The following is a 56,915-nucleotide window of genomic DNA, read 5'->3' as shown; positions in this document are numbered from 1 at the left end:
CGCGCGAAAGGCGTCGAAACCATTGTGGCATCGGATTTTTCGCCCAAACGCCGTGAGCTGGCCACGGCGATGGGAGCCCACCAGACACTGGACGCGGCGCAGGGTTCGCCCTTCGACACCGTCAAGCCCGCGGTGGTGTTCGAGGCGGTCGGCGTGCCCGGCATCATCGATGACGTTCTCCTTCGGGCGCGGAGCGGCACGCGACTGGTGGTCGCAGGTGTGTGCATGCAACCCGATACGGTGCATCCGTTCTTTGCGATCGCCAAAGAAATCAACGTGCAATTCGTACTCGCCTACACGCCCGAGGAGTTCGGCGACTCGCTACGCGCCCTGGCCGAGGGCGACATCGACGTCAGCCCGCTGATCACCGGCGAGGTCGGCCTCGACGCGGTCGGTACGGCTTTCGCCGATCTCGCCGACCCCGAGCGGCACTGCAAGATCCTCGTCACGCCCTAGGGATATCAAAAACCGCGTAGCTGCACATCGCTAGACGAATATCCCTAAAATCTGCAGCAGCCAAATCAACTTCGTCCACAACCAGGTCGCGATATGACTGAAGCGAACCAAAAGGGCGAAAGCGCCCGTCATCGAGAAGTGTGGGCCGCGTGAGCCAGCCAAGCGGCGCGGGCGGCCAAGGCCCGCTCCGCACTCCCATGACGCTTGCCATATACCGCGACTTACGCGTCGCCATGGTCGTACTCATGGTGATGGTCGTTGCGGGGGTGCTCATCGAAAAGAGGTCCGCGCCCTGCTGGCAATCGGCCCTCAGCACGTACTATTACACCTCCGCGCACAGCATCGTCATCGCCGCGCTCCTGGCGCTCGGCACGCTCTTCATCATCTATCGGGGCAGCACCGACACCGAGGATGTCTTGTTGACTCTGGCCGGCGTCAGTGCATTGACCGCCGCGATAGTGCCGCAGTCTCGACCCGACGACCTGTGCCCCGGGCCAGCAAATCTGCCGCTCGACTTCGACGACACTGCCAAAGCCTCCATCCTGCCCAATGTTTGGGCGGCGGCCATCGCATTGGGTCTGGGCTATCTGGTGATCTGGTCGGTGATGCTCTACCAATGGAAGCGCGGCCGCCCTCCGCGGAAACGAAGGCTGGGCGCAATAGTGTCGCTGTGCGTTTTCTGGCTGATCATGGCGCTCGGCCTCATCGCGCTGCTTTTCTTTCCGGGCACGTTCAAGAAGTGTGCACACGGCGCCGCCGCGATACTGATGCTCTCGGCCTTCATCGCCACCACGTTCTGCACCGCGTACGTCGTCGGGCGAGAGAACCCGTCGAAGTCGGCGCATCAGCGCGGCTACAAGCGGATCTACTGGGCAATTGCCTGGCTGATGTTGGCGACGTTGATTGCGGTTCTCTGGGTTAACTTCTCGAGAGGTTTGGGGGGCCATTGGGGCCTGCTGGCCGAGGTGGCGCTGATCCTCGAGTTCGCCGCGTACTGGGTGGTTCAAACTATCGACCTGTGGCGAACACCTGACCGGATTATGCGCTTTACCAAAGGTTCTCCGCCGTGTCTGTAGTGCGGGCCGGTCGCGGACGCGACGACCCGCCCCGCTGATTCGTCTGAGCGATTGCCGGTCCGGTCATCGGATCAGCCCCCCGCCGGGGGCTGGGCGATGACGGTGGGCTTGAAACCGTATCGAGGCGCCACAAAAGCGCCGGCGCCGCGCCCGGCCCCGCCGGCGGGCATCATCGGCACCCCACCAACCGCATTCGTGGCACGGTCTGCCGCCCCCGCCGCGGCGGCGCCGTTGAGGGCCACGGCGACCGAAGGCGCCGTCGGCGCCGCGCCCGCCCAAGCCGCCGGTACCGACAATCCACCGACGGATGCCGCCTTGCCGACAGCTCCGCCAATCGCGCCGACGGAACCCAGGCCCGCACCCGAAACGGCCGCGGGCGCAACCGCTTCCGCTGCCTTGGCCACGCCCTCGGCCGCGGACTTCGCGGCGGGCATGAACCCCTGCGCAAGGCTCTGGATGTCTTTGAACGAGGTGGTGAAAAGCCGCGTCGGAGAAATCAACCGGATGAAGGCGTCGAAAGGCGTGCTGGCATCCAATGTTTGCGACCCGGTCAGGCCCTCCAACAAATCACCCAGCGGGCGACCCACCACCAGCCCATCGCCTTCGGGGTTCAGGCTGATTCCTCCCAGGAAGGGCGCGGGGTTGCCGGTCGAAGTGGGATTATTCGTCGATCCGGCCAGCGCGGACAGCGTTTGGGGCACCGCGTCCTGCGCGCTCTCGCCTCCGCGGCCGGCCGCTTGAGCCACCGCGGCGGCCTGACGAGCCGCGCCGGCCGGGTTGGTAGCAGGCTCGGCCGGCTCGAATGGCGGCAGCATCGACGCCGCGGCCGACCCACCGGCATATCCGTACATCGCGCCGGCGTCTTGAGCCCACATCTCGCCGTATTGGGCCTCGGTAGCCGCAATGGCCGCGATGTTCTGGCCGAGAACGTTCGTCGCCAGCAATTCGGCCAGCAACGCCCGGTTCGCCGCAATCACCGGCGGTGGCACCGTTTCGGCGAACGCCAATTCGTAGGCAGTCGCCGCCGCCACCGCCTGGGCGGCGACGTGTTCGGCCTTGCCGCCCGTGCCGGACAACCAAGCCACCTGCGGGACAACCGCAGTGAGCATGGCGGAGGCGGCCGGCCCCTGCCATGGTCCGTCGGTAAGGCTCGAGATCACCGCCCCGTAGGCGGACGCCGCGGATCGCAAGTCGGTGGCCAGGCCGTCCCAGGCCGCGGCTGCGGCCAGCAGCGGGCCTGAGCCGGGTCCTGAATAGATCAGCGCGGAGTTGATCTCCGGCGGCAACTGCGCGAAGTCGAGCATGGTGTCCCCGCCTAACCGACCGCGGCAGTGTTGGCGATTTCCGTGGCGGCGTACGAACCGGCACTGGCGCCAAGCATTGTCGCCAACTGCTCGCGGACCAGGGCGGCCTGTGCGCTGATCTCCTGGAAGAGCGCACCGTGCCGGGAGAATTGTTGCGCGGTCAAAATCGATACCGCGTCGGCCGCGGCGGGCACGACGCTGGTCGTCGGCATTGCCACCGCCGAAGTCCCCTCCCGCACGGACGCGTTGATCCCGTGCAACTCGCGGGAAGCGGCATCCAGCATTTCCGGCTGCGCCAGCAAGAACGACATGTCTTCTCAAAACCCTTTCAAATCAATAGCTCTCGACACCAATGGAAGTGCCTAGTCGGACGCCTGGACACGTTAGGCCAGTCGTGTCCAGAGATGACAGCCCGAGAGCGGCTAATTCATGACCAGGACGAAAACTGTTCATTTAGCTGATCTGAAATGCTGCATCATTTGGAGTTGATATGAAAAATGTTGAGAACAAATATTATTGGAGACATATATGAACCTATATGAGGCTACTGACGTGGCCACCGGGCTTTGCCGGCGCTGTATTGGACGCGGTTATCGGCCGGGCCGATCGCGGCTCTTCGTCGAAGGGCGTGCCCCGCCCGGGTGCCGGTTGAGCCCGGTGCGCGGGAAACGGACGCGATGATTCTGCGCAGTGGGCGGCTGAGCAACACAGTGGCAAAGCAACGCCGTGATGCCCGAGCTGGCCGACCTTTTCGGCCCCCCCGGCCTAAACTCGGGCCAAACATGCTTGGGTGCAGTGCAATTGGCCGCGCCGCCAGCGAGTTGCCGGCGGTGATGAGGCATCGATCCCAAATGGACTGTCGCGTCTGATCTTATCGACTGCGCCGCGATCCGCCCAGCGATCGGCCGCGCATGCCGGGCCAGTGCGCACAATTTGCAAATTCGCTGCGGTCGGCCATATCACCGGCTATCGTCCCCGCATAGACGCCGGACAGGTCCGAAGTAGGCAGCATGAGCAACCAGAAACCAACGCCCATAACACTTGCCATATACCGTGACCTACGCGTGGGCATGGTCATCGTGACGCTGATGGTATTCGTGGCCATCGTCATCCGACAATTGTCGGCGACCTGCTGGCAATTCGCCCTCAGTGCTTACTATTACACCTCCGCGCACAGCATCCTGATCGCCGCGCTGCTGGCGCTCGGCACGCTTTTCATCATGTACAAGGGCAGCAACGACACCGAGGATGCCTTGTTGACTCTGGCGGGGGTCTCCGCCTTGATGATCGCGATGGTGCCACAGGGTCCGCTTACGCCCGAGCAACGGTGTGGGCGATACGATCTTCCGCCCGAATTCGTGCCCGCAATTCAGCCCAACGTGTGGGCGGTCGTCGTCGCACTGATTGTGGGGTGGTCGGCGATGGCCTTGCTGCACTGGCGCAACCACACTCGGCATAAAAGAAGTCCGTTGGGCACGGTCGCACAGTGGGTTTTCTGGGTGATCATGGCGCTCGGCTTTTTCGCCCTTGTGTTCTTCCCGAACCAGTTCTACGCGCATATTCACGGCATCTCCGGTGTGTTGATGCTCTTGTCCTTCATCATCACCGTGTTCTGCGCCGCATACGTCGTCGGCCAGGAGGACACGACGAAGTCGCCGCACAAGGACCGCTATAAGTGGTTCTACCGGGTCATTGCCCTAGTGATGGTGGTGACGTTAATCGCAGTCATCGCAGTGCATCTCCGGCGCCCCGGGTGGGAGCCATGGGTCATCTGGCTGGAATCGGCGGTGATCCTCGAGTTCGCGGTGTACTGGGCGGTTCAGACCTGGGAACTGTGGAATTCGCCCGACCGCATTGGACGCCTCCCCGACGACGTCCAGAGGCGACTCGAGGATAAAAGGACGAAGGACGGCGGATTCCGTGGATTCAAGTCCGACCTGAGCGGGCCGCCCGACGAGGGTCCGGGCGGAAGGATGCTGCCGCTTCTGTAGCGCGGGCCCATCGTGTCAGGTGAGTGCACCAATCATCCACTCGCGCAAGGCTAACCGTGATCGTCACTGCATTGTGATGCCCGCAACGCAGGCCGAAGCGCGGTAGCCGCTAGTGTCCACTCATGCCGAAACCCAGCACTGAAACCCTTGTCCGCCGATCGACGGCCGTGGTCACGGCCGGGTTGACGATCGCAGTGATCTCGGCGTGCGACAAGCACAACCCGGCGCCCGGCGCCAACCCTCGTCAGGTCACGGTTGTGGGCACCGGTCAGGTGCAAGGCGTCCCGGACACCCTGACCGCCGACGTCGGCATCGAATTCACCGCCCCCGACGTCACCACGGCGATGAACCAAACCAACGACCGTCAACAGGCCGTCATCAACGCACTGACCGGCGCCGGCATCGATCGCAAGGACATCAGCACCACCGAGGTGACGCTGTCGCCGGAGTACAACAACCCCGGGCCCAGCGGTACCGCCGCCATCACCGCGTACCGCGCGACCAACGCCATCGCAGTCAAAATCCACCCAGCGGATGCCGCGTCGCGCTTGCTCGCGCTGATCGTCGGCACGGGCGGCGATGCCACCCGGATCAAGTCCGTCCGCTATTCCATCGCCGACGATTCGCAGCTGGTCAAGGACGCCCGCTCGCGGGCGTTCAACGACGCCAAGAGCCGCGCCGAGCAGTACTCCCAGCTGTCCGGCCTTCGGCTGGGCCGGGTGCTGTCCATTTCGGAGGCCACCGGCAACGCCCCGCCGCCGACCGGGGCGCCACGGGCCATGCCGTCGATGGTTCCGCTGGAACCCGGCCAGCAGACCGTGAACTTCTCGGTGACCGCCGTCTGGGAGTTGGACTAGCGGGCCAACCGGGGCGGGGCCTACTGCTGGTAGACCCTGGGATCCAGGGTTCCGATGTAGGACAGGTCGCGGTAGCGCTCGTCGTAATCGAGGCCGTAGCCCACGACGAAGTCGTTGGGGATGTCGAAGCCCACGTAGGCGATGTCGACGTGGGCGCCCTGCGCGTCGGGCTTGCGCAGCAGGGTGCACACCCGCAGCGAACGTGGGTGGCGCGTTTTGAGGTTGCGTAGCAGCCACGACAGGGTGAGGCCGGAGTCGACGACGTCCTCGACGATCAGCACGTCGCGGCCTTCGATATCGCGGTCCAGATCCTTGAGGATCCTCACCACGCCCGACGAGGACGTCGAAGACCCGTAGGAGCTGACGGCCATGAACTCGAACTGCGTGGGCAGCGGGATCGCGCGGGCCAGGTCGGTGACAAAGATCACAGCTCCCTTGAGCACGGTGATCAGCAGCAGGTCCTGTCCGGTCTCGATCGCGGCGTCACGGTAGTTCTCGCCGATCTCGGTGCCGAGTTCGGCGATTCGGGCCTGAATTTGCGCCGACGTCAGCAGGACAGACTTGATATCCCCGGGGTACAGCTCCGCGGGTTGGGCGGGGGTGATCGCCGAGGAGATCTGGGCCACGCCCACAGAGTGCCACGAGGACGGGCGAATAACCAATGGCAGCCCCGATATTGCGGCTATCGGACCGGTTTGCCGACCGGCTCGCTCCACAGCCTCAGCACCCCGTCGCGGCGGCCCGCGAACAGTCGTTCCTCGGGCAGCGACGAGCCCACCGCCACCCCGCCCTGCCCATGCCAGCCGGTGACCAGGGCGTCCACCCCGCGAATCTGCTTGTCGGTCAGGTTCGTTGCGCCGCCGGTCAGCAGCCAGGTCCGGATCACCCGCCGCCGCACGGGGGCGTCCAGCCCCGCCAGCGCCTGCGCCAGCAGGCCGGAGTCCGCCTTGGTCTCGGGCAGCGCGCGGGCCGCCAGGGTGTCGATCAAATCGGAATCCTCGCGCAGCGAGGTCGCGGTGCGGGCCAGCGCCTCGGCCACGCCACCGCCGAGGACGTCCTCCAGCAGGGGCAGTACCTCGGCGCGCAGTCGGGTGCGGGTGAAGCGGCGGTCGGTGTTGTGCGGATCCTGCCAGGGGGTCAGCCCAAGCTCTTCGCACGCACCGTGGGTTACGGCTCGACGCACCTCCAGCAGCGGCCGGCACCACGGCGGATCGTACGGACGCATCCCGGCGATCGAACGCACCCCGGACCCGCGGCCCAGCCCCAGCAGCACCGTCTCGGCCTGGTCGTCCAGCGTGTGGCCCAGCAGCACCGGGCCGGTGTGGAATGCGCTCAACGCGGCGTAGCGGGCAGCGCGCGCCGCCGCCTCGGGACCGCCCCGGTTGCCCACCTGCACCCGAACCACTTGGGCCCCAACGCATCCCAATGAAATGGCCTGAGCGCGGGCGGTCTCGGCCACTGCCGCCGAGTCGGTTTGCAGGCCGTGGTCGACGACGACCGCGGTGGTGGGTCGTAGCTTGGCCGCGACCGCGGTGAGCGCCAGCGAATCTGGACCGCCGGACAGCGCCACGCACCACTGTTCGACGGTGGCGAGGTGGGCCTTGATGAACGCCTCGACAGCCGCGCGCAGCTGGCCTACAGCACCCGGTCGATCCATCGCTGGGGCTCTTCGATCTCGGTGGGCAGCGGCAGCGTGTCGGGACCCGTCCAGATGGCGTTGAACCGCTCCATTCCCACCTGGCCGACCACGTGATCGACGAAGGCCTTGCCGCGGGTGTATTGGCTGAGCTTGGCGTCGAGCCCCAGCAGTGCGCGCAACAACCGCTGCAGCGGCGGCTGCTTGCGGTGGCGGCGCTCGTCGAACCGGCGCCGGATGGTGGCCACCGACGGGACCGCCATCGGCCCGACGGCATCCATGACGTGATCCGCGTGGCCCTCCAGCAGGGTGCCCAGCACCAGCAGCTGGTCCAGCGCCTGCCGCTGCGGTTCGGACTGCACCGCGCGCACCAGCCCGAGGATTCCCGAGGAGTTGGCGTCGGATTCCGACGCGTTGTCGGCGCGGCCGCGCGCGTAGTCGGCGAGCCGGCTGATCACCTGCCCGATGTCCTCGCCGGCGTCGCGGGTGAGCAGGCCCAGCGCCTGCGACATGTAGTCGGGCAGCCACGGGTTGGCCGTGAACTGCACTCGGTGGGTGACCTCATGCAGGCACACCCATAGGCGGAAATCGGCCGGTTCGATTCGGAGTTGCCGCTCGACGGCGATGACGTTGGGATACACCAGCAGGAGGCAGCCCGTTTTGGCCCCGTCAGTAGTGGCGAACGGGTCGTATTGGCCGAGGATGCCCGAGGACACGTACGCCAGGACGGCGCCGGTCTGCGCGCCGGTGACGCGACCGGTCAGAAAGCCGCGCGGCTTCTCGGTGCCGTGCATCATCACCCGCATCGACTCGGTGGCCGCGGCGATCCAGTCGGAACGGTCGACGATGCGCGCGGCCGGCACCGCGCCGTTGGTGACCAGGCCGGTGACGTCACGCACCAACGGTTCGGCTTTGGTGGACGCGGTGGCGAGTTCGTCGATCACCTGGCGGCGGGTGTACTCGCTGGACGGCGGACCCGGGCGGGCCAGCCGCCGACCGACCGACGCCGCGAACTTCCAGTCGACCGCGGTGCCCAGCGTCAAGTCCGGCGCCGGTGTCATGAGCACCCGCAGGACCACAGCCGGGTCGCCAGCGCGTCCATCACGTTGCGGCCGTTCGGGCCGGCGTCGTTGGAGATGAACGCGAAGGTGAGCACCCGGCCGCTACGGTCGGTGAGCACGCCGGCCAGCGCGTTGATGCCGGTCAGCGAGCCGGTTTTGGCCCGCAGCCAGCCCGCGGGGCCCTGCGCGGTGGAGGCGTCGGTGAAGCGATCGGCCAGCGTCCCGCTGCCGGCGGCGATCGGGAGCAGATCCAGCAGCGCCCGCAGCGACGGCTGGTCGGGCCCCGCCGCGGCCTGCAGCACGCCGTCGAGCGTCTTGGCCGTCAGCCGATCGTCGACCGAGAGTCCACTGGAATCCAGCAGCGTCGCGCCCGCGGTGTCGACGTGAGCGGTGGTCAGCCGGTTGGTCACCGCGTCGACGGCGCCGGCGAAGCTGCGCGGCCGGTTGATCGCGGCCGCCACCTCGCGGGCGATGCATTCGGCCAGCACGTTGTCCGAGTGATCCATCATCTCGGACAGCCGCTGGACCAGCGGCGCCGATTGCACGACCGCCAGCTGCCGCGCCCCAGACGGCGCGGCGGCGGTCGTGACTGCGTTCGGGTCCAGTCCCAGCGCCTTGGCCAGCTCCCGCCCGGCATCCAGCGCCGGGGTCCGGGACCGCCGCGAGTTGACCGTCGAAGGCTGGATGCGGCCGGCGTCGATCATCACCGACTCGATCGGCGCGATGTCGCCGTTGTCGACGTCAGCCAGGTCCCAACCCTGCGCCATCGTGGGACCGCTGAACGCCGAGGTGTCCACCTGTACGGCGGTCGGCGTCACGCCGCTGCGGCGGATCTGTTCCACAAGGTCGCTGATCCGGGCCGACCCCCGGTACCACGTCGCCACGCCGGGCGGCGCGGCCGACAGCGCCGGATCGCCCGCACCCACCAGCACGACGGGTCCCTGGGCGTTTTGGCTGCCGGCCACCACCCGAGTGCTGATCCGGGCCTGATGGTCCAGCGTGAGCAAGGCCGCGGCCGCCGTGAGCACCTTGTTGGTCGACGCCGGCACCAACGGCATGTCGGCCGCCACCTGCCAGAGCTCCTTTCCGGTGATGGCGTCCGTGATCCGTCCGCCTAGCCGGCCCAGGTTGGGGTCGCTCGCCACCGGCGCCAGCATCGCGCTGACGCCGGGCCCGCTGGGTAGCTCGGCGGTGTCGCTCACCGGCGTCATGCCGGGCTTCACCGCCGGGGCGTGCGGGGGCGGTATCGGGGCATGCGCGCTATTGGCGCCGTGTCCGGTCGTGGTGAAAAACACCGCCGCCACCACGACGGCGGCGACGAACACCAGCACACCCAACCCGATGAGCACTGGGGTGGATTTTTGCCAGCGAGTACGGGCCATCACTCTCCTGACTGTCTCCAAGCCATTCTGCCGAATCGGCGCCGATGCGCTCGACTAGGGTGTAGCAGAGCAAAATTGGTCCGCCTACCAGACAAGGAGCCGACGCGGTGGAATTCGACGTGACCATCGAGATCCAAAAGGGCCAGCGGAACAAGTACGAAGTCGACCACGAGACTGGACGGCTACGTCTGGACCGCTACCTGTACACCGCGATGGCCTACCCGACCGACTACGGCTTCATCGAGGACACCCTGGGCGAGGACGGCGACCCGCTGGACGCGATGGTGCTGTTGCCGCAGTCGGTGTTTCCCGGCGTGATCGTCGAGGCCCGCCCGGTGGGCATGTTCCGGATGACCGACGAAAAGGGCGGCGACGACAAGGTCCTGTGCGTGCCGGCCGGTGACCACCGCTGGGACCACGTTCAGGACATCGGGGACGTGCCGGAATTCGAGCTGGACGTGATCAAGCACTTCTTCGTGCACTACAAGGACCTGGAACCGGGCAAGTTCGTCAAGGCCGCGGACTGGGTTGGCCGCGAAGAAGCCGAAGCAGAGATCCAGCGCTCGATCGAGCGGTTCAAGACCGAAGGGCACTGAACCACACCTGCGGGCGCTAGCCCCCGGCGCGGGCGTCGCGGCGATTGCGCAGGATGCTCCAGCCCAGCGCCGCCGCAATGAAGACCACGCCGATCGAAGCGGTGAACGCCTCGGGGACTTCGAACCTGGGCTCGATGGAGACCAGCATGATGACCGCGAGCGCACCTATGGCCCAGTGCGCGCCGTGTTCCAGGTACGCGTACCGGCCCAACGTCTCCTGGCTGACCAGGTAGATGGTGATCGACCGGACGAACATCGAGCCCACCAGTCCCAGCCCCAGCGCGATGACGACGGGGTCGGAGGTGATGGCGAACGCGCCGGTGACGCCGTCGAATGAGAAGGAGGCATCGAGCACTTCGAGGTAGAGGAACAGCGTCAGGCCGGCCCGGCCCGTCGCCGCGCCGGTCTCGCCGGCTTCGGCGTCGGATGGTTGAAACGCCCGGCTCAACCCGTTGACCACCAGATAGGTCACCATGCCCAAAAGCCCCGCGGTCAGCACCGTCGCCGCCTCGTCACCCGAGTGCGTCAATTGCGTGCCGACCCCGACCAGCACCAGACCGGTGACCACCAGCGACACCTGCCCCAGCCGGCCCAGGCGCGCGAACGGGATCTCAATCCACTTGAGCCACTTGATTTCTCGGTCATAGAAAATGAAATCCAGGAAAAGCATCAACAGGAAGATTCCACCGAACGCGGCGATCTGGGGGTGCGCCGCCATCACGAGTTTGTGGTAGCTGGGCGAGCCGTCCGGAAACTCCAGCGCGCCGTGCGCGGGCGGATGCAGGGCCAGCTCCATCGCGCGCACCGGGCCGAGCCCCGCCGTCGCCCACACGATGAGCAGCGGGAAGAGCAGTCGCATGCCGAACACGGCGATGAGGATCCCGATGGTCAGGAACATCCGCTGCCAGAAGCGGCTCATCCGTTTCAGGATCGAAGCGTTGATGATGGCGTTGTCGAACGACAACGACACCTCGAGGACGGCCAGCACCACCAGCAGATAGAGACCTTTGAGGCCGCCGTAGGCATATCCGACGCCCAGGGCCGCCGCGGTGACCGCAAGCGAGATCCCGAAGGTACGCAAAGCGGACATGGATCCTTTCCGGCCGCCGACCACACTAGCGAACCGCATCGCGCGAAGGGGGATCGCTTCGGGCCGCATAGAATTTTCAAATTGTGACGAAACATCGGGACGACCGGCCGAAAGCGCCGCTGCCCCGATGACCGAGATCAGCGCCTCACAGGGGCCGGTGGCGCGCGGCAGCATGGCCCGGGTCGGCACCGCCACGGCCGTGACGGCGGTGTGCGGCTACGCGGTGATCTACCTGGCCGCCCGTGACCTGGCGCCGAGCGGCTTTTCGATCTTCGGCGTGTTCTGGGGCGCCTTCGGGCTGGTGACGGGCGCGGCCAACGGGCTGCTGCAGGAGACCACCCGGGAAGTTCGCTCGACTCCCTACGTCAGCGACCTGGCCGCCCTGCCGGCGCCCGGCGAACCGCGTACCCACCCGATGCGGGTCGCGGTGCTGGTCGGGATGGCCGCGGCCGTAGTGATCGCCGGCAGCTCGCCGTTGTGGAGCGGACGGGTGTTCGTCGAGGCGCGGCTGCTATCGGTGGCGCTGCTGTCCGCCGGGCTGGCCGGGTTCTGCGCGCACGCCACCCTGCTGGGCATGCTGGCCGGCACCAACCAGTGGACCCGCTACGGCGCGCTGATGGTGACCGACGCCGTCATCCGCGTGATGGTGGCCGCGGCCGCGGTGGCGCTCGGGTGGCGTCTGGTCGGTTTCTTGTGGGCGACGGTGGCGGGCGCGGTCGCCTGGCTGATCCTGCTGATGGCCTCGCCGGCGGCCAGAGCCACCGCGCGCCTGTTGACCCCCGGCGGCACCGCGACCTTTCTCCGGGGCGCGGCGCATTCGATCACCGCGGCCGGGGCCAGCGCCATCTTGGTGATGGGATTTCCGGTGCTGCTGAAACTGACCAGCGCCGAGCTCGGCGCGCAGGGCGGGGTGATCATCCTGGCGGTCACGCTGACCCGTGCGCCACTGCTGGTGCCGCTGACCGCCATGCAGGGCAACCTGATTGCCCATTTCGTCGACGAGCGCAGCAACCGGATTCGTGCCCTGCTCGCGCCGGCGGCGATCGTCGGGGCGATCGGCGCGGTCGGGGTGGCGGCCGCGGCCGTGGTGGGTCCGTGGCTGTTGCGGGTCGCCTTCGGGCCGCAGTACCAGGCCAGCAGCGCGCTGCTGGCCTGGCTGACCGCGGCGGCGGTGGCGATCGCCATGCTGACGCTGACGGGCGCGGCGGCGGTGGCCGCCGCGCTGCACCGGGCCTACTCGCTGGGCTGGGTGAGCGCCACGGTCGCGTCGGGGTTGCTGCTATTGCTGCCGCTGTCCCTGCAGACCCGAACCGTGGTCGGACTGCTGTGCGGCCCGGCGGTGGGGATCGGCGTTCACTTGGTCGCTTTGTCGCGCGCCGCGCGCTCTACCGGCTGATATGGCCGCAGCAGCGTGTACCTTGTGGGCTTAAATGGGTATTGAAACGGATGTCGTCTGGGTCGTCATTCCCGCCTTCAACGAAGCAGCTGTCATCGGCGAGGTGGTAGCTGATGTGCGCGCGGTGTTCGACCATGTCGTGTGCGTGGACGACGGCAGCGCCGACGACACCGGCGAGATCGCCCGGCGGGCCGGCGCTCACCTGGTGAGGCACCCGATCAACCTCGGCCAGGGCGCCGCGATCCAGACCGGTGTCGAGTACGCGCGCAAGCAGCCGGGGGCCCAGATTTTCGCCACTTTCGACGCCGACGGCCAGCACCGCGTCAAGGATCTGGCGACGATGGTCGACCGGTTGGGCGCCGGCGACGTCGACGTCGTCGTCGGCACCCGGTTCGGCGCGCAGCACGGCGCCCGGCCGCCGTTCGTGAAACGGATCGTGTTGCAGACCGCCGCGCGGTTGAGCCGGCGCGGCCGCCGACTTGGCCTGACCGACACTAACAATGGGCTTCGGGTGTTCAACAAGAAGGTCGCCGACGGGTTGGACATCACGATGAGCGGCATGAGCCACGCCAACGAATTCATCATGTTGATCGACGAAAACCATTGGCGTGTCACCGAAGAGCCGATCGAGGTGCTCTACACCGAGTACTCGATGTCGAAGGGCCAGCCCCTGCTCAACGGCGTCAACATCATTTTCGACGGGTTCCTGCGAGGGAGGACTCCATGAACTGGATCCAGGTGCTGCTGATCGGGGCGATCGTTGCGCTGCTGGTGTATCTGTTGCGCTCGCGCCGCAATTCGCGGTCGAAGGCGTGGGTGAAGGTGGGCTACGTGGTGTTCGTGCTGGCCGGCATCTACGCCGTGCTGCGACCCGATGACACGACGGTGGTGGCGCAGTGGTTCGGGGTGCGCCGCGGGACCGACCTGATGCTCTACGCGCTGATCATGGCGTTCTGCTTCACCACGCTCAGCACCTACATGCGGTTCAAGGACCTCGAGCTGCGCTACGCGCGGCTGGCCCGGGCGGTGGCGCTGGAGTCCGCTCAGGCGCCCGAAGCGGGCTAGCGGTTCTGCGTCCGGCGGAAGAATTCCACCGTGCGGGCCACCCCGTCGGCTAGGTCGACCTTCGGTTTCCAGCCCAATACCGCTGCGGCCGAACCGATGTCGAGGCAGGACCGCTTGAGGTCGCCGAGCCGCGGCGGCGCGAATTCCGGGTCGTCGGGCCCGCCGACGGCGGCCGCGACCGCCGAATGCAGCTGGCGGTCCGAGGTTTCGATGCCGGTGCCGATGTTGAACCGCTGGCCGCCGCCCGCATCGCCGGATGCCTTGACGAAGGCGTCCACGACATCGTCGACGAAAACGTAGTCCCGGGTGTTGCCGCCGTCGCCGAAGACCTTGGTGGGCTTACCCGAGAGCAGCGCCTGGGCGAAGATCGCCACCACACCGGCCTCACCGTGCGGATCCTGGCGGGGGCCATAGACATTCGCCGGGGCGATGTGCGAGCAGTCCAGGCCGTACAGGTGGCGGAAGGTGTTCAGGTAGATCTCGCCCGCCACCTTGCCCGCCGCGTACGGCGACGCGGGGTCGGTCGGCACGGTCTCGGGCGTGGGGTAGCGCGGCGGGGTCCCGTAGATGGATCCGCCCGAGGAGGTGTGCACGACCTTGCGGACCTGCGCCCGTCGCGCGGCCTCGGCCAGCCGCACCGTGCCGATCACGTTGACCGAAGCGTCGAATTGCGGGTCGGCCACCGAGTGCCGCACGTCGATCTGCGCCGCCAGGTGAAACACCACCTCCGGGCGGTGCTCGTCGAGGATGGCCTCCAGGTCGGCGGTCACGATGTCCGCCTCGACGAAGGCGTATGCCGGATTGCCGGCCAGGTGCTCGAGGTTGGTCGCGCGGCCGGAGGCGAAGTTGTCCAGCCCCACCACCGCATGACCGTCGGCCAACAGCCGGTCGACTAGCGTCGACCCGATGAATCCGGCCGCCCCGGTAACCAGTGCACGCACCGGCCCACCATACATAGCTGCCCTGGCCGCCACGCTCATCGCGGTGCAGCTGGTGGTGCGCGCGGTCCTGGCCTTCGGTGGCTACTTCTACTGGGATGACCTGATCCTCATCGGCAAGGCCGGCACCCACAACCTGCTCGCGCCGTCGTATCTGTTCGACGACCATGACGGACACGTCATGCCCGGGGCATTTCTGGTCGCGGGCATCATCATCCGGCTTGCGCCGCTGAACTGGACCTGGCCCGCGGTCAGCCTGGTGGTGCTGCAACTGCTGGCCTCGCTGGCGTTGTTGCGGGCCCTGTACGTCATCTTGGGCTGGCGGCCGGTGCTGTTGATCCCGTTGACGTTCGCGTTGTTCACGCCGTTGGCCGTGCCCGGATTCGCGTGGTGGGCGGCGGCGCTGAACTCGCTGCCGATGCTGGCCGCGCTGGCCTGGGTGTGCGCCGACGCCATCCTGCTGGTGCGCACCGGCAGCCGGCGCTACGCCGCGACGGGCGTGGTCGTGTACTTCGGCGGGCTGCTGTTCTTCGAGAAGGCCGCGGTGATCCCGTTCGTCGCGTTCGCGGTGACCGCGCTGCTGTGCCACGTGACCGGCGATCGGAGCCTCGGGTCGGCGCTGGCGACGGTGTGGCGGGCCGGCCGGCGATTGTGGATCGCCGCCCTGGCCCTCACCGCGGCCTGGGTCGCGCTGTATCTGGGCGTCGTCAATCAGCAGCGGTGGAGTTCCGACCTGTCGATGACGTGGCAACTCCTGATGCGCTCGATCACGCACGGCATCGTGCCGGGGCTGGCCGGCGGGCCGTGGCACTGGGACCGCTGGGCGCCGGCCTCGCCCTGGGCCACGCCCCCGCTGTCGGTGATGGCCCTCGGCTGGCTGGTGCTGGCCGGAACCGTGGCGCTGTCGCTGGTTCGCAAGGAACGCATCGGTCCGGTGTGGCTGGTCGCCGTCGGCTACGCCGTGGCCTGTCAGGTGCCGATCTATTTGATGCGGTCCTCGAAGCAGACCGCGCTGGAACTCGCGCAGACGCTGCGCTACCTGCCGGATCTGGTCGTGGTGCTGGCACTGCTGGCCGCCGTCGCATTGTGCGCCCCCAACCGGCGGGCCGGGCCGCGCCGGCTCGACGCTTCGCCGAAACGCACCGCGGTTGTCGCGGTGTTGGCGGTGTTGTTCGTGGCCAGCAGCCTGTACTCGACGTCGACGTTCCTGACCAGCTGGCGCGACAACCCCGCGCAGCCCTACCTGCGGAACGCCCGGGCATCTCTGGCGGCCGCGCGTGCGGCCTCGGACGCGCCGCTGCTGGATCAGGAGGTCGATCCGTTGGTGCTGCAGCGGGTGGCCGCGCCGGAGAATCTGGCCAGCCACCTTTTCGCCCTGCTGCGCGATAGGCCCGAATTCGCTTCTGCAACAACCCAATTGCGCATGATCGATAGCTCGGGACGGCTGATCAAGGCGCGGGTCACCTGGGTTCGGACCATCGCGCCCGGGCCGATGTCGCAGTGCGGCTACTTCGCGCAGCCGGACAGGCCGGCGCGGATGGTCCTCGACGGCCCGCTGCTGCCCGCCGACTGGACCGTCGAACTGAACTACCTGGCCAACAGCGAGGGCTCGATGACGTTGTCGATGACGCAGGGCCCCGCGGTCAAGGTGCCGGTGCATCCGGGACTCAACCGGGTCTTCGCCCGGCTGCCGGGCGCCGGGGACGCGATCACCGTGCGCGCCAACACGACCGCGCTGGCGTTGTGTCTCGCATCGGGCCCGGTGGGGTTCGTCGCACCGGCTTGATTGGTCCGGCGATTGTCACGCCAGCGTGACCCTCGACGCCGACAGCCACCCTGGCGTGACGCTGGGCGGAAATATGGAGCCGCCTGGGGGAATCGAACCCCCGACCTATTCATTACGAGTGAATCGCTCTACCGACTGAGCTAAGGCGGCATACCCGCACGCCGGGCGGCACGAGTCTACGGCAGGCGGGCGGGCACCACGAAATCAATCGCGCAGTTCCTGGCCGATGGTGGCGACCATGGCGTCGACGGCGAACTTCGGCTTGACGTTGATCGCCAGCGCCTCGCGGCATTCGAGCACCGCTTCGATGCAGCGCAGCAGCCGCGCGGGTGGGGCGTGGGCGGCCAGCGCCGCGACCCGTTCAGCCATATCGGGATGGTTGGCCCGCACCGCGTCGGCGTTGGCCGACGTCATCAGCGCGTCCCGGAAGTAGGTCGCCAGGTCGATCAGCGCGCGGTCCAGGGAATCTCGCGAGGCCCGGGTCTGACGCGACTTCTGCCGTCGCTCAAGGTCCTTCAGCGCTCCGGCCGCGCCGCGCATCGCGCCCGCGGTGCCCTTGCCGGTGCCGCCGGCGCCCAAGGCCGTGCGCAGCTCTTCGGTCTCGGCCTCGGCGCGGTCCGCGGTCAGCACGATGGCCTCGGCTTCGGCCGCCGCCACCAGCTCTTCGGCGGCGGCGTAGGCCCGCGACGGGGTGGCGGCGTCGCGCACCAGCGTCAGCGACCGCTCCCGGCGCGCGCGGGCCTCGGGGTCGGTGGCCAGCCGTCGCGCCCGGCCCACATGGCCACCGCTGACCGACGCCGCCCAGCTCGCCGTGTCTGGTGTCAGGCCGTCGCTGTCGACCAGCACGTGCGCGATCGCCTCGGTCGACGGCGTCACCAGCGCCACATGCCGGCACCGGGAACGCAACGTGATGGCGATGTCCTCGGGATCCACCGACGGCGCGCACAGCAGGAACACCGTCGACGGCGGCGGTTCCTCGACCACCTTCAGCAGGGCGTTGGCGGCGCCTTCGGTCAGCCGGTCCGCATCCTCGATCACCACGATCTGCCAATGGCCGGTGGCGGGCCGCCGCGACGCGATCTGCACGATCGAGCGCATCTCGTCGACGCCGATGGACAGGCCTTCGGGGATCACCCGCCGCACGTCGGCGTGGGTGCCGGCCATGGTCGTCGTGCACGCGTGGCAACGCCCGCAGCCCGGCTCGCCGTCGGACGTGCACTGCAGCGCGGCCGCGAAACACAACGCCGCCACCGAGCGTCCGGAACCCGGCGGACCGGTGATCAGCCACGCGTGTGTCATAGTCCCGGCGGCCACCCCGCTGTGCGCTGAGTCACCGCGAGCGGCGTGGGCGGCCGCCAATAGCTCGGCCGTCACCGCATCCTGGCCTACCAGCCGCGTAAACACCCCGGACATCACCGGTAACAGTAATGGCGCTGCCGACAGATACCGAACGGCCACCGTACCGCGACCATTCCGTTATCTTCGACGTCGTGGCGGGCCCCGGGCCGCCCGCCGAGATCGGTATTAAGTTTCCGAAGGGTCACCGGTGACCGATACGGTGGGTTGGTGACAACGGCGGCGGCACTACCGGGGCGGATCAGCGCATTCGTCCGCTGGGTGATGCGCACGCCGTGGCCGCTGTTCTCGCTCAGCATGCTGCAGGCCGACATCATCGGCGCACTGTTCGTGCTCGGCTTCCTTCGCTACGCGCTGCCGCCCGAAGACCGCATCCAGTTACAGGACCTGCCAGTCCTGAACGTGGCGATCTTCGCCACCGCGCTGGTCGTCGTCTTCCTCACCGGACTGGCCCTGACTCTGCGGCTGCTGCTGCCGGTGTTCCGGTGGCAGCGCCGCGACAACATGCTCGCCGAGGCCGATCCCGCGGCCACCGAACTCGCCCGCAGCCGGGCGCTGCGAATGCCGTTCTACCGCACCTTGATCAGCATCGTGGCCTGGGCCATCGGCAGCGTGGTGTTCATTATCGCCAGCTGGTCGGTGGCCAGATACGCCGCTCCCGTGGTGGCGGTGGCCACCGGGCTGGGCGCCGCGGCCACCTCGATCATCGGGTACCTGCAGTCCGAGCGGGTGCTGCGGCCGGTCGCGGTGGCCGCCCTGCGCAGCGGGGTGCCCGAGAACGTCAAGGCGCCCGGGGTCATCCTGCGCCAGATCCTGACCTGGATGCTGTCCACCGCCGTGCCGGTGCTGGCGATCGTGCTGGCGGTGGTGGCCGACAAGATCTCGCTGCTGCATGCGACGCCGGAGAAGTTGTTCACCCCGATCCTGTTGCTGGCGGTGGCGGCGCTGGGCATCGGGTTGATCAGCACGCTGCTGGTGGCCATGTCGATCGCCGACCCGCTGCGCCAACTGCGCTGGGCGCTCTCGGAGGTGCAGCGCGGAAATTACAACGCGCACATGCAGATCTACGACGCCAGCGAGCTGGGCCTGCTGCAGGCGGGCTTCAACGACATGGTGCGCGACCTGTCCGAGCGGCAGCGACTGCGCGACCTGTTCGGCCGCTACGTCGGTGAGGACGTGGCCCGGCGGGCGCTGGAGCGTGGCACCGAGCTGGGCGGCCAGGAGCGCGATGTCGCGGTGCTGTTCGTGGACCTGGTCGGCTCCACCCAGCTGGCCGCGACCCGCCCACCCGCCGAGGTCGTCCACCTGCTCAACGAGTTCTTCCGGGTGGTCGTCGAAACCGTCGGCAAGCATGGGGGTTTCGTCAACAAGTTCCAGGGCGACGCCGCGCTGGCCATCTTCGGCGCGCCGATCGAACATCCCGACTCACCCGGTGGGGCGCTGGCCGCGGCCCGGGAACTGCACGACGCGCTGCTGCCGGTCATCGGTTCGGCGGAGTTCGGCATCGGGGTGTCCTCCGGGCGGGCCATCGCCGGCCACATCGGCGCGCAGGCCCGCTTCGAGTACACCGTGATCGGGGACCCGGTCAACGAGGCCGCCCGGCTGACCGAGCTGGCCAAGCTCGAACCGGGGCACGTGCTCGCGTCGGCGATCGCGGTCAGTGGGGCGCTGGACGCCGAAGCCCTGTGCTGGGATGTCGGCGAGGTCGTCGAGCTGCGCGGCCGCCGGGCGCCCACCCAGCTGGCGCGCCCCGTGCACCTGGCCGACACGGATTCCGCGCCCACGCAGGTCCGGGCCCAGGAGATGTCCGGTGAGACCATCGGCCCGGGCTACTGAGCCGGGCTAGCTGCGCTTGGCGGCCTTCTTGGCCGCGGCCTTCTTGGCCGGGGCCTTGCGGGCGGCCTTCTTCGCGGGACGCTTGGCCGGACCCCGCGCCCGGCGGTCGGCCAGCAGTTCCGCGGCGCGCTCGTCGGTGATGGAGAGGACGTCATCGCCCTTGCGCAGGCTGGCGTTCGTCTCACCGTCGGTGACGTACGGCCCGAACCGGCCGTCCTTGATCACCATCGGCTTGCCCGTCGCCGGGTCGGCGCCCAACTCACGCAGCGGCGGCGCGGCGGCGCCTTGCCTTCCGCGGCGTTTGGGTTCGGCGTAGATCTTCAGCGCTTCCTCGAGGGTGATGTCGAACATCTGCTCCTCGGTCGCCAGCGAGCGAGAATCGGTGCCGCGCTTCAGGTATGGGCCGTAGCGGCCGTTCTGCGCGGTGATCTCCTCGCCGGAGGCGGGGTCGACGCCGACCACCCGCGGCAGCGAAAGCAGCCGCAGCGCGTCCTCGAGCGTCACCGTCTGCAGGTCCATGGTGCGCAGCAGCGAACCGGTGCGAGGCTTGGGGCCCGTGGGCTTCTTGCCCTTCTTCGCCGGCGCGGCGTTGCCGTCGTCGTCGGGCGGTGGCTCCGGCAGAACCTCGGAAACGTATGGCCCGTAGCGCCCGTCCTTGGCGACGATCTCGTGGCCGGTGTTCGGGTCGACCCCGAGCACGCGACCCTCTTGCGGGGTGGCGAACAGCTGCTCGGCCACCTCCAGCGTCAGCTCGTCGGGGGTCAGCGAATCGTTGAGGTTGGCCCGCTGCGGTTTCAGTTCGCCGCTGGGATCATCGGGGTCGCCGGCCACCATGCGTTCCAGGTACGGCCCGTTCTTGCCCACCCGCACGTACACCGGCCGGCCCTGCTCGTCGTCAAAGAGCCTGATGGAGTTGACTTCTCGAGCGTCGATGCCCTCCAGGTTGACGCCGACCAGTCTCTTCAGGCCACCGGAGCGGGCCACCGAGTCGGCCACCCCGTGCTCGCCGCCGAAGTAGAAATTGTTGAGCCAGTCGGTGCGCCGTTCCTGTCCCGAGGCGATCGCGTCGAGCTCGTCTTCCATCGCGGCGGTGAAGTCGTAGTCGACCAGGCGGCCGAAATGTTGTTCCAGCAAACCGGTTACGGCGAACGCCACCCAGGACGGCACCAGCGCGCTGCCCTTCTTGTGCACGTAGCCGCGGTCCTGGATGGTCTTGATGATCGAGGAGTACGTCGACGGACGGCCGATGCCCAGCTCTTCGAGGGCCTTGACCAGTGACGCCTCCGTGTAGCGCGCCGGCGGGTTGGTGGCGTGGCCGTCGGGGGTGAGTTCGAGGGCGTCCAGCCGCTGGCCCTGGGTCAGCTGCGGCAGCCGACTCTCGGCGTCGTCGGCCTCGCCACCGGCCAACTCGTCCACCGTCTCCACGTAAGCCTTCAAAAAGCCCGCGAAGGTGATGGTGCGACCGCTGGCCGAAAACATTACGTCCCGGCCGGCTGATTGGCCGTTGATCCGCAGGCTCAGCGTGGTGCCGCGCGCGTCGGCCATCTGCGAGGCCACCGTGCGTTGCCAGATCAGCTCGTAGATGCGGAATTCGTCGCCGTCGAGCTCGCGGCGCACCGCGTCCGGCGTCGCGAACGTCTCACCCGCGGGCCGGATCGCCTCGTGGGCCTCCTGGGCGTTCTTGACCTTGCGTGTGTACTGGCGCGGCGACGGGGAGACGTATTCGGCGCCGTAGAGCTGGCGCGCCTGGGTGCGCGCGGCGTTGATCGCCGACTCCGACAGCGTCGTGGAGTCGGTACGCATATAGGTGATGTAGCCGTTCTCATAAAGCCGCTGGGCGATGCTCATCGTGCGCTCGGAGGAGAACCGCAGCTTGCGGCCGGCCTCCTGCTGCAGCGTCGAGGTCATGAACGGCGCGTACGGGCGCCGGGTGTAGGGCTTTTCCTCCACCGACGCGACGGTGAGCTGCGCGCCGCGCAGGCCAGCGGCCAGCTGCGTCGCGCTCGCCTCGTCGAGGATCGTCACCTCGTCGGCCTTGCGCAGCTGCCCCAGCGAGTCGAAGTCGCGGCCGGTCGCCACGCGCAGGCCGTCGACGCCGGTCAGCCGGGCGGTGAAGGCGGGCGGTTGTGCCGTCGGATCGGACACGCTGGCGTCCAGCTTGGCCAGGATGTCCCAGTAAGAGGCGCTGCGAAACGCCATGCGGTCGCGTTCCCGCTGCACGATGATGCGGGTGGCCACCGATTGGACCCGGCCCGCCGACAGCTTGGGCGCGACCTTCTTCCACAGCACCGGGCTGACCTCGTAGCCGTACAGGCGGTCCAGGATGCGCCGGGTCTCCTGCGCGTCGACCAGGTCGATGTCGAGGTCCCGGGGGTTTTCGGCGGCCTCGAGGATCGCCGGCTCGGTGATCTCGTGAAACACCATCCGCTTGACCGGAATGTTCGGCTTGAGGGTTTCCAGCAGGTGCCAGGCGATGGCCTCGCCCTCGCGGTCGCCATCCGTCGCCAGGTAGAGCTCGTCGACGTCCTTGAGTAATCCCTTGAGCTCGGTGACCGTGCTCTTCTTCTCGGGGCTGATGATGTACAGCGGTTCGAAGTCCGCGTCGACGTTGACCCCGAGGCGGGCCCAGGGCTCCGACTTGAATTTGGCCGGCACGTCGGCCGCGGCCCGGGGGAGGTCGCGGATGTGACCGCGCGACGATTCGACGATGTACCTGGAACCCAGGTAGCTGGCCAGTTTGCGCGCCTTGGTGGGCGACTCGACGATCACGAGCCGCCGCCGGCCGCTGCCGGTGTCCTTCAGTTTCGGGTCAGCCAACTGCCCTTACGCTCCATCCCTGATTGGTCCCCCCACGAGACCACCTGCAGGAAGAATGACAGGTCGGCATCGAAAATTCCGGTGAAACTCAGGTACGCGACCGTTCCTTCGCCCTGCGGCACCTGACAATTTCGCACCCTTGGGCGCGCCCACGCAAACTGACCTTCGCGACAACGACGAAAAGCCGACGCGATTTCGGGCGCCATCTGCTGGCTAAACGCGCGGCCACCGCGATAACGCCTCGGCGCCCTCGGGGGGCTCCCCCACGTTTTCTACCAGGCGCGATAGCCGACGGCGTCCGCTGATCCGCAGCGCCGGCCGACCGCCGCGGGTGCCGATCAGGGTGGGCGCGATCCCGACGCGCATCAAAGCCGACGCCAGCGGGGAGTGCGTGTCCGGCGCGTGGGGATCCAACGCCAGCAGGTAGTGCTCGCCCTCCGGGTTTCCGGCCGCCAGTGTCCACGCCCGCAGCTCACGCGGCCCGGGCAGCCAACGCGGCGGCACGGTCTTGACCGCACCGCGCGTCCATTCGGTGGCCAGCGTCCGCAATGACGGGTCCACCGCCGTCCGCACCAGCGGGGTGTCCTCGTCGGTGCGGCTGATCTCCGCGACCAGGCCGGCCTCCCGGATCATCTCGGCCAGCCCGGAGGCCCGCCAGGGCTGATCCACGACCACGGACAGCCGGGCACCCCCGACGGGATTCTCACCGGTGGTACCCACGGTGACGATCTGCCCGGACGCCGCCAGCACCCCGGAAAGATCGGCGACCGCGGGCGGCACCGACTCCGCTGTGAAGAAGGAAAGCTGGCTCACGCCCCCGACAGTAGGCCAGCGGGCCCGTCCGCGTCTTGAGGCAACCGGCGCGGCGTCCGGGGCACACGTGCTCGCGGCAGTACAAGAGGAAACCCCCCGGCGTGACCCGCTGGGCGGGTCTGCACGGGGGGTATCCGTTCAGGTCTGCTCTGTCTTAGACGGAGCGGACTCCGGTGGCCTGGGGGCCCTTAGGGCTGTGGCCGATCTCGAACTCGACCTTTTGGTTTTCTTCGAGGGTGCGGAAGCCCGAACCCTGGATCTCCGTGTAGTGGACAAACACATCAGCGGAACCGTCTTCGGGAGCAATGAACCCGAAGCCCTTCTCCGCGTTGAACCACTTCACAGTTCCCTGTGGCATCTCTCGATCTTTCCTTTTCTTCTGGGTGCGGGGCATCGCCTTTCGATGCCCCGGGCCTGGTACGACCGCTTACCTCGCTGAGTCGCCGGAACTTCACCCGACCAATTAACCTCGCAGGAACCGCGGCCGCAACGTCGATCCTGCGAAAGTTTGACACGAACACAGAAGCTGCGACCGCAAATAGTCAACCATGTTCATCGCGTTGGCGACAGACTTGTGTCTCCCGCCGATTCGAAGGCCTATTGCGGGGCCGATTTCACGACGGATTCACGGAAGGAGTGAGATGGCGAGCTTCGGCAGCGACCTGCTTGCCGCCGCACTCGCCGGAACCGCGTCAGACGAGCATCCGCTGCGCCATGTCGCCGAACTGCCACCGCGCAGCGGCCGCCCGCTCGATTGGCCGGCCTGGGCCGAGGCCGACGTGGTCAGCGCGTTCGCCGAACGCGGGATCACCTCACCCTGGTCGCATCAGTTCGCGGCCGCGGATCTGGCGTACGCCGGACGTCACGTGGTGCTCAGCACCGGTACCGCCTCGGGCAAGTCGCTGGCCTACCAGCTTCCCGTCCTCAACGCGTTGGCGACCGATCCGCGGGCCAGGGTGCTCTACCTGTCACCGACCAAGGCGTTGGGCCATGACCAATTGCGGGCCGCGCACGCGCTCACCGCGGCCGTTCCGCGGCTGCATGACGTCGCGCCCACCGCCTACGACGGTGACAGCCCCGCCGACGTCCGGCGCTTCGCGCGGGAACGTTCGCGGTGGTTGTTCTCCAATCCCGACATGATCCATCTGTCGATTTTGCGCAACCACGCCCGCTGGGCCGTTCTGCTGCGCGGGTTGCGATTCGTGATCGTCGACGAATGTCATTACTACCGTGGAGTTTTCGGCTCCAACGTGGCTATGGTGCTGCGCCGCCTGCTGCGGTTGGGCGCCCGTTATTCGTCCTCGCCGACGGTGATCTTCGCCAGCGCCACAACGGATTCGCCGGGCGCGACGGCCACCGAGCTCATCGGCTTGCCGGTCGAGGAGGTCACCGAGGACGGTTCGCCCCAGGGCGCCCGGACGGTGGCGTTGTGGGAGCCAGCGCTGCGCGCCGATTTGACCGGCGAGAACGGCGCGCCGGTGCGCCGCTCCGCCGGTGCCGAGGCGGCGCGGGTGATGGCCGACCTGATCGCCGAGGGCGCTCAGACGCTCACGTTCGTGCGGTCGCGCCGCGCCGCGGAATTGACCGCGCTGGGCGCCCGGGCCAGGTTGGACGACGTCGCGCCGGAGCTGTCGCCGACCGTGGCGTCGTATCGGGCCGGCTACCTCGCCGAGGACCGCACCGCGCTGGAGCGCGCGCTGGCCGAGGGCCGGTTGCGGGGCCTGGCCACCACCAACGCGCTGGAACTGGGCGTGGACATCGCGGGGCTCGACGCGGTGGTGCTCGCCGGCTTCCCCGGCACGGTCGCCTCGTTCTGGCAGCAGGCGGGCCGGTCCGGCCGGCGCGGGCAGGGCGCCTTGGTGGTGCTGATCGCCCGGGACGATCCGCTGGATACCTATCTGGTGCACAACCCGGCCGCACTGCTGGACAAGCCGGTCGAGCGGGTGGTGATCGACCCGGCCAACCCCTACATCCTGGGCCCGCAGCTGCTGTGCGCGGCAACCGAACTACCGCTGGACGAGGCCGAGGTGCGCGCTTTGGGCGCCACTGAGGTGGCCGACGGCCTGGTCGACGACGGGCTGCTGCGGCGGCGCGGCGGCCGGTATTTCCCGGTGCCCGGCCTGGAACCCCATGCCGCCGTGGACATTCGAGGCTCGGCGGGCGGCCAGATCGTCATCGTCGAGGCCGATACCGGAAGGCTGCTGGGCAGCGCCGGCGCCGGGCAGGCACCGGCCACCGTCCACCCCGGCGCGGTGTATCTGCATCAAGGCGACAGCTACGTGGTCGACTCCCTGGACCCCGAGGAGGGCATCGCGTTCGTGCACGCCGAGGACCCCGGTTACGCGACGTTCGCCCGCGAGATCACCGACATCGCCGTCACCGGTACGGGCGAGCGGTTGGCGTTCGGCGCGGTCACGTTGGGTCTGGTGCCGGTCAGGGTCACCCACCAGGTGGTGGGCTATCTGCGTCGCAGGCTCTCTGGCGAGGTGATCGACTTCATCGAGTTGGACATGCCGGAACACACCTTGGCCACCACGGCGGTGATGTACACGATCACCCGGGACACGCTGCGGCGCAACGGCATTGAGGACACGCGGATCCCCGGAGCGTTGCACGCCGCCGAGCATGCGGCGATCGGGCTGCTGCCGCTGGTGGCCAGTTGCGACCGCGGGGACATCGGCGGCTTGTCGACCGCCGTGGGGCCCGATCCCCTTGGTTTGCCCAGCGTCTTCGTCTACGACGGCTATCCGGGTGGCGCAGGATTCGCCGAGCGGGGCTTTCGTCAGGCCCGCACCTGGCTGGGTGCGACAGCAGCCGCCATCGAAGCATGCGAGTGCCCGCGGGGGTGCCCGTCGTGCGTGCAGTCCCCCAAGTGCGGCAACGGCAACGACCCACTCGACAAGGCGGGCGCGGTGCTGGTGCTGAAGCTGGTCCTCGCAGAGTTGGCGCAGGGGCCACGGGAGCACAAACCCGCCGATGACGACCGACCCCTCGACGGTCGATTCACCGGGTTTGTCTTGTGACGCCTACGCCAAGAACGCATTTCCTGCTGCTCAAGAAATGGCGGCGTGCTGTCGCACGGATCAGGAATGACTCGGTTGTGCGCCGCCCACAATCCCGACGATGCGGGCGCAGCAGCAAAAGTTACCAAGGCCGCGACGGCATCGCAAGCACCGGCGACGCGGCTCGGCGGGTGTGGATGCCTGCGGGCTTGGGCACCGGCGAAACCGCCGGCACTCCCCTGGGCCGGTCTGCTCACCGGTAAAGTCGACCGCATGGCCCACGACTGGTTGCTCGTGGAGACGCTCGGGGGTGAGCCCACCGTTGTGGCGCAGGGCCGTCAACTCAAAAATCTGGTGCCCATCACCACCTTCCTGCGCCGCAGCCCGTATCTCGCCGCGGTTCGCACGGCGATCGCCGAGGCGGTGCAGACCGGCCAGGCCCTGACCAGCATCACGACCAAGCGGGACCGCATCATTCGCACCGAACCGGTGGTGATGTCCGACGGTTTCATCCACGGCGTGCATGTCTGGACGGGCCCCGCCGACGTCGAGCCGCCCGAGCGGCCGATCCCGGGGCCGTTGAAGTGGGACCTGACGCTCGGCGTGGCCACCGACACCCGGGAGTCGCTGCTCAACAGCGGGAAGAATCCCGAGGTAGAAGTCACGTTCGGCAGGGCGTTCGCCGAGGACCTTCCGTCGCGTGAACTCAATCCGAACGAAACCAAGGTGCTGGCCATGGCGGTCAAGGCCAAGCCCGACCAAACCCTGTGCAGCACTTGGGATCTCACCGACTGGCGCGGTGAGTCGATCCGGATAGGTTTCGTCGCACGCACGATTCTGGAACCGGGGCCCGACGGCCGGGAGCACTTGGTGGCGCGGGCGATGAACTGGCCGTCCGAACTGAAGGGCCCGGAGGTCTCGACCGACGTTCTGGCGCAACGAATCCTCAGCGGGCTGGCCCAGGCCGGCGTGCACCGCGCACTGATCGACCTCAACACGTGGGTTCTGCTGAAATGGCTCGACGAGCCCTGCCCCTTCTACGACTGGCGCAGCAGCGAGACGGGCAAGCCCCGGGTTCATCCCGACGACCACGACCTGATGGCCACCATGACAAGGGAATTCAGCGGGGGCGCAACCAGCCGGGTGCTGCGGATGCCCGGGCACGACGGTGATTGGGTGCCGGTGCACGTCACCGTCAACCGCGTGGAACTGGAACCGGATACGTACGCCGGACTGGTGTCGCTGCGGCTGCCCACCGACGACGAGCTGGCCACCGCGGGATTGTCGCCCAGCCCCGACGCCGCGCCCTAGCCGGATTCCCCGGTCGCCGGCCCCGCCCGCGCCGCGGCCCTCGCCGCGCCGCCGAAGGCGACCGCTACCCGGGCGGTGACGACGACATCGAGACCGTCGACGACACAGCGAATGTCGTCGGTACGCATCTGGCGGGCCACGCCGGCGGCTGTGGCGCAGGCAGCATCCGCCCCGGAACCCAACCGCGCCGCGGCCGCCAACGCGGCCAGGTCGGCCACCGCCTGGGCGCGGTGCCGTGCCACGACCGCCGAGCCCAGGTAGGCGCCGGCCCCGGTCGCCGTCAGCAGCACCACGATCATCCAGGCCGCGACCAGGGTGGCCGACCCCCGCTCACCGGCCCGGCTCGGCCGCCGAGACCGCTCTGGCCGCAATGTCGATGGTGGGCAACAACTTCGAATGCGCGACGACGGTGGCCACCAGGAAATCGCCGTCGCGCCGCAAGTCGACTCGGGCACCGCCGGGCGCGAGCCGGCGCGCCGCGGCCACGCCCGAGCGTTGGTCGCCGCGGGCCGCCAGCCGGGCGGCTTCGCGGGCAGCGTCGACGCAGCGCACCTGCATCGATACCGCGGTGACACCGGCCAGGCACAGCACCAGCACCACCACGAGCGCGGCGATGCCCAGTGCCGCCTCCACCGTGCTGGCGCCCGCACTGGCGACTACACCTTGGTGTTGAGCGCACGACCGATGATGTTGGTCAGCGCGGAGACGATGGAGTCGCCGGTGACGACGGTGTAGAGCACCGCACCGAAGGCCGCCGCCGCGATGGTCCCGATGGCGTACTCGACGGTCGACATGCCCGACTCGTCGGCCACCAGGATGACGGCACGTGCGCAGAGGCCGCGAATCATGTTGATCACCAATGTCTTCCCTTCGTTTCACAGCAGGCCCGACTGCAGAACTTCACCGGCCAAGCCGGCCACCACCGGGACGATGCCCAGGCAGATGAACGCCGGCAGGAAGCACAGACCCAACGGTCCGGCGATCAGTACGCCGGCCCGCTCGGCGGCCGCGGTCGCCGCGTGCGCGGCGTCCTGGCGAGACTCCTCGGCCAACTCGGTGACGCCATCGGCCAGCGCCGCCCCCGAGGACGCCGAACGCCGGGCCAGTCGCAGCAGCGCGTCGATGTGCGGGTCGGCCGGATCCTGCGGGCCGGGCGGAATCGACCATGCGACAGCGGGATCGGCGCCCAGCGCGAGCAGGTCGGCGGCGCGGCGCAGCACCCTGGCCAGATCCGGAGGTGCGGACGGGGCGGCGGCCGCCGCGGCCGTCGACACCGCCATGCCCGCCCCCAGGCACACGGCCAGCACGTCCAGACAGGAGGCGACCGCCAGCGGATCCGGGCCGGGCGCCGCCGCCGGGCCCCGCAAGGGCCGACCGCCGCGCACCGGCATCGCGGCGCGGCGGCTCGCCAGCGAGGGGCCCGGACCGATGCAGAGCGCCGCGGCCAACAGCACCGCTGCGAAATTCATGTGGCACGCCCCTCCTCATCGCTTCGCTTCGGATCGCCGACGCGCGCTCACGACGCGACCCGGTCGGCGATGCGGTCCGACCACAACAGACCGATGCAGGCCAGCGCCGAGCCGACGAGCAGCAGCCACCCGCCCGCGCGCCCGCCCAGCAAGAAGCTCAGTGGCCGGGCCCCGATCAGTTGGCCCAGCAGCACGCCGAGTACCGGCAACGCTGCCAGTATCGCCGCGGTTGCCCGCGCGCCGGCCAGGCTCGAGGACACCCGGGCCGAGAACCGTTGCCGCTCAGCGATATCGCGCTGAGCGGCACGCATCAGGGTGGCTATTCCCAGCCCGTTGTCGCTGGCCAGCCGCCAGCACAGCCCGAGCCGCTCCCAATGCATGGGCAACGCCGAGTAACGGGCCGCGGCGGCCAGGCCGGCCGCGACGTCGGCCCCCAACCGGGCCCGCGCCGCCACCGAGCGCATTGATACCGCAACCGCACCGGCGCTGTCGTCGGCGGCGACGCAGAACGCGCGCACCGGATGCGAGCCGGCCCGCAATTCACCGACCAGCACCTCGAGGGCGGCTTGAAGCGCGTGGCCCTCGGCTGTGGCGCGCCGTCCGCGCCGTCGTCGCCGATACCGCAGTCCGGCAGTCGCGCCGACGACAGCGGCGCACAGGACGGTCGTCAGCGGCAGCACGATCATGGCGATGCAGCCGACGCCCGCGGCGACGCAGCGCGCCCCACGAAGCCCGACCGGCGGGAGCCAACGCTGCGGTGACGGCGACAGTCGCCGTCGCGGGGAGGGCCGGACGACGATCAGCGCCAGCGACACCAGCAGAGCGCCGGCCAGCGGGCCGTTCACGCCGATATCCTGCCGCGCAGCAGGCGCTGCAGTTGCGGGGCGGCATCCGTCATGCCCTGGTCCGCATGCCAGACGGTGACCGCGCGAACCTGCCCTTGATCCTGTTGCAGCGCAGCGATTTCGCTGAGCCGCCGCCGCCCGCCGCGGTCGCGCTCGACGTGCAGCAACACCTGCACGGCGGCGGCGAGTTGGCTGTGCAGTGCGGCACGATCCAGGCCGCCGAGCGCACCCAACGCCTCGAGGCGGGCGGGAACTTCGCCGGGGCTGTTGGCGTGCACGGTGCCCGCGCCGCCGTCATGGCCGGTGTTCAGCGCGGCCAGCAGGTCCACCACCTCGGCGCCCCTGACCTCGCCGACCACGATGCGGTCGGGCCGCATCCGCAGCGCCTGCCGGACCAGCTGGCGTACCGGAACCTCGCCGACGCCTTCGATGTTGGCGCATCGGGCGACCAGCTTCACCAGATGCGGGTGGCGCGGCGCCAGCTCCGCGGCATCCTCGACGCAGACGATCCGTTCCGTTGGCGCCACGGCGCCCAGCATCGCGGCGAGCAGCGTCGTCTTTCCGGCCCCGGTCCCTCCGCTGACCAGGAATGCGAGCCGGGCTTCGATGATGTCGGTGACCAGTGCCGCGGCTACGGGCTCGATCGCACCCGCGGCGATCAGGGCCCCCAACTCCTGACTGGCGGGCCGCAGGACGCGCAGCGAAATGCAGGTGCCCGCGGCGGCCACCGGCGGCAACACCGCGTGCAGCCGCACCGCGAAGCCGCCGGGGCCGATGCCGGTCAGCTCGCCGTCCACCCAGGGCTGCGCGTCGTCCAGGCGACGGCCGGCGGCCAGCGCCAACCGCTGCGCCAGCCGCCGCACCGCCGCTTCGTCCGGAAAACGAATCTCGGTGCGCCGCAGGCCCGTGCCGTCGTCGACCCACACGGCATCCGGCGCGGTGACCAGGACATCGGTCGTTCCGTTTGCGCAAAGCAGCGGATCGAGGATGCCGGCACCGGTGAGTTCGGTCTGCAGCACCCGGAGGTTGGACAGCACCTCGGTGTCGCCGAGCATCCCACCGGACTCGGCCCGGATCGCGGCGGCCACCACCGCCGGCCCCAGCGGGCCGGCCTCGCCGGCCAGCCTCTCCCGGACACGTTCGATCAGCGAACCGCTCACGTCGCCTTGCCGTTCTGTCCCGCGCGTCGCCGCGCACCGGCGGGCGGGAGCACGCCGAGCACTTGATGCGCCGCCACCGCGAGCGCCGAGCGTCGCCCTAGCCGCAGACCGCCGCGGTCGATCTGCTCTGCGAGTTGGGGCTGCGCTTTGATCGCCGCCAGCAACGGCAGGCCCGCGATCTCGGCGATCTCGACCGCGCGCAATCCCGCAGGCGAAGGGCCCCGCACCACCAGACCGATATTGGGGTTCATCGACGCCAGGACCGGACCGAGCGCACCGGTCGCCGCGCATGCCCGCACGTCACAACGGCTGACGACGACCACCAAGTCGGCGGCGTTCAGTGCGGCTTGGGTCGCGTCGGTGAGACGACGGGGAAGGTCGCAGATGACGGTGACCGCGCCGCGCCGGCCGGCGTCGACGATGGCGTGCACCGGCCCGGCATCCAACTCGTAACCGCGCCGCGTGCCGGACAGCACGCTGACTCCGCGGTGCCGGGGCAGCGCGTCCCGGACGGCCGACCAGTTGAGCCGCCCGCCCTGCAACGCCAGATCCGGCCAGCGCAGCCCCGGCGCGGTTTCGCCACCGAGCAACAAGTCGAGGCCGCCGCCCCACGGGTCGAGATCCACCAACAGCGCGTCGGCGGCGGCCTGAGCCAAGGCGACCGCGAACAAGGAGGCGCCGGCTCCGCCGCAGCCCCCGATGACAGCGACGGCGTGGCCGCGCGACCCGTCGTCGCGCGACGATTCGGCGGCCTCGGCGAGTGCGCGGACCAAATCCGCTTCCTGGACGGGCAGCCGCAACACATGCTCGGCGCCGACCTCGACGGCGGCCGCCCACGTCGTCGCATCCGGTTCGAGCAGCGTCAGCACGGTCACGTGATCGCGGCGCGGCAGCGCCCAGCGCTGGCAGCGCGCCGCCGCGCGTGCATCCAACGCGACGGCCGCGGCCGCCGCCCAACTCTTGCGGCTGACCGGAGAGGCGTCACTGGCGTGCACCACACGGACGCCGGCGGCCGCCGCCACCCGGTCCAACTCGGCGCGCATCTCGGGCTCGGCCAAGACCGCCAACACACCCACCGAACCCGCCGCATCAACTCCGGAACCGCTAGCCACCCGACCACTGTGCGCGGTGGTGACCTTGGCACGACAGTCCCAAACGCGGATTTGTGGATAGAGACGCGAGTGTGCACAAAGGCATCGCAAAGGCATCGCAAAGGCATCGCAAGCGCACGCCGCCAGCGACGACCCACACAGTTTCCCGCAACGCACCGAGAGCCGAGCTCGGCGCCGCGCGCCGAGAAAACCGACCGTAGAAATGGGACGACCCCCGCCAGGGGGGGAGGAGGCGAGGGTCGTCGTGTATCAGCCCCGGGGGGTCGGGCTGATACACCCTCGGCGCAGGCCGAGTAATGCTTACTATACACATGACAAGCCGTAGTAACGCAAGAGCGCATTTGCTGAAAAAACAGCTTGAGCCGCGTAAACACGGCGCGTCGCGCCTCCCTATCCGCTGAGCGGCCCTTTTGCGGTGCGGGGTCGCCGCCACGCGCAATCACCGACCTATGCTGGGTCGGTGACCGTCTTCGACCCCACCGCGGAGCAGTCGGCCTCGGACCCATCAGCGGCAACCACCGCCCCCCACGCGCGCACGGCGGCCTTCTTCGACCTGGACAAGACGATCATCGCCAAGTCCAGCACCCTGGCCTTCAGCAAACCGTTTTTCAATCAGGGCCTGCTCAATCGCCGCACCGTGCTCAAGTCCAGCTACGCCCAGTTCATCTATCTGCTCTCCGGTGCCGATCATGACCAGATGGACCGGATGCGCGCCCACATGACCAATATGTGCACCGGCTGGGACGTCGAACAGGTCAAGTCGATCGTCAACGAGACGCTGCACGACATCGTGACTCCGCTGGTGTTCGCCGAAGCCGCCGACCTGATCGCGGCCCACAAGCTGTGCGGGCGTGACGTCGTGGTGGTGTCGGCCTCGGGGGAAGAAATCGTCGCCCCGATCGCCCGTGCCCTGGGCGCCACCCACGCGATGGCAACCCGGATGGTGGTCGAGGACGGTCGGTACACCGGCGAGATCGCGTTCTACTGCTACGGCGAGGGCAAGGTCCAAGCGATCCGCGAACTGGCCGCGCGCGAGGGCTACCCGCTGGAACACTGCTACGCCTACTCGGACTCGATCACCGATCTCCCGATGCTCGAGTCCGTCGGGCACCCCAGCGTCGTGAATCCCGACCGCGGGCTGCGCAGGGAAGCCGTGGAACGCGGGTGGCCCGTCATGTCCTTCTCCCGGCCCGTGTCCTTGCGCGACCGCATACCGGCGCCTTCCGGCGCCGCCATCGCCACGACGGCTGCGGTGGGTGTCAGCGCGCTGGCCGCCGGCGCGGTCACGTATTCGTTGTTGCGCCGCTACGCGTTCTGAGCCGCGATTCACGGAGGAGCAAACTCCTTGAACGCGCAACCCAAAACGGATTCGGCGCTATTCGCAATTGGGCCTTGCTGTGCTGGGGGTCTAGTAGTACAAAGGAACCACGGAAGCCCGGTGAGGCCAAGGTCGAGCCGGAAGAGAAGGTTCGTTCTCCCGACCCGGGCGCCCAGCACGGTGCTCGGCACCCACGCGGAGTCATAGCCGCGAAAATGGCAGAAGTGTTGCGGGCCTGCGAAATTGCGAAATGCGGAAGGTACTGACGGCCCTTTGGGTGGGGTCGCAACCGTAAGCGTCGTGAGATCGCCGAGGCCAACCCACGCAGCCCAGAGATGCACGCTTGGTAACCGAGTCCCGTGCTAGCGGGCGGCGGACCGAACATTCGGAACGTCGCCCGCTCTGCATTTCTGCGGCCGTTTCCGGTGGCGCTTTCCCGGCAGCGGCCACCGCCTCAGCTATCTGTCAGACATCGAGTCGGCGATCGACACGGCCTCTTGCGCACCGGCTTTCATCGCGCGGCAACACAGCACCAGCCAGGCTCCCACACCGTGCGGCGTGCCTTCGGCGAACTTCTGTGCGGCGTCGCGATACGCGGCGGGTTGGCGCATCCAACTGACCTCGGGAACCCCCAATCCATGTGGGTCAAGTCCGCTGGCGATGGTGACCAATCGTGCTACCGCGCGCGCCACGACGCCGTCCGCGCTGCCGAATGGCTTGAGTGCCAGCAGTTCTCCGTGCGCGACGGCGGCGATCACCGGGGCCGGAACTTGGGTACGGCCACCCACGATGTCCGCCAGCAGTGCCAGACGCGCCCCCACCTCGCCGTCGGGGCGTGGCCGGCCCAGTCGATCCTCGTCGGCCAAGTCCGCAGCGGCCAGCATGTGCAAGCGGGCCAGCGCCTGCAAGGGTGCCCGCTCCCAGGTCCGCACCAACGGGCCCTCGCCGCCCTCCAGCTCCTGGGCGACCCGCAGCGCTCCCCCGAACACCGGATCACTGACCTGCCCGGCGTCCGCGAGATCCTCCAGCTGAACGGGGCCACCGTCCAGCACCGACGACGCGCGCGCCGCCCGCAGCGCCGCCTCGGCGGCGGACACCGGCCACCCCCGAAGGTTGGCGCGGTGGCGGTGGGCACGCCCCAGTGCGTCGCGGGCGCGGTCACTGGCCTCGGCGACGCCGGGCAGTTCCATCAGGGGGGCCAGCGGGTCAGCTGTCACAACTTCACAACCTATCCCCGTCGGATTCCGGCGCACGCGGGATGGCGTCCAGCAACTGCCGGGTGTATTCGTGCGCGGGGTCGCTGAAGAGGCGCTCGGTGGGCGCGTGCTCCACCACGCGGCCGGCCCGCATGACCAGGACGTCGTCGGCGATCTGCCGGATCACCGCCAGGTCGTGGCTGATGAACAGGTAGGCCAGGCCCAGTTCGGCCTGCAGCTCGGAAAGCAGGTCGAGTATCTGCGCCTGCACCAACACGTCGAGCGCCGACACCGCCTCGTCGCAGACCAGGACGTCGGGCCGCAACGCCAGCGCCCGCGCGATCGCAACACGCTGGCGTTGGCCGCCGGACAGCTCACGCGGCAACCTGCTCAGCACCGACGAGGGCAGCGCCACCTGGTCGACGAGTTCGCGCACGGCCTTCGCGCGGCGCCCGCGGTCACCGACGCGGTGAATGCGCAGCGGCTCCTCGATGGCGCGAAACACCGAATACATGGGATCGAGGCTGCTGTAAGGGTTTTGGAACACCGGCTGCACGCGCCTGCGAAAAGCCATCATCGCGTCCCGGTCCATCCCGTCGGAGATCGAAGTGCCATCGAAAACGACTGCGCCCGAAGTGGGTTGCAGCAGACCCAGCGCCATGCGGGCCACCGTCGACTTTCCGGAACCCGATTCACCGACGATGGCCAGGGTGCGGGCTCGCTGCAGCCGGAACGACACCGCGTCGACGGCGCGAAACTCGCCACGTCGCCACGGCGCGCCGTGCGAATCCCGGTAGACCTTGGTGAGGTCCGAGGCGACGAGGATGTCGTCGGTTCGGGGGGCAGCCGGCCGGCTCCCGCGGGCCAGTGACGGGGCCGCATCCACCAACCGCTGCGTGTACTCGTGCTGCGGATCGCGCAGAATGGCCTGTGCGGCGCCGGATTCCACTACGACACCGCGGTGGACGACGACGATCCCCTCCGCCCGCTCGGCGGCCAGCGCCAGGTCGTGAGTGATCAGCAACAGCGCGGTCCCCAGCTCGGCGGTGAGGCGCGCAAGATGGTCGAGCACCTGACGTTGCACCGTGACATCGAGGGCCGACGTCGGTTCGTCGGCGATCAGCAGCTGCGGGCGGCCCGCCAGCCCGATGGCGATCAGCGCCCGCTGGCACATGCCGCCCGACAATTGGTGCGGATATTTACCGGCCTGCTTCGCCGGTTCCGGCATGCCGGCCTCGGCGAGCAGCTCCACCGCCCGCCGTCTGTCCCGACGGCCATTGGTGTTGGCCCGCAACGCTTCTGAGATCTGAAAGCCGACCTTCCAGACGGGATTGAGGTTGGTCATCGGGTCCTGGGGCACGTAGCCGATGCGACGCCCTCGGATCGACCGCAGCAACCGCCGATCGGCGGAGGTGATGTCGAGGCCGTCAAAAGTGATGCGGCCGGCCGTGATTCGGCCGCCGGGAGGCAGCAGCCCGAGGATCGCGGCGGCCGTGGTGGACTTCCCGGATCCCGACTCACCGACCACGGCGACGGTCTGCCCGCGCTGGACGCGCAGGTTTACCCCGGCGACCGCGGGAGTGTGGTCGCCGAACCTGACTTCCAGGCCCTCAACCGTCAACAGTGGCTCACGCGTGGTCATGCGCGCCACTCCTCCTCATCGCTTCGCTCTGCATCGTCGCCGGCGCAGTCATGGGTGCCTCGCCCGCGAGGCGGGATCCAGAGCGTCGCGCAGGGCGTCGCCCATCATCATGAACGCAAGCACCGTCATCGCCAGTGCACCGGCGGGATAGAACAGGATGGGCGAACCGGCGCGCAGTCGCGTCTGGGCGAGGTTGATGTCGCCGCCCCACGACACCACCGACGTGGGCAACCCGACCCCGAGGTAGGACAGCGTCGCCTCGGTGACGATGAAAGCCCCCAACGCGATCGTGGACATCGCGATCACGGGCCCCACCGCGTTGGGCAGCGCGTGTCGCAGCAGCGTTTGAAACCTGCTCAGCCCCAACGCTTTGGCCGCCAGCACGTAATCACTGGCCCGCACCTCCAGCACCGCACCGCGAGCGATCCTGGCTATCTGCGGCCAGCCGAACAAGGCCAGGATGGCGATCACCGTCCACACCGTGCGGTGGTGCAGAACCTGCATGAGCACGATCGCCGCCAGCAGCAGTGGCAGGCCGAAGAAGATGTCGGTGACGCGAGAGACGACGGCGTCCAGCCAGCCGCCATAAAAACCGGAAAACGCGCCCAGCGCCCCGCCGATGACGAAGACCAGCAGAGTCGCGCCCAGCCCGACGGTCACCGACGCCCGCGCCCCGTAGATGGTGCGCGTGTAGATGTCGTGACCCTGCAGGTCGGTGCCGAACCAGTGCGCCGCCGAAGGGCCGCGCAGGCTTTGGCTCGGGTCGGCGTAGCTGGGGTCGGCGTGAGTGAACAACGAAGGGTACAGCGCGACAAGGAGAATGAGCAGGATCAGCACGGCGGCGACGATGAACTTCGGGCGGCGGTGCAGCTTCCGCCACGTCTCACCCCAGAAGCCGGAATGCTCAGCCATAGCGGATCCTCGGGTCCAGCGCCGCATAGAGCAGGTCCACCGCCAGGTTGGTGACCAGATAGATCAGGACCAGAACGGTCACGATCGACACCACGGTCGGTGCTTCCTGCCGGGTGACCGCCTGATAGAGCACGCCGCCGACACCATGAATGTTGAAGATGCCCTCGGTGACAATGGCGCCCCCCATCAGCGCCCCAAGGTCGGCGCCCAAAAACGTCACGACCGGGATCAGCGAGTTGCGCAGGATGTGCACGGTCACCACCCGTGGCCGCGACAACCCCTTGGCGGTGGCGGTGCGCACATAGTCGGTGTGCGCGTTGGCGGCCACGGCAGACCGAGTCAACCGTACGACGTAGGCGAATGAAACGGAGCCCAAGACGATTCCGGGAAGCAGCAGGCGCGCGAATGTCGCCCGCTCGCCGACGGTGACCGCCGCGATGCCCAGCTTGACCCCGAACAGGAACTGGGCCAGAAACCCCAGCACGAAGATCGGGATCGCGATGATGATCAGCCCGGTGAGCAGCACCGTGGCATCGAAGAGCCCCCCTTGGCGCAGCCCGGATACCACGCCGAACCCGACGCCGAGCACCGCCTCCACCACCAAAGCGATCAGCGCGAGCCGGAGCGTGACTGGAAACGCATGTGCCAGAACGGCACTGACCGGTAACCCGGAATACGCGCGGCCCAGGTCGCCGTGCACAACGCCACCCAGGTAGCGCAGGTACTGCACGATGAACGGATCGTCGAGATGGTAGCGCGCCCGCAGCGCGGCGGCCACCGCCGGCGTCAGCGGCCGGTCCCCGGCGATGGCGGCCAGGGGGTCGCCGGGCAGCAGGAACACCATTCCGTAGATCAGCAGGGTGGCGCCCAGGAAGACCGGCACCATGACGGCGATCCTGCGCGCGACATACCAGCCCATGCCTTAACCCTTGACGAGGTTCTCGTAGTCGGGAAGCCCGTTCCAGGTGACCTTGACGGCGCTGATCTCCGGCGACCACCCGACCACCGCGATGTAGTACCACAGCGGTACGGCGGGCATGTCGTGCAACAGGATTCGTTGGGCGACGTTGACCAGCACGTCGGCCCGCCGTAGGTCGGGAGCCGCCTCGGCAGCGGCCAGGCCGGCGTCGAACTGGCGGCTGGAGTATCCGACGTCATTGGATCCCGCGCCGGTGGCGTACAAGGGGGCGAGGAACTCGATCATCGACGGGTAGTCGCCTATCCAGCCGGCCCGGAAGGCGGTGTCGATCGTGCGGTTGGTGATCTGCGTGCGAAACCCGGCGAAGGTGGGCTGTGGCGCGCCGACGGCGTCGATGCCCAGCACGTTCTTGATGCTGTTGGCCACCGCGTCCACCCACTCCTGATGGCCGCTGTCTGCGTTATAGGCGATGGCGTACCGCCCGCCCCACGGCGAGATCGCGTTCGCCTGGGCCCAGAGTTGGCGCGCCCGTTCGGGATTGAAGTCCAACCCGTCACTGCCCGGAATGTTCGGGTCGAAGCCCGGCAACGAGCTGGCGGTGAAGTCGCGGGCGGGGCTGCGGGTGTTGTTGAAGATCTGCTGACATATCTGCGGGCGGTTGATCGACGCGGACAACGCGAGCCGGCGCAGCCGGCCTTCCTCGCCACCGAAATGCGGCAGCCGCAGCGGCGTGTCGAGCGATTGGCTGACGGCGACGGGTCCGCTCGCGGCGTTGCCGCCCAGGTCACGCTTGTAGATCGTCAATGCGCTCGACGGAATCGTGTCCAGCACATCGAGATTGCCCGACAGTAGGTCGGCGTACGCGGTGTCCAGGTTTGCATAGAACTCGAACCGCAGGCCCTTGTTGCGGGGTTTGCGATTGCCGTGGTAGTCCGGATTGGGCCGCAGATCGATTCGGACGTTGTGTTCCCACGCCGGCCCGTCGGGGCCGTCGGCGAGCTGGTACGGGCCATTACCGATCGGGTGCTGCCCGAAAGCGCTCATGTCCCGAAAGGCCGCCTGCGGCAGGGGATAGAACGCGCTGTGCCCCAGCCGCAACGTGAAGTCGATGGTGGGCGCCTTCAGCCGGACGGTGAACTCCCGGTCGTTGATCACCCGTAGGCCGGACATGGTGGTAGTCGTTGGCTTGCCGTCGGCGGTCAGCCCGGCGACGGCGTCGTAGCCGTCGATGGGGCTGAAAAAGCTCTGCTGCAGTTGGGCATTGGTGCTCAGCGCGCCGTAGTTCCAGGCGTCGACGAAGGAATGGGCCGTCACCGGCGAGCCGTCGGTGAAGCTCCAACCGGGTTTGAGGATGATCCGGTAATTGACGTTGTCGGTGGTCTCGACCGACTCGGCCACCTCCGGCGACGGATTGCCGGCGGCGTCGTAGGACATCAGCCCGGCGAACAGCCGATCGAGGATCCGGCCACCCAGGCTGTCGTTGGTGCCGGTGGGAATCAGCGGGTTCGGCGGTTCCCCGCCGTTGACCACCACCAGATCCGGGCTGAGGACGCCGCCACCGCATCCGGCCAGCGAGGCGACCGCCAACAGGGCGGCGCCGACCGGGGCCAGCAAGGCCACCGGTATCCGCATCCGCCACATGACCCCGACCCTAGGGCCTGAAGTCGTACGACGGTGAAGTGCCCGGCACGGCGTCGCCAACTTAGAATTCAGCCGTGACTGTGGCGTATCTGGCCTCGGACGAATCGGCGGTGCGGGCGGGTCGTTTGATGTTCTCCCTCGGTGTGCCGGCAATTGGATTGGTCTGCCTGGTTATTGGGCTGGTGGAGCGCTCGCGCCGCCGCCGGCGGACACCCGCCTACCCGCCGCCGCAGTATCCCCCCGGTTACGCCTATCCGCCACCGCCGGGCTACCCGGTTCCGCCGTATCCGGCCCATTTGGGTTACGCGCCGGGTCATCCGCCGCGGCCGCGGACGCCGAAGTCGGCCACCGCGCTCATCACCATCGGCGCGGTGCTGCTCGCCCTCGGCATCCTCGGCAACGCCGTGCGGGTGCTGCCGGAGCGCGGCCGCGCAACGCGCACCGCCGACCCGTCTTCCCCGTCTACGGCGGCCGCCGGGCCTCAGATCGGTCAATGCTTCAGTGAATTCGACGTCGGCATGGGCTCGTTCGACCGACCCACCGACTGCACGGATCCCGTGGCGACCTACGAACTCGCCGCCAAAGGCGGCCCGACAACAATGTGCCCCGATGGGAAACGCGATGACTCCGTCTATTCGCGCCTGACGAACGAATCCCACATCCTGTGTTTCGCCCCCAACCTTCAACAGGGGCACTGCTACCTCAGGACGGACGAGCGTACGACGGCGACGTGGACGCCGGTCGATTGCAACGAATCTCGGTTCGCACGGTTCAAGGTCGGCAAACGCATCGACGGCGACACGGATGCAGCGCAATGCCCGCCCGAAACCAGGGCCAACGCGTACCCCAAGCCCCCCCGCCTCTATTGCTTGGCGATCGTCGACTCCTGAGCCGCTCAGCACGCGGTGATCGGGCGCACCTGGATCAATGATCAAGTGTGGGTAGCCGGGCATCAGCACTCGCACAGCCACGCCTCACCCGGCTAGGCTCGCAGTCGGCCAAAGCGTGAGGCCGCTCCCACGGCGCAGTCTCGACACAGGAGAGAAGCCAGTGACCGCCACCAATTCCGCGGGCCCGTCGTCGTATCCGCCGCCGGCGCAGTTCGCCGAGCAGGCCAACGCCGGCGAGGAACTCTACCGCGAGGCCGAGGACGACTGGTTGGCGTTTTGGGCTGAGCAGGCCAATCGGCTCGCGTGGGCGACGCCGTTCACCGAGGTGCTGGACTGGTCCGACGCGCCGTTCGCCAAGTGGTTCGCCGACGGCAAGCTCAATGTCGCCTACAACTGCGTCGACCGCCACGTGGAGGCCGGGCACGGGGATCGGGTCGCCATCCACTGGGAGGGTGAACCCGGCGACAGCCGCAGCCTGACCTACTCCGACCTGCAGGCCGAAGTGTGTAAAGCGGCCAACGCGCTGACCGACCTCGGTCTGACCGCCGGCGACCGGGTCGCGATCTACCTGCCATTGATCCCCGAAGCGGTGATCGCGATGCTGGCCTGCGCGCGCCTAGGCGTCATGCACAGCGTGGTGTTCGCCGGTTTCACCGCCAAGGCGTTGCGCGCCCGCATCGCCGACGCCCACGCCAAGCTGCTGATCACCAGCGACGGGCAGTTCCGGCGCGGCAAGCCCGCCCCGCTCAAGGACGCGGCCGACGAGGCCGTCTCGGCTGCCGACAGCCCGGTCGAGCACGTGATTGTGGTGCGGCGCACGGGAATTGACGTGTCGTGGAACGACGAGCGTGACCTGTGGTGGCATGACGTCGTCGACGCCGCATCGGCCGAACACACCCCGGAACCCTTCGATGCCGAGCAGCCCCTGTTCCTGCTGTACACCTCGGGAACCACCGGCAAGCCCAAGGGCATCGTCCACACCAGCGGCGGCTATCTGACCCACGCCTCGTACACGCACTACTACGTCTTCGACATCAAGGCCGAAAGCGACGTCTTCTGGTGCACCGCCGACATCGGCTGGGTCACCGGGCACACCTACGGCGTCTACGGTCCGCTGTCCAACGGGGTCACCGAGGTTCTCTACGAGGGCACGCCCGACTCGCCAACCCAGCACCGTCATTTCGAAATCATCGAAAAGTTCGGCGTGACAATCTATTACACCGCACCCACGCTGATCCGCACGTTCATGAAGTGGGGACGCGAGGTTCCTGACGCGCACGACCTGTCCAGCCTGCGACTGCTGGGGACGGTCGGTGAACCGATCAATCCCGAAGCGTGGCGCTGGTACCGCAAGGTGATCGGCGCTGAGAGCCTCCCGATCGTGGACACCTGGTGGCAGACCGAAACGGGCGCCACGATGATCTCCCCGCTGCCCGGAGTCGCCGCGGCCAAACCCGGTTCGGCGATGAGGCCGCTGCCGGGCATCTCGGCCAAGATCGTCGACGACCACGGCGATGAGTTGACGCCGGTCGTGCACCAGGGCGAACACATCACCGGCTATCTGGTCCTGGACCGGCCGTGGCCGTCGATGCTGCGCGGCATCTGGGGCGATCCGGAACGATACGTCGAGACCTACTGGTCCCGGTTCGCCGAGCAGGGCTGGTATTTCGCCGGCGACAGCGCCTATTACGACCGCGACGGCGCCGTCTGGGTGGTGGGCCGCATCGACGACGTGATGAACGTGTCGGGGCACCGGCTGTCGACCGCCGAGGTGGAGTCGGCGCTGGTCGGCCACGCCTCGGTCGCCGAGGCGGCGGTGGTCGGGGCGACCGACGCGACCACCGGCCAGGCCATCTGCGCGTTCGTCGTCCTGCGTGGCGATCACGAAGTGCACGACGGGATCGTCGACGAATTGCGCGTCGAAGTGGCCCGGGAGATCTCACCGATCGCCCGCCCGCGCGAGGTCCACGTGGTGCCCGAGCTACCCAAGACCCGCAGCGGCAAGATCATGCGCAGGCTGTTGCGCGACATCGCCGAAAACCGCGAATTGGGTGACACCTCTACGCTGCTGGATCCCGACGTGTTCGACGCGATCAGGGCCGCGAAGTAGTCGCTGCCTCCTCAGCCCGGAAGTGGGCTGAACCCCGCACCGGGCCGATGTTTGGCGTTGATGTCGCCCAGGACGGCGTTGAATGACACCACAACCGCCGGCGTATGCAGCGGGATGTATTTGATGATGCAGGTCGGCAGGTTGTCGCTGAACGCTCCGTGGATCATCCCGACCAACTGATTGTTGACGGTCACCGGAGCGCCGGAGTCGCCCGGTTGACCGCAGACCTGCATGACGATGGTGCCCGGTGACTGACCCATGCCCCACGTGACGCCGCACGAATTGCCGGTCGTGCGGCCCTGTTTGCAAGCGATCTCGCCGAAGGCGGGGTCCGGGCCGACGCCCGTGATCAGGAAGCCGTTGAAGTTGGCCACCGGTGTCACCTTGGCCGGGTCGAACTTGATCACGGCGTAGTCGAGGTTGTCGTTGCCGGCCACCATGGTGCCCAACACGCCCGCGTTCTCCGCGCCCTCGGCGGTGACCTGGGCGCCGGGGCCGCCGCAGTGCGCGGACGTGAAGCCGATCAGCTCACCGGCGGCATCGCCGCCGATGGTGGTCAGGGTGCACATGGTGTCGCCGTTGATGACGATGCCCGCACCACCGCCGATCGGGATGCGCACGTCAGCGGCAGCGGCTCGGGCAAAAGAACCTAGGGCGGCCACGAGCAGGGCAACCATTGCCAGTAAGAAGCATCGGTGCGCCCTCCGCACAGCCCCACTCCTATCGGTAGGCCGGACATCACGGCCGGCTTGGCCGAGTGTAATCGCCCGGGATGTGATGTTTCGCTCCGGCGAGAGCGCGTCGGGCTCCGCGGCGTAGTGCTCGGCCGGCATCGTCTGGCTTCTCCTGTCCAGGCACCTCATGGCAACATGAACCGCGATGACCGGGAGCCGGCGATGACGAAAGAGGACCGTCTGTGAGCAAAGCCGATGACAAGAACGGTGTGCCCAGCACCCTTACCACGATTCCGTTGACGGACCCGCATGCCAAACCCGCCGAGCCGTCGATCGGTGATCTGATCAAGGATGCGACCACCCAGGTCTCCACGCTGGTGCGCGCCGAAGTCGAACTGGCCCGCGCCGAAATTACCCGCGACGTCAAAAAAGGTCTCACCGGAAGCGTCTTCTTCATCGCGGCGCTAGTGGTGCTGTTCTACTCCACCTTCTTTTTCTTCTTCTTCGTCGCCGAGCTGCTCGACACCTGGCTGTGGCGCTGGGCTTCTTATCTGATCGTGTTCGGGTTCATGGTGTTCGTCGGCGCCGTGCTGGCCCTGCTGGGCTTCCTGAAGGTGCGCCGGATCCGCGGGCCGCGTCAGACCATCGAATCGGTCAAGGAGACGCGCACCGCGCTCACGCCGGGCCACGACAAGGCCCCCGGCGACGCCAAGCAGCTCCCCGCGTCGCCCGGCCGGCACGCGAAGCCCGGAAACGGCGCTGCCGGCGATCCATCGGGTTGGTAGATGGCACCGCCGGATCCGTCGGTAACGCGCATCGAGGGGCCGTGGCGCCACCTCGATGTGCACGCCAACGGCATCCGCTTCCACGTCGTCGAGGCGCTCAACGACGCCGACGGGCCGCCCGCGACCGCCCGCCCGCTGGTGATGCTGCTGCACGGTTTCGGGTCGTTCTGGTGGTCTTGGCGCCATCAGCTACGCGGACTGCGCGGCGCGCGGGTGGTCGCCATCGACCTGCGCGGCTACGGCGGCAGCGATAAGCCGCCCCGCGGCTACGACGGCTGGACGCTGGCCGGAGACGCCGCCGGGCTGATTCGCGCGCTGGGGCATTCGTCGGCGACCTTGGTGGGCCACGCCGACGGCGGGCTGGGCTGCTGGGCCACCGCCTTGTTGCATCCGCGACTGGTGTCGGCGATCGCGCTGATCAGTTCTCCGCATCCGGCGGCGTTGCGACGATCCACGTTGACGCGGCGCGACCAGGGTTACGCGCTCTTGCCGACGCTGCTGCAGCACCAGATCCCGTTGTGGCCCGAGCGGCTGTTGACCCGGGGCAACGCCGCCGAGATCGAGCGCCTGGTCCGAAGTCGCAGCTGCGAGAAATGGCTTGCCTCCGAAGACTTCTCGGAGACCATCGGCCATTTGCGGACGGCGATCCAGATTCCGGCGGCCGCGCACAGCGCGCTGGAATACCAGCGCTGGGCCGCGCGCAGCCAGCTGCGCGACGAAGGCCGGCGTTTCATGAAGTCGATGAGCCGGCAGCTCAGCGTGCCGCTGTTGCATCTACGCGGCGAGGCGGATCCCTACGTGCTGGCCGACCCCGTCGACCGCACCCGGCGCTACGCGCCGCAGGGCCGCTACGTATCCGTCGCGGGCGCAGGGCATTTCAGCCATGAAGAGGCGCCCGAGGAAATCAACAGGCACCTGACGAAGTTCTTGGAGCAGGTGCACCTGACCCGGACGCGGTAGGCGCGGCTCAGCCGACGCAGGACCCGGTTCCCACCAGCTGGGTGTCACCGATCCTGGACAGCTGACCCGCCACCTCGTCGGCGGTCAGCACGAAGCCGGTGTCGGGGTCGTCGACCGCCGCGCCGAACACCACGCCGAGCACGTGACCGTCCAGATCGATCAGCGGGCCGCCCGAATTGCCTTGCTCCACACTGGCTCTGATCGTGTAGACGTCACGGGTGACCGGTGCGGGATCACGGTAGATGTCGGGTCCGCTCAACTTGATCAGCTCGCGGATCCTGGCCGGGGTGGCGGTGAAGTTCCCGCCACCGGGATAACCCAGAACCACAACGCTGGCACCGGTTTTCGCGTCGCCCTGGGCGAAGGCGAGTGGGGGCGGCGGCAGGTTGGGGACAGCCAGGATCGCGACGTCGACCGCCGGATCGTAGGACACCACGGTGGCGTCGAGGGGATTGCCGCTGGCATAGATCTGAACACTGTTCGAGCCGGCCACCACGTGCGCATTGGTCATCACCCGGTCGGGTGCGATCACAAATCCGCTGCCCTCCAACACTTTCTGGCAACTGGGTGCCAGGCTGCGGACCTTGACCACGCTGGGCGCGGTGGCCTGCACCACCGGGTTGCCGGCCAGCTCGGGATCGGGAGATGCGACCGGGATGACCGGGGTGCGGCTGAACGGCTCCAGCACCGCGGGCAGACCGGAGGTATTCAGCAGCGCGGACAGCCGCTTGGGCACCGTCTTGAGCCAGGGCGGCGCGACGTCGTTGACCCGAGCCAGCACTCGCGAACCGCGAACCGCGGCGGCCAGTTCCGGCTGGTCCTTGGACTGGGTCAGCGGCGTCGCCAACAACCACGCCGCGGTCAGCACCACGACGAGCTGGACCGCCACCCCGATGACCGAGTCGACCGTCCGGATGGAGCGGCTGCGGATCGCCCCGCGCACGGCCCGTCCGAGCACCACACCGGCAACCTCGCCGATGACGACGAGCGCGAGGATCAGGAACAGTGCGGCAAATAATTTCGCGCGCGGCGCGGCGATGTGGCTGACGAGGTGAGGCGCCAGCAGCACGCCCGCGATTGCGCCGAGTAGGACCCCGACGAACGACAGCAACGACCCCAGCGCGCCGGACCGCCAGCCGGAGATCGCCGCGATGAAAGCGACCGCGAGGACGGCGACATCCAGCCACTGCGACGGAGTCATGGAATTCATCGAGACCCACCGCCTTCGCCGACCAGCGCCATCGCCGCGTCCAACTCCCGCTCGTCGGTGGTGTCCCACGGTTGAGCCCAGCCGGCGACGTCCAGCAGCGCGGAAATCACCTGGCCGGTGAATCCCCAGACCAGCATCTCGTTGAGCAGAAACGCCGGCCCGGCCCACCGGCGGCCGAGATCGCCGCGGTAAACCATCAGCCGGTTGTCCGGATTGATGAAGGCGCGCAACGGAACTCGCGCCACGATCGCCGTTTCGGCGTCGTTGACGACGCCGACGGGGCCGGGATCCGGCGAGTAGGCCAGCACCGGGACCACGTGAAACTGCGACGGCGCGATGAACATCTTTTCCATCGTGGCCAAGGGAGACAGCCTGCTGACGTCGATGCCGGTTTCCTCGCGGGCCTCGCGTAACGCGGTGTCCACCGGACCGTGGTCGGTGGGATCGGAGGCACCGCCGGGGAATGCCGCCTGGCCGGCGTGGTGGCGCAGAGTTGACGCCCGCACGGTGACCAGCAGGTCGGCCTCGGCGGGGAAACCCCCGTCGCGCGGGCCGGATTCCGGACCGGAGAACAACACCAGGACGGCGGCCTCGCGGCTGGCGCCGCGCAGGTTGGCCACCGCCGATACGGCCTTGCTGGTGATCATCGCCAGCACGTCGGCCGGCAGGCGGCGCCGGGCCGCATCCGGAACGTCGTCCAGGTTGTCGATCAGCGGACGCAGCCACGACGGGCAGGCGTCAGGCCTCAGCGGAACGGTCCCGCGCGCGGGAGCGGGGTCCCCATTCCGCAGGGGCGAACCCCCAGCACTCACGGCCCCTCCAGTCGGGTTCAATTTGTCCGCTTATCCCCTGTCGTCGCCGATCGCGGCGGCGATCTCATCGGCAGTGTTGAAAGCTCGTGGCAGCGTTTGGGCAACGCTACCGTCCGGCCGCAGGACCACCGTCGCGGGCATCACATTTACCACCCGCAGCGCGGCCGCGACCCGGCGACGACCGTCCTGCAGCGTCGGCAGGCGCACCCCGAGCTCGGCCAGCCGCAGCAGCGCCGCCGTCTCGTTCTCGTCTTGATGCACCGTCACCACCATCACGTCGGAACCGGCCCGACGTTGATACTCGGCCATCGCGGGCAGTTCGGCAGCGCACGGCGCGCACCAATACGCCCACAGGTTGAGGACCACCCGGCGCCCGGCCAGCGCGCGCGCGACGTCGACCACCGATCCGTCGGCGGCGCACTCGACCGTCACCCCGCGCAGCGCCTCGGGGCCGTCGCCGGCTCCGGCGGCGGGGCACGGCGGCAGGTCGGCGCGCTTCCGCGGGCCCGACAACGCGGCGGGCGTATCGGCGTCGCGGTGTTCCCGGTCGGCCACCTTCTGATCATTCGCCGGCATCGAGGGCGAGGGAGAGTCGTCGCGCAGCTGGGCAACCAGCGCCGCGATCAGCGCCGCCACCACCGCCAGGATCGCGATGTGCCAGCGAGCCTTCCGGGTCAGCGTCGGCATTGCGGTCCCAGTGCGCGTCGTTCGCGGGCCGGCCTACAGCCCGGCCAGGGCGAGCAGGTGCTCGGTTTCCGGGCCCTTCACCAAGGGCGCGGCCAGCGCCGGCTCGGTGGGGCCGAGGCCGAAAGACGGGCAGTCTTTGGCGATCAGGCAGACGCCGCACGCCGGTTTGCGCGCGTGGCACACCCGGCGGCCGTGGAAGATCACCCGATGGCTCAGCATGGTCCAGTCGTTGCGTTCGATGAGCTCACCGACGGAGTGCTCGATCTTGACCGGATCCGTGTCCGCGGTCCAGCGCCACCGGTGCACCAGCCGCGCGAAATGGGTGTCCACGGTGATGCCGGGAATCCCGAAGGCGTTTCCCAGGATGACGTTGGCCGTCTTGCGCCCAACCCCGGGCAGGGTGACCAGCTCGGCCATGGTCGACGGCACCTCTCCGTCGAACCGTTCAACCAGGGCCTGCCCCAAACCGATCAGCGAGGACGCCTTGTTGCGAAAGAAGCCGGTCGGACGGATCAGGGTTTCCAGCTCGACGCGGTCCGCTTGCGCATAGTCCAGCGCCGACGGATACCGCTTGAACAACGCCGGCGTCGTCAAATTGACCCGCTTGTCGGTGCTCTGCGCCGAAAGGATTGTGGCGACCGTCAATTCCAGCGGCGTCGTGAAATCCAGTTCGCAGTGGGCGTCCGGAAACGCTTGTGCCAGAGCACGATTCATCCGCCTCGCCCGTCGTACCAAGCCGACTCGAGATTCCTGCGACCGACGTCGCGAATCGGCGCCACCGGGTTGGGCCGGAGTCGATTTCGAACGCCCGGACGACTTTGCCGCTGTCACCTACGACAGAGTACTGATTTCGTGATCTCGCCGAGACCCCGTGTTGATTCAAGGCGATGTTTACTCTTCGATGTGTCGTGGTTGCTGGTGGCCGGCGTTCCGGCGCTGCTGATGCTGGCGGCGCTGGGTCTCGGGAAGCTCGAGTCCGAGCTCACCCCTGCCGCTTGGCCGGTGGCCGACGCCGGCGAGCTCCTCGAGCGTGCCGACGCTGTGGATATGCACACACTCGCCGCCGAAGGCATGCCCGAGGCGCTGGAATACCTGCAACGGCGCGAGCTCGCGCAGCTGCCTGAGTCCCCGGCGAACGGGCGCGGTGGTGGCCCGCGCCACGCCGCGCCGTCGTTCGCCGTGCGCTTCGTCGACCGCGATGAAATGACGCTCCCGACCCGGATACACGGCCATTCGCACGTCAATCCGCAGTTTAGGGCACCTCGACACGCCAATCCTGTGTAGCGTTGGCACGTTAGACACAACGGCGTTCCTCTAGACTCGTCACGCGAGCAAGGGGTTAGCCTGCCCGTAGCACACTAATTTTCTGGGAAAGTTGAAGAGGCAACGTGGACGAGATCCTGGCAAGGGCAGGAATCTTCCAAGGGGTTGAACCCGGCGCAGTCACAGCGCTGACCAAGCAGCTGCAACCCGTCGACTTCCCCCGTGGACACACGGTCTTCGCTGAGGGGGAACCCGGCGACCGGCTGTACATCATCGTCGCGGGGAAGGTGAAGATCGGTCGCCGTTCACCTGATGGGCGCGAGAACCTGCTCACGATCATGGGCCCTTCGGACATGTTCGGCGAATTGTCGATCTTCGACCCCGGTCCGCGGACGTCCAGCGCCACCACCATCACCGAGGTGCGCGCGGTGTCGATGGACCGCGACGCGCTGCGGGCGTGGATCGCCGATCGTCCCGAGATCGCCGAGCAGTTGTTACGGGTGTTGGCCCGACGCCTGCGCCGCACCAACAACAACCTGGCCGATTTGATCTTCACCGACGTGCCCGGCCGGGTGGCCAAGCAGCTGCTGCAGCTCGCGCAGCGGTTCGGCACCCAAGAGGGCGGCGCCATGCGGGTCACCCACGACCTGACGCAGGAAGAGATCGCGCAGCTGGTCGGGGCCTCGCGGGAGACCGTGAACAAGGCGCTGGCCGATTTCGCCCACCGCGGCTGGATCCGCCTAGAGGGCAAGAGCGTGCTGATCTCTGACTCCGAGCGCCTGGCGCGCCGAGCGAGGTAAGCGCGGGCGAAGCCCGCGCCGGCTCTCGAGTGTGCAGCCAGGCCCTCGAGTGTGCTCATAGGGCGGGAATTCCGCGAATGTCCCGCCCTCACGACACGCTCAACGCCGTGAGCGCCTGCCGGTTTATGCCGACGGCTCCGAGCGCAGGTGATTCAGCTGCACCTGTACCGACCACTCGGCGGCCTCCCACAGTTTCTCGTCGACATCGACATAGACGTGTTCGACGATCCGGCGGGCGCTGGCGTCCTCCCCCAGCTCGCGCAACGCCGAACGGACCTGATCCAGTCGCTCCCGCCGGTGCGCGAGATAGCCCTGCGCGACGCTTTCCAGATCGGCCAGATCCGGGCCGTGTCCGGGTAGCACCGTGCGCCGGCCCAGGCCGCGCAACCGTCGCAGCGATTCCAGGTAGTCCGTCAGGCTGCCGTCCTCCTTGTCGAGGACGGCCGTGCCGCGGCCCAGGACGGTGTCGGCGGTCAACACGGCATCGTCGAGCAAAAAGGACAGCGAATCCGCGGTGTGGCCGGGGGTCGCCAGCACCTTGATCTTGAGGCCGGCGGCATCGATCACCTCGCCGTCGGTCAGCTCCCCGCCGAGGCCGCGCAGAAAACCGCTACCCGCCGAGCGCACCGTCGCGCCCGTCAGCTCGACGAGCTTGTCGATGCCGTCGGTGTGATCGCTGTGGCGGTGGCTGATCAGGACCAACGCGATACGGCCGAGCGCCGCGACCCGTGCGATGTGGTCGTCGTCGTCGGGTCCGGGGTCTACGATCACCAACTCGTCGCTGCGCGGGCCGCGCAGCACCCAGGTGTTGGTGCCCTCGAGCGTCAGCAGCCCGGGATTCTCGGCCAACAGGACCGACGCGGTCTCGGTGACCGCCCGCAGCTTGGCGTATGCGGGATGGGTCAACGACTCGGCGGCGTGGGTCACGGACGTCGGCCGACCTCCACGATCAGCTCCACTTCCACCGGCGCATCCAGTGGCAGCTCGGAGACGCCGACCGCCGAGCGCGCGTGCGCCCCCTGTTCGCCGAACACGTCGGCGAGCAGCTCGGAGGCGCCGTTGATGACGCTCGGCTGGCCGTTGAATCCCGGCGCCGAGGCGACGAACCCGACGACCTTCACCACCCGGGTCACCTCGTCGATCCCCACCAGCGAGTCGACGGCGGCCAGCGCGTTGAGCACACAGATCCGGGCCATCGCCTTGGCATCGTCGGGGCTGACGTCGGCGCCGACCTTGCCGGTGGCCGACAGCTTTCCCTCCCGCATGGGGAGTTGGCCCGCGGTGTAGATCAGGTTGCCGGTGCGCACCGCCGGTACATAGGAGGCCAGCGGCGCAACCACCTCCGGGAGCGCGAGGCCGAGCTGGCCGAGCCGGGCCGAAGCAGTCATCGGACCCGACCCTTTTACTTGGGCCGCTTCAGATACGCGACGTGCTGCTCGCCGGTCGGCCCTTGCAGCACCGACACCAGCTCCCAGCCGTCGGCGCCCCATTGGTCCAGGATCTGTTTGGTGGCATGCGTCAGCAGCGGAACGGTGACGTACTCCCATGCGGTCGGTTGGCTCATGCCGCGAGCTTATCGGGTCGGGCTAGCATGCGAAGGTGGCAACCACATCGAGCGGCGGAGCTGCCGTCGGCTGGCCATCGCGCTTGACGAAGGCCCGTTTACATTTCGTGACCGGCAAAGGCGGAACGGGTAAGTCGACCATCGCGGCCGCGCTGGCACTGACCCTGGCCGCGGGAGGACGCAAGGTCCTGCTCGTGGAAGTCGAGGGCCGCCAAGGGATTGCACAACTCTTCGATGTGCCACCCCTGCCCTATCAGGAGGTGAAGATCGCGACCGCCGAGCGCGGCGGTCAGGTCAACGCCCTGGCGATCGACATCGAGGCCGCCTTCCTGGAATACCTCGACATGTTCTACAACCTGGGCATTGCGGGCCGCGCGATGCGCCGGATCGGTGCGATCGAGTTCGCGACGACGATCGCGCCTGGCCTGCGTGACGTGCTGCTGACCGGCAAGATCAAAGAGACGGTGATACGCGTCGACAAGAACCGGCTGCCGGTTTACGACGCGATCGTCGTCGACGCCCCGCCGACCGGACGGATCGCGCGATTCCTGGATGTCACGAAGGCCGTGTCCGATTTGGCCAAGGGCGGCCCGGTGCATTCGCAGGCCGACGGCGTGGTGAAGCTACTGCACTCCGAACAGACGGCCATTCACTTAGTCACCCTGCTGGAGGCGCTGCCGGTCCAGGAGACGCTGGAAGCCATCGAGGAGCTCGCCGAGATGCAGCTGCCGATCGGCAGCGTGATCGTGAACCGCAACATTCCCTCCTACCTGCAGCCGGCCGATCTGGCGAAGGCCGCCGAGGGCGACGTCGACGCGGATTCGGTGCGTTCGGGATTGGAGAAATCCGGAATCAGCCTGAGCGACAAAGACTTTGCCGGCCTGCTGACGGAGACCATCGAGCACGCCACGGTCGTCGCCACCCGCGCCGAAATCGCCCAGCAGCTCGACGCGTTGAAGGTGGCGCGGTTGGAACTACCGGCAATCTCCGACGGGGTCGACCTCGGTAGCCTTTATGAGCTGTCGGAATCGCTTGCACAGCAGGGAGTTCGATGAGCACCACACCTAAACAGCTTGACATGGCGGCCATTCTGGCCGACACGACCAACCGCGTGGTGGTGTGCTGCGGCGCCGGCGGGGTGGGCAAGACCACCACCGCCGCCGCGATCGCGCTGCGTGCCGCCGAATACGGCCGCAACGTCTGCGTTTTGACGATTGATCCGGCCAAGCGCCTGGCGCAGGCGCTCGGGGTCAGCGACCTCGGTAACACGCCGCAACGCGTCCCGCTGGCGGCGGAGGTTCCCGGCGAGCTGCACGCGATGATGCTCGACATGCGTCGCACCTTCGACGAGATGGTGATCCAGTACTCCGGACCGGGTCGCGCACAAGCGATTCTGGAGAATCAGTTCTATCAGACCGTCGCCAGCTCACTCGCCGGCACGCAGGAGTACATGGCGATGGAGAAGCTGGGCCAGCTGCTGGCCGAGGATCGCTGGGACCTGGTGGTCGTCGATACCCCGCCGTCGCGCAACGCGCTGGACTTCCTCGACGCGCCGAAACGGCTGGGCAGCTTCATGGACAGCCGGCTATGGCGGCTGCTGCTCGCACCGGGCCGGGGCATCGGGCGATTGGTCACCGGCGCAATGGGTTTGGCGATGAAGGCGATGTCCACAATCCTGGGTTCACAGATGCTCGGCGATGCCGCGGCGTTCGTGCAGTCGCTGGACGCCACCTTCGGCGGTTTCCGCGAGAAGGCCGATCGCACCTACGCGCTGCTGAAAAGGCGTGGGACGCAGTTCGTTGTGGTGTCCGCGGCCGAACCGGACGCGCTGCGGGAGGCGGCCTTCTTCGTCGACCGGCTTTCGCAGGAAGGCATGCCGCTCGCCGGGCTGGTCTTGAACCGCACCCATCCGCCGCTGTGCTCCCTGCCGGCCGAGCGGGCGATCGACGGCAGCGAAATGCTGGAGCAGGAAGGCGACTCCGAAGCCGCGTCGCTGGCCTCGGCGGTGTTGAAGATTCACGCCGACCGTGCGCAGACCGCCAAGCGGGAGATCAGACTGCTTTCCCGATTCACCGGGGCCAATCCGCACGTGCCGGTCATCGGCGTGCCGTCCCTGCCCTTTGATGTGTCGGACCTGGAGGCGCTGCGCGCGCTCGCCGATCAGATCACTTCGGTCGTGGACGATGCGGGCCGGGCGACGGCCCGCTGAAAACCTTCCGCCCCCACGAAAGCCTCAGCCGACGCTGCGGGTGCGCCTCTTGTCGAAGAAGTCCGCCCACGACACCACCTCGGGGTGCTGCTTGAGCAGGGCGCGACGTTGCCGCTCGGTCATGCCGCCCCACACCCCGAACTCGACCTTGTTGTCCAGCGCGTCCGCCCCGCACTCCTGCATCACCGGGCAGTGCCGGCAGATCACCGCAGCTTTGCGCTGGGCCGCTCCTCGGACAAACAGTTCGTCGGGATCGGTGGTCCGGCATAGCGCTTTTGAGACCCAAGCGATCCGTTCCTCGGCATCGACACTGCGAAGTACCCCTTGTGCGGCTGCAATGTTTGTCCTACGCGCCGCCGGCCGTATTGGTGACACGAACTGTTCCCTTTCCCTTTCGGCCGCCCGACACGGCCGCCCTCCTCGGGTGCAGATCCCGACTTAGCGATCTACGCCACACCATGTACATCGGTGTTACCTGAATCTCACCGTGTGTCTAAGTTAGGTGGTCAGGTGGCAATTGCGCAACAGTCCGATAACGCTTTTTTTGGGACGGGCGTGCCGTCTCGTACCAAATGGCGGGCGCGGAAGTGGTCGTGGGCGGTAAGGTGCGCGCGGCGTGACGCGACCGCAAATTTCGCACCCACCGGCGCCCGGCGCTCCGATAGACACATTTTATGAGCGAACGCGCAGCGTGGCGGCGTGACTGAGGGCCGCTAATGTAGTAGCCATGTCTGACCGCCCCCCGGCCGCACTCACCATCCTCAAGCTCGCGGGGCTGTGCTTGCTGGCCAGCGTCGTCGCCACGGCGCTGCTGTTCCCGTTCGCCGGCGGCATCGGACTCGTTTCCAATCGGGCCTCGGAAGTGGTTGCCAACGGCTCGGCTCAGCTTCTCGAGGGTGAGGTGCCGGCGGTGTCGACGATGGTCGACGCCAAAGGCAACACCATCGCCTGGCTGTACTCCCAGCGCCGGTTCGAGGTGCCAAGCGACAAAATCGCCAACACGATGAAGCTGGCGATCGTGTCCATCGAGGACAAGCGGTTCGCCGAGCACAACGGCGTGGACTGGAAAGGCACCCTGACCGGGCTGGCGGGCTATGCGCGCGGCGACGTCGACACACGCGGCGGCTCGACCATCGAGCAGCAGTACATCAAGAACTACCAGTTGCTGGTGACGGCGAAGACCGACGCCGAGAAGCGCGCGGCCATCGAAACGACCCCGGCGCGCAAGCTGCGCGAGATCCGCATGGCACTGACGCTGGACAAGACGTTCACCAAGCCAGAGATCCTGACCCGGTATCTGAACCTGGTCTCGTTCGGCAACGGCTCGTTCGGCGTGCAGGACGCGGCGCAGACCTACTTCGGCATCAACGCCTCCGACCTGAACTGGCAGCAGGCGGCGCTGCTGGCCGGCATGGTTCAGTCGACCAGCGCGCTCAACCCGTACATCAATCCCGATGGAGCGTTGGCGCGGCGAAACCTGGTGCTGGACACCATGATCGAGAACATTCCGCAGGAGGAGGACGCGCTGCGCGCCGCCAAGGCCGCGCCGCTCGGGATCCTTCCGCAGCCCAACGAGTTACCCCGCGGCTGCATCGCGGCGGGCGATCGCGCGTTCTTCTGCGACTACGTCCAGGAGTACTTGTCCCGGGCCGGGATCAGCAAGGAACAGGTGGCGCGGGGTGGTTACACCATCAAAACCACGCTGGACCCGGACGTGCAGATCCCGGTCAAGGCAGCCATCGACAAGTTCGCCAGCCCGACGCTGCCCGGGATTTCGAGCGTGATGAGCGTGCTCCAGCCGGGCAAGACGTCGCACAAGGTGATGGCCATGGCCAGCAACCGCACCTACGGGCTCGACGTCGACGCCGGTCAAACCATGCGCCCGCAGCCTTTCTCGCTGGTCGGCGACGGCGCGGGATCCGTCTTCAAGATCTTCACCACGGCCGCGGCATTAGACATGGGGATGGGCATCAACGCCACCCTCGAGGTGCCGGGCCGGTTCCAGGCGAAGGGCATGGGTAGCGGTGGGGCCAAGGGCTGCCCGAAGGACAACTGGTGCGTGGTCAACGCCGGCAACTACCGCGGGTCGATGAACGTCACGGACGCGTTGGCCACCTCGCCCAACACCGCGTTCGCCAAGCTGATCCAGCAGGTCGGCGTGACGCGCACGGTGGACATGGCGATCAAACTCGGGCTGCGGTCCTACGCCGACCCGGGCACCGCCCGCGACTACAACCCGGACAGCAACGAGAGCCTGGCCGACTTCGTCAAACGGCAGAACATCGGGTCGTTCACGCTGGGGCCGATCGAGGTGAACGCGCTGGAGCTGTCCAACGTCGCGGCCACCCTCGCCTCGGGCGGCACCTGGTGCCCGCCCAATCCGATCGACAAGCTGGTCGACCGCAAGGGCAATGAGGTCGCGGTGACCACCGAGACCTGCGACCAGGTGGTGCCCGAGGGCCTGGCGAACACTCTGGCCAACGCGATGAGCAAGGACGCCCTGGGCGGCGGAACCGCGGCCGGGTCGGCCGGTGCGGCGGGCTGGGACCTGCCGGTGTCCGGCAAGACGGGGACCACCGAGGCGCACCGCTCGTCGGGCTTCGTGGGGTTCACCAACCACTACGCGGCGGCGAACTACATCTACGACGACTCCCCCAACCCCACCGATCTGTGCTCGGCCCCGCTGCGCCATTGCGGCGAGGGCGACCTGTACGGCGGTAATGAACCGGCGCGCACGTGGTTCACCGCGATGAAGCCGATCGCCAACAACTTCGGGCCGGTGCAGTTGCCGCCGACCGACCCTCGTTACGTCGACGGGTCACCCGGCTCGCGGGTGCCCAGCGTCGCCGGCCTGGATATCGACGCCGCGCGCCAGCGCATCAAGGAGGCGGGATTCCAGGTCGCCGACCAGAACAACTTCGTCAACAGCAGTGCGAAGCAGGGCGAGGTGGTCGGAACAACCCCGAGC

55 protein-coding genes and 1 tRNA gene (2 of these 56 only partly in view) are annotated in these 56,915 nt (G+C 68.3%); 22 read left to right on the top strand and 34 right to left on the bottom strand.

The window, feature by feature from the left end:
• Window positions 1-456, top strand: the end of a protein-coding gene (locus AC5Y7E_RS03325; protein ID WP_499947410.1) for a zinc-binding dehydrogenase. It extends 558 nt beyond the left edge of the window; the window shows 456 of its 1,014 coding nt (coding positions 559-1,014); the start codon falls outside the window, past its left edge; it ends in the stop codon at window positions 454-456.
• 245 nt (window positions 457-701) lie between these two features.
• Window positions 702-1,532 carry a hypothetical protein gene (locus tag AC5Y7E_RS03320; protein WP_499947409.1) on the top strand — a complete coding sequence of 277 codons (831 nt, stop codon included), beginning with the start codon at window positions 702-704 and terminating at the stop codon, window positions 1,530-1,532.
• 71 nt (window positions 1,533-1,603) lie between these two features.
• Here AC5Y7E_RS03320 and AC5Y7E_RS03315 read toward each other — a convergent pair whose 3' ends face one another.
• Window positions 1,604-2,836, bottom strand: a complete 1,233-nt coding sequence (locus AC5Y7E_RS03315) for a PPE family protein (protein ID WP_499947408.1) — start codon at window positions 2,834-2,836, stop codon at window positions 1,604-1,606.
• An 11-nt stretch (window positions 2,837-2,847) separates the two neighbouring features.
• Entirely contained in the window at window positions 2,848-3,147 is a 300-nt protein-coding gene (locus AC5Y7E_RS03310) for a PE family protein (protein WP_499947407.1), read from the bottom strand.
• A 753-nt stretch (window positions 3,148-3,900) separates the two neighbouring features.
• Here AC5Y7E_RS03310 and AC5Y7E_RS03305 point away from each other — a divergent pair.
• Both AC5Y7E_RS03305 and AC5Y7E_RS03300 read left to right on the top strand, forming a co-directional pair.
• Window positions 3,901-4,827, top strand: a complete 927-nt coding sequence (locus tag AC5Y7E_RS03305; RefSeq protein WP_499947406.1) for a hypothetical protein — start codon at window positions 3,901-3,903, stop codon at window positions 4,825-4,827.
• Between the two features lie 122 nt (window positions 4,828-4,949).
• Window positions 4,950-5,684: an SIMPL domain-containing protein gene (locus AC5Y7E_RS03300; RefSeq protein WP_499947405.1), complete on the top strand. Its 735-nt coding sequence runs from the start codon at window positions 4,950-4,952 to the stop codon at window positions 5,682-5,684.
• A gap of 20 nt (window positions 5,685-5,704) precedes the next feature.
• Here the strand turns inward: AC5Y7E_RS03300 and hpt are convergent, their stop codons facing one another.
• Genes hpt through dacB form a run of 4 tightly spaced genes read right to left on the bottom strand, consistent with a single transcriptional unit; the run spans window position 5,705 to window position 9,763 of the window.
• Window positions 5,705-6,316 carry a hypoxanthine phosphoribosyltransferase gene (gene hpt, locus AC5Y7E_RS03295; RefSeq protein WP_067133494.1) on the bottom strand — a complete coding sequence of 204 codons (612 nt, stop codon included), beginning with the start codon at window positions 6,314-6,316 and terminating at the stop codon, window positions 5,705-5,707.
• Window positions 6,317-6,366: 50 nt separating this feature from the next.
• Complete coding sequence (gene tilS / locus AC5Y7E_RS03290; RefSeq protein ID WP_499947404.1) at window positions 6,367-7,341, bottom strand: tRNA lysidine(34) synthetase TilS; 975 nt, start codon at window positions 7,339-7,341, stop codon at window positions 6,367-6,369.
• Window positions 7,320-8,381, bottom strand: a complete 1,062-nt coding sequence (locus AC5Y7E_RS03285) for a zinc-dependent metalloprotease (protein ID WP_499917073.1) — start codon at window positions 8,379-8,381, stop codon at window positions 7,320-7,322. Before AC5Y7E_RS03285 ends, tilS begins: the two co-directional genes overlap by 22 nt.
• On the bottom strand, window positions 8,378-9,763 hold the full coding sequence (dacB, locus tag AC5Y7E_RS03280) for a D-alanyl-D-alanine carboxypeptidase/D-alanyl-D-alanine endopeptidase (protein ID WP_499947403.1): 1,386 nt from the start codon (window positions 9,761-9,763) through the stop codon (window positions 8,378-8,380). The genes AC5Y7E_RS03285 and dacB overlap by 4 nt, the downstream gene beginning before the upstream one ends.
• Window positions 9,764-9,870: 107 nt before the next feature.
• Here dacB and AC5Y7E_RS03275 point away from each other — a divergent pair, with 107 nt between their 5' ends.
• The gene (locus AC5Y7E_RS03275) at window positions 9,871-10,359 is read left to right on the top strand and encodes an inorganic diphosphatase (RefSeq protein ID WP_499917075.1); all 489 of its coding nucleotides are present in this window, start codon (window positions 9,871-9,873) and stop codon (window positions 10,357-10,359) included.
• 16 nt (window positions 10,360-10,375) lie between these two features.
• Here AC5Y7E_RS03275 and AC5Y7E_RS03270 read toward each other — a convergent pair whose 3' ends face one another.
• A complete protein-coding gene (locus AC5Y7E_RS03270) occupies window positions 10,376-11,449 on the bottom strand; it encodes a DUF475 domain-containing protein (RefSeq protein ID WP_499947402.1) in 1,074 nt (357 codons plus the stop codon).
• Window positions 11,450-11,576: 127 nt separating this feature from the next.
• Between AC5Y7E_RS03270 and AC5Y7E_RS03265 the strand changes: the two genes are divergently transcribed.
• Genes AC5Y7E_RS03265 through AC5Y7E_RS03255 form a run of 3 tightly spaced genes read left to right on the top strand, consistent with a single transcriptional unit; the run spans window position 11,577 to window position 13,910 of the window.
• Window positions 11,577-12,845, top strand: a complete 1,269-nt coding sequence (locus AC5Y7E_RS03265) for a hypothetical protein (protein ID WP_499947401.1) — start codon at window positions 11,577-11,579, stop codon at window positions 12,843-12,845.
• Window positions 12,846-12,879: 34 nt separating this feature from the next.
• Window positions 12,880-13,572, top strand: coding sequence for a polyprenyl-phospho-N-acetylgalactosaminyl synthase PpgS (gene ppgS / locus AC5Y7E_RS03260; protein WP_499917078.1), 693 nt, complete (start codon window positions 12,880-12,882; stop codon window positions 13,570-13,572).
• Entirely contained in the window at window positions 13,569-13,910 is a 342-nt protein-coding gene (locus AC5Y7E_RS03255; protein WP_499917079.1) for a DUF2304 domain-containing protein, read from the top strand. Before ppgS ends, AC5Y7E_RS03255 begins: the two co-directional genes overlap by 4 nt.
• Here AC5Y7E_RS03255 and AC5Y7E_RS03250 read toward each other — a convergent pair.
• Window positions 13,907-14,851 carry an NAD-dependent epimerase/dehydratase family protein gene (locus AC5Y7E_RS03250; RefSeq protein ID WP_499947400.1) on the bottom strand — a complete coding sequence of 315 codons (945 nt, stop codon included), beginning with the start codon at window positions 14,849-14,851 and terminating at the stop codon, window positions 13,907-13,909. The genes AC5Y7E_RS03255 and AC5Y7E_RS03250 overlap by 4 nt on opposite strands.
• Between AC5Y7E_RS03250 and AC5Y7E_RS03245 the strand changes: the two genes are divergently transcribed.
• The gene (locus tag AC5Y7E_RS03245; RefSeq protein WP_499947399.1) at window positions 14,817-16,634 is read left to right on the top strand and encodes a hypothetical protein; all 1,818 of its coding nucleotides are present in this window, start codon (window positions 14,817-14,819) and stop codon (window positions 16,632-16,634) included. The two genes, AC5Y7E_RS03250 and AC5Y7E_RS03245, sit on opposite strands and share 35 nt — an antisense overlap.
• Window positions 16,635-16,708: 74 nt before the next feature.
• Here the strand turns inward: AC5Y7E_RS03245 and AC5Y7E_RS03240 are convergent.
• Both AC5Y7E_RS03240 and AC5Y7E_RS03235 read right to left on the bottom strand, forming a co-directional pair.
• A tRNA-Thr gene (locus AC5Y7E_RS03240) sits at window positions 16,709-16,784 on the bottom strand.
• A gap of 54 nt (window positions 16,785-16,838) precedes the next feature.
• Window positions 16,839-18,047 (bottom strand): DNA polymerase III subunit delta', encoded by a 1,209-nt coding sequence (locus AC5Y7E_RS03235; protein WP_499947398.1) that lies wholly within the window; start codon window positions 18,045-18,047, stop codon window positions 16,839-16,841.
• Between the two features lie 153 nt (window positions 18,048-18,200).
• Between AC5Y7E_RS03235 and AC5Y7E_RS03230 the strand changes: the two genes are divergently transcribed.
• Entirely contained in the window at window positions 18,201-19,826 is a 1,626-nt protein-coding gene (locus tag AC5Y7E_RS03230; protein ID WP_499917083.1) for an adenylate/guanylate cyclase domain-containing protein, read from the top strand.
• 6 nt (window positions 19,827-19,832) lie between these two features.
• Here the strand turns inward: AC5Y7E_RS03230 and topA are convergent, their stop codons facing one another.
• The 3 genes from topA to cspA form a co-directional block, all read right to left on the bottom strand.
• Window positions 19,833-22,643, bottom strand: coding sequence for a type I DNA topoisomerase (topA, locus tag AC5Y7E_RS03225; RefSeq protein ID WP_499947397.1), 2,811 nt, complete (start codon window positions 22,641-22,643; stop codon window positions 19,833-19,835).
• Between the two features lie 213 nt (window positions 22,644-22,856).
• Window positions 22,857-23,456 carry a hypothetical protein gene (locus tag AC5Y7E_RS03220; protein ID WP_499917085.1) on the bottom strand — a complete coding sequence of 200 codons (600 nt, stop codon included), beginning with the start codon at window positions 23,454-23,456 and terminating at the stop codon, window positions 22,857-22,859.
• 154 nt (window positions 23,457-23,610) lie between these two features.
• Window positions 23,611-23,814 carry a cold shock protein CspA gene (cspA, locus tag AC5Y7E_RS03215; protein WP_007166602.1) on the bottom strand — a complete coding sequence of 68 codons (204 nt, stop codon included), beginning with the start codon at window positions 23,812-23,814 and terminating at the stop codon, window positions 23,611-23,613.
• Window positions 23,815-24,097: 283 nt separating this feature from the next.
• Here cspA and AC5Y7E_RS03210 point away from each other — a divergent pair, with 283 nt between their 5' ends.
• Complete coding sequence (locus AC5Y7E_RS03210; protein WP_499947396.1) at window positions 24,098-26,479, top strand: DEAD/DEAH box helicase; 2,382 nt, start codon at window positions 24,098-24,100, stop codon at window positions 26,477-26,479.
• Between the two features lie 252 nt (window positions 26,480-26,731).
• Entirely contained in the window at window positions 26,732-27,769 is a 1,038-nt protein-coding gene (locus tag AC5Y7E_RS03205; protein WP_499917087.1) for a PAS domain-containing protein, read from the top strand.
• Here AC5Y7E_RS03205 and AC5Y7E_RS03200 read toward each other — a convergent pair.
• The 7 genes from AC5Y7E_RS03200 to ssd are packed head-to-tail and all read right to left on the bottom strand — an operon-like array spanning window position 27,766 to window position 32,301.
• Window positions 27,766-28,140, bottom strand: coding sequence for an Rv3654c family TadE-like protein (locus AC5Y7E_RS03200; RefSeq protein WP_499947395.1), 375 nt, complete (start codon window positions 28,138-28,140; stop codon window positions 27,766-27,768). The two genes, AC5Y7E_RS03205 and AC5Y7E_RS03200, sit on opposite strands and share 4 nt — an antisense overlap.
• On the bottom strand, window positions 28,100-28,402 hold the full coding sequence (locus AC5Y7E_RS03195; RefSeq protein ID WP_499947394.1) for a TadE family type IV pilus minor pilin: 303 nt from the start codon (window positions 28,400-28,402) through the stop codon (window positions 28,100-28,102). Before AC5Y7E_RS03195 ends, AC5Y7E_RS03200 begins: the two co-directional genes overlap by 41 nt.
• A 23-nt stretch (window positions 28,403-28,425) precedes the next feature.
• A complete protein-coding gene (locus AC5Y7E_RS03190; protein ID WP_499947583.1) occupies window positions 28,426-28,617 on the bottom strand; it encodes a DUF4244 domain-containing protein in 192 nt (63 codons plus the stop codon).
• Window positions 28,618-28,644: 27 nt separating this feature from the next.
• The gene (locus AC5Y7E_RS03185) at window positions 28,645-29,238 is read right to left on the bottom strand and encodes a type II secretion system F family protein (protein ID WP_499917090.1); all 594 of its coding nucleotides are present in this window, start codon (window positions 29,236-29,238) and stop codon (window positions 28,645-28,647) included.
• A gap of 47 nt (window positions 29,239-29,285) precedes the next feature.
• Window positions 29,286-30,083, bottom strand: a complete 798-nt coding sequence (locus AC5Y7E_RS03180) for a type II secretion system F family protein (RefSeq protein ID WP_499947393.1) — start codon at window positions 30,081-30,083, stop codon at window positions 29,286-29,288.
• Window positions 30,080-31,243 (bottom strand): TadA family conjugal transfer-associated ATPase, encoded by a 1,164-nt coding sequence (locus tag AC5Y7E_RS03175; RefSeq protein ID WP_499947392.1) that lies wholly within the window; start codon window positions 31,241-31,243, stop codon window positions 30,080-30,082. Before AC5Y7E_RS03175 ends, AC5Y7E_RS03180 begins: the two co-directional genes overlap by 4 nt.
• Window positions 31,240-32,301, bottom strand: coding sequence for a septum site-determining protein Ssd (gene ssd, locus AC5Y7E_RS03170; RefSeq protein WP_499947580.1), 1,062 nt, complete (start codon window positions 32,299-32,301; stop codon window positions 31,240-31,242). The genes AC5Y7E_RS03175 and ssd overlap by 4 nt, the downstream gene beginning before the upstream one ends.
• 514 nt (window positions 32,302-32,815) lie before the next feature.
• On the opposite strand from ssd, the gene AC5Y7E_RS03165 reads away from it, so the two are divergent.
• Complete coding sequence (locus AC5Y7E_RS03165) at window positions 32,816-33,673, top strand: HAD-IB family hydrolase (RefSeq protein ID WP_499917093.1); 858 nt, start codon at window positions 32,816-32,818, stop codon at window positions 33,671-33,673.
• A 458-nt stretch (window positions 33,674-34,131) separates the two neighbouring features.
• On the opposite strand, the gene AC5Y7E_RS03160 is transcribed toward AC5Y7E_RS03165, so the two are convergent.
• The 5 genes from AC5Y7E_RS03160 to AC5Y7E_RS03140 are packed head-to-tail and all read right to left on the bottom strand — an operon-like array spanning window position 34,132 to window position 39,974.
• On the bottom strand, window positions 34,132-34,890 hold the full coding sequence (locus AC5Y7E_RS03160) for a Fic family protein (protein WP_499947391.1): 759 nt from the start codon (window positions 34,888-34,890) through the stop codon (window positions 34,132-34,134).
• Between the two features lie 4 nt (window positions 34,891-34,894).
• The gene (locus tag AC5Y7E_RS03155; RefSeq protein WP_499947390.1) at window positions 34,895-36,511 is read right to left on the bottom strand and encodes a dipeptide ABC transporter ATP-binding protein; all 1,617 of its coding nucleotides are present in this window, start codon (window positions 36,509-36,511) and stop codon (window positions 34,895-34,897) included.
• A 48-nt stretch (window positions 36,512-36,559) separates the two neighbouring features.
• Window positions 36,560-37,423 (bottom strand): ABC transporter permease, encoded by an 864-nt coding sequence (locus AC5Y7E_RS03150; protein ID WP_499947389.1) that lies wholly within the window; start codon window positions 37,421-37,423, stop codon window positions 36,560-36,562.
• Complete coding sequence (locus AC5Y7E_RS03145) at window positions 37,416-38,342, bottom strand: ABC transporter permease (protein ID WP_499917097.1); 927 nt, start codon at window positions 38,340-38,342, stop codon at window positions 37,416-37,418. Before AC5Y7E_RS03145 ends, AC5Y7E_RS03150 begins: the two co-directional genes overlap by 8 nt.
• 3 nt (window positions 38,343-38,345) lie before the next feature.
• The gene (locus tag AC5Y7E_RS03140; RefSeq protein ID WP_499947576.1) at window positions 38,346-39,974 is read right to left on the bottom strand and encodes a peptide ABC transporter substrate-binding protein; all 1,629 of its coding nucleotides are present in this window, start codon (window positions 39,972-39,974) and stop codon (window positions 38,346-38,348) included.
• Window positions 39,975-40,057: 83 nt separating this feature from the next.
• Here AC5Y7E_RS03140 and AC5Y7E_RS03135 point away from each other — a divergent pair, with 83 nt between their 5' ends.
• Together AC5Y7E_RS03135 and acs are read left to right on the top strand one after the other, a co-directional pair.
• Complete coding sequence (locus AC5Y7E_RS03135; RefSeq protein ID WP_499947388.1) at window positions 40,058-40,873, top strand: LppU/SCO3897 family protein; 816 nt, start codon at window positions 40,058-40,060, stop codon at window positions 40,871-40,873.
• A 160-nt stretch (window positions 40,874-41,033) separates the two neighbouring features.
• Window positions 41,034-42,983, top strand: a complete 1,950-nt coding sequence (gene acs, locus AC5Y7E_RS03130) for an acetate--CoA ligase (RefSeq protein ID WP_499947387.1) — start codon at window positions 41,034-41,036, stop codon at window positions 42,981-42,983.
• Window positions 42,984-42,994: 11 nt separating this feature from the next.
• On the opposite strand, the gene AC5Y7E_RS03125 is transcribed toward acs, so the two are convergent.
• On the bottom strand, window positions 42,995-43,693 hold the full coding sequence (locus AC5Y7E_RS03125; RefSeq protein WP_499917100.1) for a S1 family peptidase: 699 nt from the start codon (window positions 43,691-43,693) through the stop codon (window positions 42,995-42,997).
• A 206-nt stretch (window positions 43,694-43,899) separates the two neighbouring features.
• Here AC5Y7E_RS03125 and AC5Y7E_RS03120 point away from each other — a divergent pair, with 206 nt between their 5' ends.
• Both AC5Y7E_RS03120 and AC5Y7E_RS03115 read left to right on the top strand, forming a co-directional pair.
• Window positions 43,900-44,442: a phage holin family protein gene (locus tag AC5Y7E_RS03120; RefSeq protein WP_499947386.1), complete on the top strand. Its 543-nt coding sequence runs from the start codon at window positions 43,900-43,902 to the stop codon at window positions 44,440-44,442.
• Window positions 44,443-45,402, top strand: a complete 960-nt coding sequence (locus AC5Y7E_RS03115) for an alpha/beta fold hydrolase (RefSeq protein ID WP_499947385.1) — start codon at window positions 44,443-44,445, stop codon at window positions 45,400-45,402.
• Between the two features lie 7 nt (window positions 45,403-45,409).
• On the opposite strand, the gene marP is transcribed toward AC5Y7E_RS03115, so the two are convergent.
• From marP to nth, 4 genes are read right to left on the bottom strand one after another with little or no spacing between them, the layout of a single operon-like run.
• Window positions 45,410-46,603, bottom strand: coding sequence for an acid resistance serine protease MarP (gene marP, locus AC5Y7E_RS03110; protein ID WP_499917638.1), 1,194 nt, complete (start codon window positions 46,601-46,603; stop codon window positions 45,410-45,412).
• A gap of 5 nt (window positions 46,604-46,608) precedes the next feature.
• Entirely contained in the window at window positions 46,609-47,424 is an 816-nt protein-coding gene (locus AC5Y7E_RS03105) for an NUDIX hydrolase (protein WP_499947384.1), read from the bottom strand.
• Between the two features lie 30 nt (window positions 47,425-47,454).
• Window positions 47,455-48,111, bottom strand: coding sequence for a TlpA family protein disulfide reductase (locus AC5Y7E_RS03100; protein WP_499947383.1), 657 nt, complete (start codon window positions 48,109-48,111; stop codon window positions 47,455-47,457).
• Between the two features lie 33 nt (window positions 48,112-48,144).
• On the bottom strand, window positions 48,145-48,825 hold the full coding sequence (gene nth, locus AC5Y7E_RS03095; protein WP_499917105.1) for an endonuclease III: 681 nt from the start codon (window positions 48,823-48,825) through the stop codon (window positions 48,145-48,147).
• Between the two features lie 189 nt (window positions 48,826-49,014).
• Here nth and AC5Y7E_RS03090 point away from each other — a divergent pair, with 189 nt between their 5' ends.
• Window positions 49,015-49,395: a hypothetical protein gene (locus tag AC5Y7E_RS03090; RefSeq protein WP_499947382.1), complete on the top strand. Its 381-nt coding sequence runs from the start codon at window positions 49,015-49,017 to the stop codon at window positions 49,393-49,395.
• Window positions 49,396-49,499: 104 nt separating this feature from the next.
• Window positions 49,500-50,174 carry a cAMP-activated global transcriptional regulator CRP gene (crp, locus tag AC5Y7E_RS03085; RefSeq protein ID WP_007772229.1) on the top strand — a complete coding sequence of 225 codons (675 nt, stop codon included), beginning with the start codon at window positions 49,500-49,502 and terminating at the stop codon, window positions 50,172-50,174.
• Window positions 50,175-50,297: 123 nt separating this feature from the next.
• On the opposite strand, the gene AC5Y7E_RS03080 is transcribed toward crp, so the two are convergent.
• Genes AC5Y7E_RS03080 through sp36 form a run of 3 tightly spaced genes read right to left on the bottom strand, consistent with a single transcriptional unit; the run spans window position 50,298 to window position 51,738 of the window.
• Complete coding sequence (locus AC5Y7E_RS03080) at window positions 50,298-51,101, bottom strand: MBL fold metallo-hydrolase (RefSeq protein ID WP_499947381.1); 804 nt, start codon at window positions 51,099-51,101, stop codon at window positions 50,298-50,300.
• Complete coding sequence (locus AC5Y7E_RS03075; RefSeq protein WP_499947380.1) at window positions 51,098-51,562, bottom strand: RidA family protein; 465 nt, start codon at window positions 51,560-51,562, stop codon at window positions 51,098-51,100. Before AC5Y7E_RS03075 ends, AC5Y7E_RS03080 begins: the two co-directional genes overlap by 4 nt.
• 14 nt (window positions 51,563-51,576) lie before the next feature.
• On the bottom strand, window positions 51,577-51,738 hold the full coding sequence (sp36, locus tag AC5Y7E_RS03070) for a Sp36 family protein (RefSeq protein WP_007772224.1): 162 nt from the start codon (window positions 51,736-51,738) through the stop codon (window positions 51,577-51,579).
• A 35-nt stretch (window positions 51,739-51,773) separates the two neighbouring features.
• Here sp36 and bagA point away from each other — a divergent pair, with 35 nt between their 5' ends.
• Both bagA and bagB read left to right on the top strand, forming a co-directional pair.
• Entirely contained in the window at window positions 51,774-52,793 is a 1,020-nt protein-coding gene (gene bagA / locus AC5Y7E_RS03065; RefSeq protein WP_499917109.1) for an ATPase BagA, read from the top strand.
• Window positions 52,790-53,947 carry an ATPase BagB gene (bagB, locus tag AC5Y7E_RS03060; RefSeq protein ID WP_499917110.1) on the top strand — a complete coding sequence of 386 codons (1,158 nt, stop codon included), beginning with the start codon at window positions 52,790-52,792 and terminating at the stop codon, window positions 53,945-53,947. Before bagA ends, bagB begins: the two co-directional genes overlap by 4 nt.
• Before the next feature lie 24 nt (window positions 53,948-53,971).
• Here bagB and AC5Y7E_RS03055 read toward each other — a convergent pair whose 3' ends face one another.
• A complete protein-coding gene (locus AC5Y7E_RS03055) occupies window positions 53,972-54,322 on the bottom strand; it encodes a WhiB family transcriptional regulator (protein WP_007772220.1) in 351 nt (116 codons plus the stop codon).
• Between the two features lie 352 nt (window positions 54,323-54,674).
• Between AC5Y7E_RS03055 and ponA2 the strand changes: the two genes are divergently transcribed.
• Window positions 54,675-56,915, top strand: the 5' portion of a protein-coding gene (gene ponA2, locus AC5Y7E_RS03050) for a transglycosylase/D,D-transpeptidase PonA2 (protein WP_499947379.1). 189 nt of this gene lie beyond the right edge of the window; only the first 2,241 of its 2,430 coding nucleotides appear in the window; it begins with the start codon at window positions 54,675-54,677; its stop codon lies beyond the right edge, outside the window.

The sequence above is a fragment of the Mycobacterium sp. NGS17 genome (assembly GCF_059813205.1).
Note: the sequence above shows the minus strand (reverse complement) of the source record. Positions and strands in the feature narration are given on the sequence as shown.

Coding starts and splice junctions, on each gene's coding strand:
- AC5Y7E_RS03320 (WP_499947409.1), top strand. CDS start 702: ATGGTGATGGTCGTTGCGGGGGTGCTCATCGAAAAGAGGTCCGCGCCC.
- AC5Y7E_RS03315 (WP_499947408.1), bottom strand. CDS start 2,836: ATGCTCGACTTCGCGCAGTTGCCGCCGGAGATCAACTCCGCGCTGATC.
- AC5Y7E_RS03310 (WP_499947407.1), bottom strand. CDS start 3,147: ATGTCGTTCTTGCTGGCGCAGCCGGAAATGCTGGATGCCGCTTCCCGC.
- AC5Y7E_RS03300 (WP_499947405.1), top strand. CDS start 4,950: ATGCCGAAACCCAGCACTGAAACCCTTGTCCGCCGATCGACGGCCGTG.
- tilS (WP_499947404.1), bottom strand. CDS start 7,341: ATGGATCGACCGGGTGCTGTAGGCCAGCTGCGCGCGGCTGTCGAGGCG.
- AC5Y7E_RS03285 (WP_499917073.1), bottom strand. CDS start 8,381: ATGACACCGGCGCCGGACTTGACGCTGGGCACCGCGGTCGACTGGAAG.
- dacB (WP_499947403.1), bottom strand. CDS start 9,763: ATGGCCCGTACTCGCTGGCAAAAATCCACCCCAGTGCTCATCGGGTTG.
- AC5Y7E_RS03270 (WP_499947402.1), bottom strand. CDS start 11,449: ATGTCCGCTTTGCGTACCTTCGGGATCTCGCTTGCGGTCACCGCGGCG.
- AC5Y7E_RS03265 (WP_499947401.1), top strand. CDS start 11,577: ATGACCGAGATCAGCGCCTCACAGGGGCCGGTGGCGCGCGGCAGCATG.
- ppgS (WP_499917078.1), top strand. CDS start 12,880: ATGGGTATTGAAACGGATGTCGTCTGGGTCGTCATTCCCGCCTTCAAC.
- AC5Y7E_RS03255 (WP_499917079.1), top strand. CDS start 13,569: ATGAACTGGATCCAGGTGCTGCTGATCGGGGCGATCGTTGCGCTGCTG.
- AC5Y7E_RS03245 (WP_499947399.1), top strand. CDS start 14,817: ATGAATCCGGCCGCCCCGGTAACCAGTGCACGCACCGGCCCACCATAC.
- AC5Y7E_RS03235 (WP_499947398.1), bottom strand. CDS start 18,047: ATGTCCGGGGTGTTTACGCGGCTGGTAGGCCAGGATGCGGTGACGGCC.
- cspA (WP_007166602.1), bottom strand. CDS start 23,814: ATGCCACAGGGAACTGTGAAGTGGTTCAACGCGGAGAAGGGCTTCGGG.
- AC5Y7E_RS03210 (WP_499947396.1), top strand. CDS start 24,098: ATGGCGAGCTTCGGCAGCGACCTGCTTGCCGCCGCACTCGCCGGAACC.
- AC5Y7E_RS03205 (WP_499917087.1), top strand. CDS start 26,732: ATGGCCCACGACTGGTTGCTCGTGGAGACGCTCGGGGGTGAGCCCACC.
- AC5Y7E_RS03190 (WP_499947583.1), bottom strand. CDS start 28,617: ATGATTCGCGGCCTCTGCGCACGTGCCGTCATCCTGGTGGCCGACGAG.
- AC5Y7E_RS03185 (WP_499917090.1), bottom strand. CDS start 29,238: ATGAATTTCGCAGCGGTGCTGTTGGCCGCGGCGCTCTGCATCGGTCCG.
- AC5Y7E_RS03155 (WP_499947390.1), bottom strand. CDS start 36,511: ATGACCACGCGTGAGCCACTGTTGACGGTTGAGGGCCTGGAAGTCAGG.
- AC5Y7E_RS03150 (WP_499947389.1), bottom strand. CDS start 37,423: ATGGCTGAGCATTCCGGCTTCTGGGGTGAGACGTGGCGGAAGCTGCAC.
- AC5Y7E_RS03145 (WP_499917097.1), bottom strand. CDS start 38,342: ATGGGCTGGTATGTCGCGCGCAGGATCGCCGTCATGGTGCCGGTCTTC.
- AC5Y7E_RS03140 (WP_499947576.1), bottom strand. CDS start 39,974: ATGCGGATACCGGTGGCCTTGCTGGCCCCGGTCGGCGCCGCCCTGTTG.
- AC5Y7E_RS03115 (WP_499947385.1), top strand. CDS start 44,443: ATGGCACCGCCGGATCCGTCGGTAACGCGCATCGAGGGGCCGTGGCGC.
- marP (WP_499917638.1), bottom strand. CDS start 46,603: ATGACTCCGTCGCAGTGGCTGGATGTCGCCGTCCTCGCGGTCGCTTTC.
- AC5Y7E_RS03100 (WP_499947383.1), bottom strand. CDS start 48,111: ATGCCGACGCTGACCCGGAAGGCTCGCTGGCACATCGCGATCCTGGCG.
- nth (WP_499917105.1), bottom strand. CDS start 48,825: ATGAATCGTGCTCTGGCACAAGCGTTTCCGGACGCCCACTGCGAACTG.
- AC5Y7E_RS03075 (WP_499947380.1), bottom strand. CDS start 51,562: ATGACTGCTTCGGCCCGGCTCGGCCAGCTCGGCCTCGCGCTCCCGGAG.
- sp36 (WP_007772224.1), bottom strand. CDS start 51,738: ATGAGCCAACCGACCGCATGGGAGTACGTCACCGTTCCGCTGCTGACG.
- bagB (WP_499917110.1), top strand. CDS start 52,790: ATGAGCACCACACCTAAACAGCTTGACATGGCGGCCATTCTGGCCGAC.